Origin of the sequence: Peristeroidobacter agariperforans (assembly GCF_004138335.1) — a bacterium.
Taxonomy (GTDB): domain Bacteria; phylum Pseudomonadota; class Gammaproteobacteria; order Steroidobacterales; family Steroidobacteraceae; genus Steroidobacter; species Steroidobacter agariperforans.
Window position 1 is genome coordinate 1 of record NZ_RYFW01000004.1, and the last position, 56,621, is coordinate 56,621.

At 61.5% G+C, this 56,621-nt stretch carries 53 protein-coding genes and 1 pseudogene (1 of these 54 running past the window's edge); 24 read left to right on the forward strand and 30 right to left on the reverse strand.

The window, feature by feature from the left end; translation table 11 throughout:
- Positions 1 to 296 precede the first annotated feature (296 nt).
- Positions 297 to 920 carry a hypothetical protein gene (locus EK373_RS25760; protein ID WP_129647375.1) on the reverse strand — a complete coding sequence of 208 codons (624 nt, stop codon included), beginning with the start codon at positions 918 to 920 and terminating at the stop codon, positions 297 to 299.
- Between the two features lie 213 nt (positions 921 to 1,133).
- Here EK373_RS25760 and EK373_RS25765 point away from each other — a divergent pair, with 213 nt between their 5' ends.
- The 7 genes from EK373_RS25765 to EK373_RS25785 all read left to right on the forward strand — a co-directional run bounded on the left by EK373_RS25765 (position 1,134) and on the right by EK373_RS25785 (position 7,103).
- Positions 1,134 to 2,090, forward strand: a complete 957-nt coding sequence (locus tag EK373_RS25765; RefSeq protein ID WP_129647376.1) for a hypothetical protein — start codon at positions 1,134 to 1,136, stop codon at positions 2,088 to 2,090.
- Between the two features lie 1,087 nt (positions 2,091 to 3,177).
- Entirely contained in the window at positions 3,178 to 3,519 is a 342-nt protein-coding gene (locus EK373_RS25770) for a hypothetical protein (RefSeq protein ID WP_129647377.1), read from the forward strand.
- Positions 3,516 to 4,067: a hypothetical protein gene (locus tag EK373_RS25775; protein WP_129647378.1), complete on the forward strand. Its 552-nt coding sequence runs from the start codon at positions 3,516 to 3,518 to the stop codon at positions 4,065 to 4,067. The genes EK373_RS25770 and EK373_RS25775 overlap by 4 nt, the downstream gene beginning before the upstream one ends.
- Before the next feature lie 176 nt (positions 4,068 to 4,243).
- Positions 4,244 to 4,609, forward strand: a complete 366-nt coding sequence (locus EK373_RS33190; RefSeq protein WP_157994537.1) for a hypothetical protein — start codon at positions 4,244 to 4,246, stop codon at positions 4,607 to 4,609.
- The gene (locus EK373_RS25780) at positions 4,606 to 5,031 is read left to right on the forward strand and encodes a helix-turn-helix domain-containing protein (RefSeq protein WP_157994538.1); all 426 of its coding nucleotides are present in this window, start codon (positions 4,606 to 4,608) and stop codon (positions 5,029 to 5,031) included. The genes EK373_RS33190 and EK373_RS25780 overlap by 4 nt, the downstream gene beginning before the upstream one ends.
- A gap of 184 nt (positions 5,032 to 5,215) precedes the next feature.
- Positions 5,216 to 5,440 carry a hypothetical protein gene (locus tag EK373_RS33500; protein ID WP_198683651.1) on the forward strand — a complete coding sequence of 75 codons (225 nt, stop codon included), beginning with the start codon at positions 5,216 to 5,218 and terminating at the stop codon, positions 5,438 to 5,440.
- Positions 5,441 to 5,453: 13 nt separating this feature from the next.
- On the forward strand, positions 5,454 to 7,103 hold the full coding sequence (locus tag EK373_RS25785) for a recombinase family protein (protein ID WP_198683652.1): 1,650 nt from the start codon (positions 5,454 to 5,456) through the stop codon (positions 7,101 to 7,103).
- A 9-nt stretch (positions 7,104 to 7,112) separates the two neighbouring features.
- Here EK373_RS25785 and EK373_RS25790 read toward each other — a convergent pair whose 3' ends face one another.
- The 3 genes and pseudogenes from EK373_RS25790 to EK373_RS25800 all read right to left on the reverse strand — a co-directional run bounded on the left by EK373_RS25790 (position 7,113) and on the right by EK373_RS25800 (position 10,979).
- A complete protein-coding gene (locus EK373_RS25790) occupies positions 7,113 to 8,804 on the reverse strand; it encodes a tyrosine-type recombinase/integrase (protein ID WP_129647381.1) in 1,692 nt (563 codons plus the stop codon).
- Positions 8,805 to 9,213: 409 nt separating this feature from the next.
- Positions 9,214 to 9,812 (reverse strand): annotated as a pseudogene (locus tag EK373_RS34440) (site-specific integrase); the annotation flags it as partial.
- 363 nt (positions 9,813 to 10,175) lie between these two features.
- Positions 10,176 to 10,979 carry an alpha/beta fold hydrolase gene (locus tag EK373_RS25800; RefSeq protein WP_129647382.1) on the reverse strand — a complete coding sequence of 268 codons (804 nt, stop codon included), beginning with the start codon at positions 10,977 to 10,979 and terminating at the stop codon, positions 10,176 to 10,178.
- Between the two features lie 99 nt (positions 10,980 to 11,078).
- Here EK373_RS25800 and EK373_RS25805 point away from each other — a divergent pair, with 99 nt between their 5' ends.
- On the forward strand, positions 11,079 to 12,065 hold the full coding sequence (locus EK373_RS25805) for a LysR family transcriptional regulator (protein WP_129647383.1): 987 nt from the start codon (positions 11,079 to 11,081) through the stop codon (positions 12,063 to 12,065).
- 16 nt (positions 12,066 to 12,081) lie between these two features.
- On the opposite strand, the gene secD is transcribed toward EK373_RS25805, so the two are convergent.
- The 3 genes from secD to nhaR all read right to left on the reverse strand — a co-directional run bounded on the left by secD (position 12,082) and on the right by nhaR (position 15,822).
- Positions 12,082 to 14,394: a protein translocase subunit SecD gene (gene secD / locus EK373_RS25810; RefSeq protein ID WP_129647384.1), complete on the reverse strand. Its 2,313-nt coding sequence runs from the start codon at positions 14,392 to 14,394 to the stop codon at positions 12,082 to 12,084.
- 89 nt (positions 14,395 to 14,483) lie between these two features.
- Complete coding sequence (locus EK373_RS25815) at positions 14,484 to 14,819, reverse strand: hypothetical protein (protein WP_129647385.1); 336 nt, start codon at positions 14,817 to 14,819, stop codon at positions 14,484 to 14,486.
- Positions 14,820 to 14,907: 88 nt separating this feature from the next.
- A complete protein-coding gene (gene nhaR / locus EK373_RS25820) occupies positions 14,908 to 15,822 on the reverse strand; it encodes a transcriptional activator NhaR (RefSeq protein WP_198683654.1) in 915 nt (304 codons plus the stop codon).
- Positions 15,823 to 15,941: 119 nt separating this feature from the next.
- On the opposite strand from nhaR, the gene EK373_RS25825 reads away from it, so the two are divergent.
- Positions 15,942 to 16,343, forward strand: coding sequence for a GreA/GreB family elongation factor (locus EK373_RS25825; protein WP_198683655.1), 402 nt, complete (start codon positions 15,942 to 15,944; stop codon positions 16,341 to 16,343).
- Between the two features lie 26 nt (positions 16,344 to 16,369).
- Positions 16,370 to 17,251, forward strand: a complete 882-nt coding sequence (locus EK373_RS25830) for a universal stress protein (protein WP_129647387.1) — start codon at positions 16,370 to 16,372, stop codon at positions 17,249 to 17,251.
- Positions 17,252 to 17,266: 15 nt separating this feature from the next.
- On the opposite strand, the gene EK373_RS25835 is transcribed toward EK373_RS25830, so the two are convergent.
- From EK373_RS25835 to EK373_RS25885, 11 genes are all read right to left on the reverse strand, one after another.
- Entirely contained in the window at positions 17,267 to 17,668 is a 402-nt protein-coding gene (locus EK373_RS25835; RefSeq protein ID WP_129647388.1) for a SirB2 family protein, read from the reverse strand.
- 7 nt (positions 17,669 to 17,675) lie between these two features.
- Positions 17,676 to 18,911, reverse strand: coding sequence for an NnrS family protein (locus tag EK373_RS25840; protein WP_129647389.1), 1,236 nt, complete (start codon positions 18,909 to 18,911; stop codon positions 17,676 to 17,678).
- A gap of 9 nt (positions 18,912 to 18,920) precedes the next feature.
- The gene (locus EK373_RS25845; RefSeq protein ID WP_129647390.1) at positions 18,921 to 21,197 is read right to left on the reverse strand and encodes a nitric-oxide reductase large subunit; all 2,277 of its coding nucleotides are present in this window, start codon (positions 21,195 to 21,197) and stop codon (positions 18,921 to 18,923) included.
- Between the two features lie 78 nt (positions 21,198 to 21,275).
- Positions 21,276 to 22,025 (reverse strand): helix-turn-helix domain-containing protein, encoded by a 750-nt coding sequence (locus EK373_RS25850; RefSeq protein ID WP_129647391.1) that lies wholly within the window; start codon positions 22,023 to 22,025, stop codon positions 21,276 to 21,278.
- Between the two features lie 36 nt (positions 22,026 to 22,061).
- Entirely contained in the window at positions 22,062 to 23,456 is a 1,395-nt protein-coding gene (gene hemN, locus EK373_RS25855) for an oxygen-independent coproporphyrinogen III oxidase (protein WP_129647392.1), read from the reverse strand.
- A gap of 61 nt (positions 23,457 to 23,517) precedes the next feature.
- Positions 23,518 to 24,978, reverse strand: a complete 1,461-nt coding sequence (locus tag EK373_RS25860) for a DUF3526 domain-containing protein (protein ID WP_129647393.1) — start codon at positions 24,976 to 24,978, stop codon at positions 23,518 to 23,520.
- Positions 24,975 to 26,375: a DUF3526 domain-containing protein gene (locus tag EK373_RS25865; protein WP_129647394.1), complete on the reverse strand. Its 1,401-nt coding sequence runs from the start codon at positions 26,373 to 26,375 to the stop codon at positions 24,975 to 24,977. The genes EK373_RS25860 and EK373_RS25865 overlap by 4 nt, the downstream gene beginning before the upstream one ends.
- Complete coding sequence (locus EK373_RS25870) at positions 26,372 to 27,079, reverse strand: ABC transporter ATP-binding protein (RefSeq protein WP_129647395.1); 708 nt, start codon at positions 27,077 to 27,079, stop codon at positions 26,372 to 26,374. Before EK373_RS25870 ends, EK373_RS25865 begins: the two co-directional genes overlap by 4 nt.
- On the reverse strand, positions 27,079 to 29,262 hold the full coding sequence (locus EK373_RS25875; protein ID WP_198683656.1) for a TonB-dependent receptor: 2,184 nt from the start codon (positions 29,260 to 29,262) through the stop codon (positions 27,079 to 27,081). Before EK373_RS25875 ends, EK373_RS25870 begins: the two co-directional genes overlap by 1 nt.
- A gap of 271 nt (positions 29,263 to 29,533) precedes the next feature.
- On the reverse strand, positions 29,534 to 29,854 hold the full coding sequence (locus tag EK373_RS25880) for a DUF2946 family protein (RefSeq protein ID WP_129647397.1): 321 nt from the start codon (positions 29,852 to 29,854) through the stop codon (positions 29,534 to 29,536).
- An 80-nt stretch (positions 29,855 to 29,934) separates the two neighbouring features.
- The gene (locus EK373_RS25885; RefSeq protein ID WP_129647398.1) at positions 29,935 to 30,342 is read right to left on the reverse strand and encodes a cupin domain-containing protein; all 408 of its coding nucleotides are present in this window, start codon (positions 30,340 to 30,342) and stop codon (positions 29,935 to 29,937) included.
- Between the two features lie 84 nt (positions 30,343 to 30,426).
- Here EK373_RS25885 and pdxR point away from each other — a divergent pair, with 84 nt between their 5' ends.
- Positions 30,427 to 31,884: a MocR-like pyridoxine biosynthesis transcription factor PdxR gene (gene pdxR / locus EK373_RS25890; RefSeq protein ID WP_129647399.1), complete on the forward strand. Its 1,458-nt coding sequence runs from the start codon at positions 30,427 to 30,429 to the stop codon at positions 31,882 to 31,884.
- Between the two features lie 80 nt (positions 31,885 to 31,964).
- Positions 31,965 to 33,062: a zinc-dependent alcohol dehydrogenase family protein gene (locus tag EK373_RS25895; protein ID WP_232831237.1), complete on the forward strand. Its 1,098-nt coding sequence runs from the start codon at positions 31,965 to 31,967 to the stop codon at positions 33,060 to 33,062.
- 43 nt (positions 33,063 to 33,105) lie between these two features.
- On the opposite strand, the gene EK373_RS25900 is transcribed toward EK373_RS25895, so the two are convergent.
- Positions 33,106 to 33,696, reverse strand: a complete 591-nt coding sequence (locus EK373_RS25900; protein WP_129647401.1) for a porin family protein — start codon at positions 33,694 to 33,696, stop codon at positions 33,106 to 33,108.
- Positions 33,697 to 33,976: 280 nt separating this feature from the next.
- Between EK373_RS25900 and EK373_RS25905 the strand changes: the two genes are divergently transcribed.
- Positions 33,977 to 34,177, forward strand: coding sequence for a DUF2905 domain-containing protein (locus tag EK373_RS25905; protein WP_129647402.1), 201 nt, complete (start codon positions 33,977 to 33,979; stop codon positions 34,175 to 34,177).
- A gap of 16 nt (positions 34,178 to 34,193) precedes the next feature.
- Here the strand turns inward: EK373_RS25905 and EK373_RS25910 are convergent, their stop codons facing one another.
- Positions 34,194 to 35,138: a hypothetical protein gene (locus EK373_RS25910; protein WP_129647403.1), complete on the reverse strand. Its 945-nt coding sequence runs from the start codon at positions 35,136 to 35,138 to the stop codon at positions 34,194 to 34,196.
- Positions 35,139 to 35,232: 94 nt separating this feature from the next.
- Here EK373_RS25910 and uvrA point away from each other — a divergent pair, with 94 nt between their 5' ends.
- Positions 35,233 to 37,779, forward strand: coding sequence for an excinuclease ABC subunit UvrA (gene uvrA, locus EK373_RS25915; RefSeq protein WP_129647404.1), 2,547 nt, complete (start codon positions 35,233 to 35,235; stop codon positions 37,777 to 37,779).
- A gap of 40 nt (positions 37,780 to 37,819) precedes the next feature.
- Here the strand turns inward: uvrA and EK373_RS25920 are convergent, their stop codons facing one another.
- Positions 37,820 to 38,377, reverse strand: a complete 558-nt coding sequence (locus tag EK373_RS25920; protein ID WP_129647405.1) for a cysteine hydrolase family protein — start codon at positions 38,375 to 38,377, stop codon at positions 37,820 to 37,822.
- Between the two features lie 94 nt (positions 38,378 to 38,471).
- On the opposite strand from EK373_RS25920, the gene EK373_RS25925 reads away from it, so the two are divergent.
- The gene (locus tag EK373_RS25925; RefSeq protein ID WP_129647406.1) at positions 38,472 to 39,038 is read left to right on the forward strand and encodes a diguanylate cyclase; all 567 of its coding nucleotides are present in this window, start codon (positions 38,472 to 38,474) and stop codon (positions 39,036 to 39,038) included.
- Here EK373_RS25925 and EK373_RS25930 read toward each other — a convergent pair.
- The gene (locus EK373_RS25930; protein ID WP_129647407.1) at positions 39,011 to 39,475 is read right to left on the reverse strand and encodes a DUF2269 family protein; all 465 of its coding nucleotides are present in this window, start codon (positions 39,473 to 39,475) and stop codon (positions 39,011 to 39,013) included. The genes EK373_RS25925 and EK373_RS25930 overlap by 28 nt on opposite strands.
- On the reverse strand, positions 39,457 to 40,731 hold the full coding sequence (locus EK373_RS25935; RefSeq protein ID WP_129647408.1) for an NAD(P)H-binding protein: 1,275 nt from the start codon (positions 40,729 to 40,731) through the stop codon (positions 39,457 to 39,459). The genes EK373_RS25930 and EK373_RS25935 overlap by 19 nt, the downstream gene beginning before the upstream one ends.
- Before the next feature lie 179 nt (positions 40,732 to 40,910).
- Here EK373_RS25935 and EK373_RS25940 point away from each other — a divergent pair, with 179 nt between their 5' ends.
- The 3 genes from EK373_RS25940 to EK373_RS25950 all read left to right on the forward strand — a co-directional run bounded on the left by EK373_RS25940 (position 40,911) and on the right by EK373_RS25950 (position 44,814).
- Positions 40,911 to 41,303 (forward strand): hypothetical protein, encoded by a 393-nt coding sequence (locus EK373_RS25940; protein ID WP_129647409.1) that lies wholly within the window; start codon positions 40,911 to 40,913, stop codon positions 41,301 to 41,303.
- A gap of 125 nt (positions 41,304 to 41,428) precedes the next feature.
- On the forward strand, positions 41,429 to 43,186 hold the full coding sequence (locus EK373_RS25945) for a thiamine pyrophosphate-dependent enzyme (protein WP_129647410.1): 1,758 nt from the start codon (positions 41,429 to 41,431) through the stop codon (positions 43,184 to 43,186).
- On the forward strand, positions 43,183 to 44,814 hold the full coding sequence (locus EK373_RS25950) for a TonB-dependent receptor domain-containing protein (RefSeq protein WP_129647411.1): 1,632 nt from the start codon (positions 43,183 to 43,185) through the stop codon (positions 44,812 to 44,814). Before EK373_RS25945 ends, EK373_RS25950 begins: the two co-directional genes overlap by 4 nt.
- A 132-nt stretch (positions 44,815 to 44,946) precedes the next feature.
- On the opposite strand, the gene EK373_RS34075 is transcribed toward EK373_RS25950, so the two are convergent.
- The gene (locus tag EK373_RS34075; protein ID WP_269813729.1) at positions 44,947 to 45,072 is read right to left on the reverse strand and encodes a hypothetical protein; all 126 of its coding nucleotides are present in this window, start codon (positions 45,070 to 45,072) and stop codon (positions 44,947 to 44,949) included.
- A gap of 193 nt (positions 45,073 to 45,265) precedes the next feature.
- A complete protein-coding gene (locus EK373_RS33200) occupies positions 45,266 to 45,427 on the reverse strand; it encodes a hypothetical protein (protein WP_157994539.1) in 162 nt (53 codons plus the stop codon).
- Here EK373_RS33200 and EK373_RS25955 point away from each other — a divergent pair.
- Positions 45,426 to 46,625: a carbohydrate porin gene (locus EK373_RS25955; RefSeq protein WP_129647412.1), complete on the forward strand. Its 1,200-nt coding sequence runs from the start codon at positions 45,426 to 45,428 to the stop codon at positions 46,623 to 46,625. The genes EK373_RS33200 and EK373_RS25955 overlap by 2 nt on opposite strands.
- 40 nt (positions 46,626 to 46,665) lie before the next feature.
- On the opposite strand, the gene EK373_RS25960 is transcribed toward EK373_RS25955, so the two are convergent.
- Together EK373_RS25960 and EK373_RS25965 are read right to left on the reverse strand one after the other, a co-directional pair.
- Positions 46,666 to 47,322, reverse strand: a complete 657-nt coding sequence (locus EK373_RS25960; protein WP_157994540.1) for an energy transducer TonB — start codon at positions 47,320 to 47,322, stop codon at positions 46,666 to 46,668.
- A 172-nt stretch (positions 47,323 to 47,494) separates the two neighbouring features.
- Complete coding sequence (locus EK373_RS25965; RefSeq protein ID WP_129647414.1) at positions 47,495 to 48,349, reverse strand: metal-dependent hydrolase; 855 nt, start codon at positions 48,347 to 48,349, stop codon at positions 47,495 to 47,497.
- Positions 48,350 to 48,497: 148 nt separating this feature from the next.
- Between EK373_RS25965 and EK373_RS25970 the strand changes: the two genes are divergently transcribed.
- The 4 genes from EK373_RS25970 to EK373_RS25985 all read left to right on the forward strand — a co-directional run bounded on the left by EK373_RS25970 (position 48,498) and on the right by EK373_RS25985 (position 52,476).
- Positions 48,498 to 49,103: a TetR/AcrR family transcriptional regulator gene (locus EK373_RS25970; RefSeq protein WP_198683659.1), complete on the forward strand. Its 606-nt coding sequence runs from the start codon at positions 48,498 to 48,500 to the stop codon at positions 49,101 to 49,103.
- Positions 49,104 to 49,202: 99 nt separating this feature from the next.
- Complete coding sequence (locus tag EK373_RS25975) at positions 49,203 to 50,909, forward strand: sensor histidine kinase (protein WP_129647416.1); 1,707 nt, start codon at positions 49,203 to 49,205, stop codon at positions 50,907 to 50,909.
- Positions 50,906 to 51,547, forward strand: coding sequence for a response regulator (locus EK373_RS25980; RefSeq protein ID WP_129647417.1), 642 nt, complete (start codon positions 50,906 to 50,908; stop codon positions 51,545 to 51,547). Before EK373_RS25975 ends, EK373_RS25980 begins: the two co-directional genes overlap by 4 nt.
- Positions 51,548 to 51,561: 14 nt before the next feature.
- On the forward strand, positions 51,562 to 52,476 hold the full coding sequence (locus tag EK373_RS25985; RefSeq protein ID WP_129647418.1) for an MBL fold metallo-hydrolase: 915 nt from the start codon (positions 51,562 to 51,564) through the stop codon (positions 52,474 to 52,476).
- A 49-nt stretch (positions 52,477 to 52,525) separates the two neighbouring features.
- Here EK373_RS25985 and EK373_RS25990 read toward each other — a convergent pair whose 3' ends face one another.
- The 3 genes from EK373_RS25990 to EK373_RS26000 form a co-directional block, all read right to left on the reverse strand.
- Complete coding sequence (locus EK373_RS25990; RefSeq protein WP_129647419.1) at positions 52,526 to 53,068, reverse strand: hypothetical protein; 543 nt, start codon at positions 53,066 to 53,068, stop codon at positions 52,526 to 52,528.
- 61 nt (positions 53,069 to 53,129) lie between these two features.
- Complete coding sequence (locus EK373_RS25995; protein ID WP_198683660.1) at positions 53,130 to 55,388, reverse strand: xanthine dehydrogenase family protein molybdopterin-binding subunit; 2,259 nt, start codon at positions 55,386 to 55,388, stop codon at positions 53,130 to 53,132.
- A gap of 13 nt (positions 55,389 to 55,401) precedes the next feature.
- Complete coding sequence (locus tag EK373_RS26000) at positions 55,402 to 55,896, reverse strand: (2Fe-2S)-binding protein (protein ID WP_129647929.1); 495 nt, start codon at positions 55,894 to 55,896, stop codon at positions 55,402 to 55,404.
- Between the two features lie 233 nt (positions 55,897 to 56,129).
- Here EK373_RS26000 and EK373_RS26005 point away from each other — a divergent pair, with 233 nt between their 5' ends.
- A protein-coding gene (locus EK373_RS26005; RefSeq protein WP_407676221.1) for an NAD(P)/FAD-dependent oxidoreductase crosses the window boundary here: on the forward strand, positions 56,130 to 56,621 show its 5' end (the start). It continues 573 nt past the right edge of the window; the window shows 492 of its 1,065 coding nt (coding positions 1-492); the start codon lies at positions 56,130 to 56,132; its stop codon lies beyond the right edge, outside the window.

Sequence of the window (56,621 nt, forward strand, 5' to 3'; positions counted from 1 at the left end):
CCTTCTTGAACTCCGGGCTATACTGCTTCCGGACCTGCTTCTCGATCTTCTTGCCTTTCATCTCTCACCCTCAGATAGCGATATTAACTCGCTTATCCGGGTGTCCGCTAAACCGGGGCAGGATCATCTGCATGGTTCCGTGTCCGGCTATCATCGTCGAAACGTTTGCTCTGCTGGTCTTCGGGTAGAGATCGCCAGTCGAATTCTGGGTGCCAGATGCGCGTATGATCGCGTGAGCGAATGCGGTCGGCAGACAACTTCAAGTTAAAAATGATCGTCACGCCGTCTTGGTAGACCTAAATGGTTGGCCACAATGCGCTTATTATTCTCGCATTGTTTTTGAGTGCTTTGACGGTGGTCGGTCTCCTCGTCTTCACCTGATGTAGCACTCCGGTTGCAAGATCGAGGTACTCGATTTGAATTGGCTTTACGTTAATCCCGTTCTCATCTAAGACCCAATGTGCGATCTCCAGTGTTAGCTTTGCAGCTTCTTCGTCCAGTTTGATTGATCGGCAGTTGTAATAGATGAAAACCGGCTTTTCACCATCCAAGGCCTGAATATCCGGTGAAAGTCGCAGTTGTAGGTCCCCGATCGCCGCTGTGTACTTGGTATGTTTCATGATTGAGAGCGAGCGCAAGGCGGCTGGCGTTGTCTCAAACTTGTCGATAACCCTGATGAGATTATCTCGGCGAGATGGCTGCGATGCGCTCAAGGCCTTGCTCTTGGCCGCAGAGAGCTTCGACCGGTCGTTACCGCTGGCATAGTAGGAGCGAACGCCCGCTATTGCGGGTTGATAATAAGGCGTTCGGAATATTTGCGGCGCCTGCTTTGGATGCTTCTGCTCCGCCAGAATCCTTAGCTGTTCGTACGCGGGCAATCGGAGCATCTCTGCCATTGATCGAACAGTCAGGCTGGGCATAATGTCGGAATCTCCTTTGCCGCAATTGCTGTTGTTTTAGCCCGACGGTTCTTGGTTGTTTTACTGAGCTGCGTGCGCAAGCGAAGTGTAAACAACGGGTGTCGCGCCTGGCCAGTGTCGATGTTTCTGACAAAAGATGATAAGCGCGGCCGGCATGCGCACACCTCTGCGCGATTACGCTTTCCGCTTTGTGTACGTAAGGAGTTGGAGCAGATGCAAAAAAAGAAGAAGGCCGCAGGGCTGTCAGTGATGGAGACGCTGCCCTCGCCTACTTCGATGCGTGGGCGGACAACCGACGAACAGATGGCGACAAGCCCTGTTCCAAAAGATCTACATGACTTGCTCGAACATCTGGAAGGCTACTACGGCGATGACGAGGGGCGATTTGACGCCACATATCTTTGGCCATGGCGCAATTTGACGTTCCAAAGGCGGAATCTGAACGAGCGAATTCTTCGTGTAATCCTGAAGCGGTTGCTCGCTCCAAAGGCTTCGCTTGAACAACACTGGGTGCGGCTCAACAAGGATGTTCAGGCACATCGGCGGCGAAGCAAGGCAAGCGGGAAGTTGGCAAGAGCCGACGCTGCCCACATCGTGTTGAACGCAGTTGTCGACGCCTTGCTGCCAGTAAGAGAAGCGTCTGCAAAGGAAATGGCGTCTAACATGCGGAATGCGTCGCGCGCGGCGGCGGAACTAATTACCTGCCTGGCTCGGCTACGCAACGCGGGGATGAACATCGAGGAACTCCTCCCGACCGACGAAACAATCGCTCATGAGGACGAAGAGAGCGGGGGCAGGAAGTATGGAGGGGCTTATGCGGACGCTCGATTCTTCATCTATATGAAGTTGCCCCGTTCGTTACTTCACGAACAACGAGCGGAATTAACAGACTATGCGCTAAGAGTCGTAATGGGAGATCCGTTTGTATCACTGGGAATTCTCGGGAGAATCGCGCACACGACACGGGCATACAAGTTTAAGCGTCATAACGTCTCTGGGAGACAGCGATTTGCATACGTCATGGCGACATACATGGTCCGAGACTCAGTGAGATTCTTTGGGGTGCCTCGCTATGAACGAGCAGAGGCCTTTACAAGGGCGGCTTCGGGCGTCCAGGTCAAGGGGCTGCGCCAGATGATGGAGCGCGAAAAGAAGAATCCCCGCAACTGAAGACCGGAAAGAACTCGCGCCCGGATGCGGGGCAACTGAAGCCCATTAGTTGGGCGCTTTCCGTTGCGGCTTGTCAGGCATCACTCCGTAATCATAATTTCCTGTCAGTAGTCATTCCTAACGGTGCTGACTGGCATGAGCTTTTTTCACTCTTCAGTTCGACAGCGCGGCTGCGAGGCGAGACCTGCTTGGGCCGTCGATACTGCCGCTATCGCCCGCAGTTCGACGGGTTCACGGCGCACTTTCGCTCTGACCGCTGGGAGCACATTGTCCAGAGCTTGCCGGCCGAGCACTAGACCGGAGTCAAAGCATTGTGACTAGTGCTCCCGAACTTCTTTCGCATCTGTCGCAGCCGCTCTCTGCGATGGTGTTCGCCTTATGGTTGGTCTATCGCCTGATACGACCATGTCAGGATGCAACCCTGCGTGAACGTGCTTACCGAAGGCGGAATGAGAGTGTTTTGTTGAGTTGTGCGGCATACCTGGGACTTTTTCTGGCGGCTTCGCTTTTTCTTGTGTTTGTTATCTTTGTTGGGAATCGGATGGCGCTGCCGGTGCGGCAAGTGTCCCAACCTGTAGCTCAAGAATCTCATGGAGTATCGCCGGGTCAATCTCCCCTGGCCGACTCTGTCTATCGGCGTCCGTCGACCCAAGCGAATCGCCCATGATTATGTATCGGCCAGCGTATGGAGCAGTAAGAGCGAGAGAAGTCCGAACAATGCATTGAGCCAGGCCCCACCATCGGAGCCGCTGGACTTGTCCCGAGCTATAGAGATAGTGTCGTCCTGCGGATCGCAATCCGCGTAGGGCCTAACCACAACGCCTGAGTTAGAGGCAGTTATGGCTACCCATAGTATGGCGCACCCGGCGCTTGCGCGGGAGCGTGCGTGTATCTCACGCGATCAGTCGGGCCAGCGTGCCGATTCCGACCCTCGGCCCCAGCCATATCCCCCCGCGGTTTGGCAGCTTACGAGGCCATCCGAGGCAGCCGCGGCACACAGCGCGCCGCCGACCACTCCACCCGCCATCGATCCTCGAAAGTTCCGCCGCCGATACATCCTGGCCTGGCACCAGCTGGGAGATGAGTCATGACCCGCGCCAAACGCGACGACATGGTCGTCATCGGCATGGGACTCATTACGCTGCTCGAAGCCGTGCGGCAGACGGAGACCTGGTGGCGCATTCAGGGGAACGATGAGGCGCTTCGACACGCTCGTGCGCTCGGCCATGCGGTCCGCGAAACCCACCGAAAGTTCTTCTCGCAAGCCTACTCAACCGATGATGACGTCGGTCAGGCACTGTTCACGGCCGAGGGTCTACGCGATGCCGCCCGACAGTGTCACGAAGGGCAGGCCGCGTTGCATGAACGATTGCTCGGCGGCGCGGAAATCATCGAACGGCTGTGTCGGTCCCGGGGTGGCCAGCCATGAAGCGTACACCGCCGAAAGCGAAGAAAGGCCGTAAGTCGAGGAAGGCCGACCGGTCTCAGAGCAAGCGCGTGCGTGCCAGTGCGCCAGTTACGGTCGAGGCCAAGAGCATCACGGATCTGGTTGAAACATGCCGCGCCAAGGTCGCCAAGCTCATCAAACCCACCGAGATCACCTATCGAACGCTATTCGAGTATTACGACTATGAGGGAGACGAACCGGAGCTGTGGCAGTGCTGCCGACTGGTGTGTCAGCTGCTGAAACAGACAGACGCCGCGCTCATCCAGCTCGGCATTACGCCCTATAAGATCTTCGCGAGCGAATGCGCTGATATCGCGACGGGATGTGAGGCGCAGCAACGATGGTTGCGCCCGGGCATACACGTAGTTCGCTCGATCATCTATGTGCTTCTCGACCAGAAGGCGGGCCAGATAGATGAGATAGTTCCACAGCTGCGCGATTTAGAGCGCGAACTCAACGGAATCATCGGTGCACTGGGGCAGGTGATCGGGCACTGTCATCAGCTCGTTAACCAGAGGGCCGCGCGGTGAGTGCGCACTTTTCCCTAGCGAGTGGTGAGCCCGGGACGCGGACCGCGTCACCGATGATGTCGGCGCCAAGATCGTGAAGCGCCGAGCCAACATCAGACCTCGCCAACTCAATCCAAAAATCCATTGCTCCGTTCTTCGATCTCACCGCCGACCGTCGTGGGTCTACGGAGGCGCGTATGGCCGATAGGCGCCAAAAGGGTACGGAGCGTCAAGACCGCGGCGGACAAGATGCCCCCGATAAGGATGTTTCAAACAGCACTGCAAGCGCGCCCAACAATTCGCCGGACCCGACCGAAGTTCTCGCGAGCTTGATCGAGGCAGAGCGTACGGAGCTCATGTACGTCCACAGCATCCTCAGGATGCTCTACGACGTGCTGCTCTACTCCGATGACGATGACGGCACGATGCACGCGGATGTGGCGCGTACATGTTCCATGCTGATCCGCGAGAGCATGGAACGGCTGGAGGTTCTCGTCAGGCGATACAAGGCTGGGGAGTTTCACACGTCGGCAGGGGCGCAGCGCCCGGCGGAGGGCGCATGAGCGACGCGCCCGCCTCACGCAAGTCGACGATCAAAGCCGACAGTCGCGCCTACTTCGCCGCACTGGGGCGCCGAATCACACAGTTGCGCAAGTCACGCGGCTACACCCAAGCCGAGTTCGCCCGGGCCCTGGGCGTGTCACAACAGGCGGTCTTCGCCTATGAACTCGGCGATCGACGTGCGTCGGTCATGATCGTGGAGCGAATCGCGACGCTGTACCGGATCTCGGTGGATGAAGTAATCGGGCGTGTGCCAGAGCGGAAGCCACCGCCGAACCGCCGGCTCTCGCCACGAGCGATGCGGCATGCCGAGCGGCTCCAGGGACTATCCAAGACGGCGCAGCGTTTCATCATCCGACAGATCGACTGTCTGGAGGAGATAGGACGCGCAGCGAAGCGAGAGCCGCCCGGTCAAGTCAAATGATGCAGTCCGTGGCCGATGAAAGTTGAGTTTCACCGATTTATCGGCGAAATAGCGGCGACGCTAGGGGTGCCGTTATGCGCCGAATTTTCCGCGAAACAGGGTAGTGATCTTCCCGCTCGGCTGAGTAACGCTGTAGGTCGTGACAACACGTCTTCAAGCGTTCAGAACGGCGGCGGAGGTTCTCATGGACGATGTACAACCCAACCCCGGCAGGCAACACGTGCAACCGCTCGCGCCCGAGTTGCTCGACGAACTCGCCACTGTTTACGCGCGAGCGGCCGCGAGGGCGTACTTCGCGAAGCATCGACAAGCACGGCGTTCGGCTTCTGGTCGCAGCGACCTGCGCACACCGGCCGAGTCGCAGACGACCGCCCACCAAACTTCGGTCACGGGTACGCAGCTGCCTTAGTAAGGAGAGAATCGTGAGCGCGGTATTGCAGCCAGGATGGACGCCGCGAGTTGCCTTGTACGCTCGCTATAGTTCCGATCAGCAACGCTCAGCGAGCATCGACGACCAGTTCAGGAACTGTCGACGCCGTGTAGACGCAGAAGGATGGCGCATCGCTGAAACGTATGCAGATGAGGCGATGAGTGGCGCGGACAGCAATCGTCCCAGATATCAGGCCATGCTTGCGGCCGCCTCCAATCGCGAGATCGATGTTCTGGTGATTGATGATTTGAGCCGCCTGTCGCGCGATCAGGTCGAGAGTGAACGTGTCATTCGCCGCCTCGAGTTCTCGGGTATCCGCCTCATCGCCGTCACCGACGGATATGACTCCGAGACCAAGGCGGCGACTCGCAAGATCCAGCGCGGCGTAAAGAATCTCATCAACGAGATGCGGCTCGATGAATTGCGTGAGCAAGTGCACCGTGGGCTCACCGGCCAGGCGATGAAGAATTTCTGGTGTGGCGGGCGGCCTTATGGATATAGCCTCAAGCCCATCCTCGATCCGTCGAACAAGGACGCCTATGGCAATCCCGCGCGCGTCGGCACTGTTCTTGAGATCGACGAGACGCAGTCCAAGATCGTGGCTGAGATCTTCGATGGCTACGCCCGCGGTATCTCTTATTTCACGATTGCGCGAGGACTGAACGAACGCGGCGTGCCGAGTCCCGGCTCGACGTGGAAACGAGAAGTTCGGCGCTGCCGCGGCTGGGTCGCATCGGCGATCCGAACGATGCTTCGAAATCCACTCTACACCGGCCACGTCAGGTGGAATGTTTCGCAGTTCGTCCGAGATCCGGATTCCGGCAAGTACAAGCGGCGTCGCCGGTCGGAGGCGGAGTGGGTGAGTCACCACGACGAAAGCCTACGAATAGTCTCTGACGTTACATTCGAGCAGGTGCAGGCGCGCATGCGCGCACATACCAATCAGGACCAGCGCCTGAAGACAGGTGGCAAGATCAAGTACCTGCTGAGCGGGTTGATGTATTGCGAGATGTGTGGCGCCAACTACGTGCTTGGTGATCGCGTGAAATATGTTTGCTCCAGTTATCTCCATGGACGCGCCTGCGCTAACGATGTTCGTCTTCGGCGCGATACCGCAGAAGCGATCGTCCTGGCGCCGATTCGGGAGCAGCTGCGAGAACCCCGACGCGTCCAAGCCATGGTCGCCGAGTTACAACGTCACTTGTTGCAACTGTTCAAGGAGAACGCGGCTCGGTCTGCTGAAGCGCCTCGGGAGTTGCAGGAATTGGATGCGCGGTTGGTGCGACTGCGTGCGCGTCTGCGGGACGGCGATCCAGACATGGCGCCGGATGAATTGCAGGCGGCGATCGATCGAGCCGAGATCAAGCGCCGGCAACTGTTGGCGGGTTTCAACGACGGCGAGGATGTGGCTCAGATGCTCTCGGCGGTACCGCGCACGGCGGAACTGCTGGAGGAGCGGATCGCGCTGGGCCTGCAAGGGGATCAGCAAGCATGCGAGGAGGCGCGGGCCATTCTGCGCACTCTGATTCCGGACCGTATTCGGCTGTCGAAGAAGGCGGATGGGAGCTTATGGGCGCATTGCGCCTTTCAGCCGGCGGCCTTGTTGGCCACCGGTTCGCGTGGTCGGGGTGAAGGGATTTGAACCTGCGGCTTACACGGCTCGCGAGTGAGCAAGCCCGTCCAAAACGGGCGTCGGAGAACCATGAATCTGTGAATCTGAGGCTGAAGGCGAGGCAACAGAATTTGGCAAATCGATGGGGGGGCGTAGTACGGCAGCGGTCGACTGCACCGGCACCCCGGTGCCGCGAATTCTCAATAGTGTCGGCAAGCCCGCCGGTGCAGGGGGCAGAGGATCGGCGCCGATGGGTTGCCCCGACTCGACCCTGGCCCAATAACCTCGGTACGGGAGTGGTATAGCCGCTCGACGGCACAGTTTCGCAAGGGCGACATCGGATACGCCGATTCGCTTGGCGACCTCGCTTACCGGTGCAGTCCAAACAAGTTCGTAGAGAGTTTCGCGCTTGAAGTAGTGTCGATTGCGGACGCAGCCAGACTCACTGGAGTCATTTGCACATACCATCCCATGAGGCAGCAAGCTTTGAGCCGATACTGCTTTCGGTGTAGCTGCCGCCCGAACGCTCGGAGCTGCATACGAAAGCACTTTGTTGGCATGGCTCGTAAGAGCATCGCGACGTTGCTGCGTCTGGAAATATGCGTAGCCGGCAGTCGTCTTAGGATCCCGGTGGTTCAAAACGTCACCAATGAGATGCAGCGTCTGGCCGCCCTGCGCGAGCCACGAACCCACCGTCCGCCGCAAGTCATGAATCGTGATGTTCTCCAGCTTGGCCCTGGCGAGGACGCGTTCCAGTACGGGACCGAGAGCTTTGAAGTGATCGCCGGGGTTTCGACCGCAAATGATGTACGGGTTGTCTGCGATCCTCGGAATCATCTGCAGCCGCGCTATGGCGGCATCACTGAGCGGCGCGAGGAGCGGGTCACCATTCTTCGTCATTCCAATGAACAGCGTCCCCATCTCCCAATCGACGTCCGTCCACCTCGCCATCAGAAGTTCCGTGGTGCGCAGGCCCGTGAAGAGCAGGAGCCAGATGCCATGCCGACCGTACTCGCTGCTCTCCTGCTCGAGTGCTTCCACAAATCGGGGCATCTCGACCGTCGTAACGAACCGCTTTCGCTTGCGCATGGGAAAGGGGACGATTCCTACAGCTGGATTGTCATGCCCCTTTGGCAGAAGCCCGGCCGACGGTGCCCAGTTGAACATCTTGCGAACGATCTCGACGAATCGGTTCGCCTGTCTGGGGTGGGTCACACCCTTGTGTGCGTGGATTTCCTGTATTTCCGCCGAGATGATCGTGACAGCAAGGCGGGCGCCGAACTTCGGTATAAGCATGCGCTCCAGGCACGACTTGTCGTTCTTCCAGGAGCGCTTTTTGGGTTTCGCATGACCCTCGATGTACTCCGCAACCAGTTGCTTGACCGTTTGGGATGTCCGCAGATGATCGGCTTCGTCTTGGGGATCCTCGTTGCTTGCGACCTTTCCGAGATACGCGACGGCTTTCTTGCGTGCTTGGTCCAGTGCGAGAGCATCAGCGCGCCCCAGACGCGCCAGGCGCTTTCTCCGCTTCACGCGATACGCGCAGACGTACACCCGCCGGCCGCTGGGGTAGACCCGCACGCCGAAGCACTCCAACGCCTCGTCCCAATAGATGCATTGGTGCTTGCCGCCCGGCCCCACAAAGGGGAGGGTGCGCACGATGTCCTGTCGAAGTTTTAGAGTCGGCATACTCGAATCGGTCCGATAAAAACGTGACCAGATCGTGACCACGACCGCTCGGGTTCAGAGGGATTGCAGCGTAGTCAGGCGTAGGATAGCTCGCGCTAAGCCGCTGAAAAACCAGCTCCAGCGGGCTCAGTCGGGCTTGGTCGTAATTATGGCCTCTGCCTACGAACCATGAGGTCGGGAGTTCGAATCTCTCCGGGCGCGCCATTCTTCAAGCACTTACGACTCTCGCGCGACACCACAGCCATGTGGTTGCGGGAGTTTGCGGGACTTTTTCACAAACATTCCGCGCGCTTGAAATCAAGCTGTATTTCCATCCCCCGTCGATGTTTCCTATTTGATGCCGCTCGCGCGTCGCGAAATTTATTTCGCGCACTCGTGAGAGTTTGTTTGCTGTGACTACAGATAGCCTGTTGGTCTCGCGTTTGCTGGGTTTGGCGTGCGCGTCCATCGCTCAAGTGTTCCCTGTGCTCACGCGCCGACGTAGCCATGTGGTTGCAGGTGGCTTGCGAGACTCCGTCGCGCAAACTTTATCCGCAGCCGCGATCAGGTTGCCGAGCTCAGCCTGTGAGTAGTGCGTGGTGATCCGCCCACTCCGGTGGCCGAGCAAGTCCTGACGATCCTCAAACGTCACGCCGGCCGCTCGCAGACGGCGACCGAACGTGTGCTTGAGATCATCGACTCGAGCCCTCCTGAAGCCATCCGATGCCGGCTCTCCGTGTCGTTTAGCCCATTTCTCGGCGGCACGCTCACGGGCTGACTTTCATGCGGTGTTGTTCATCTTCTTCACTGGTGGCGGCTCGCTCTTCTTCTTGGAGGTGTGCACGAACACGTGAGTCGGATGTGACCGCGCAGACTCTCCACGACCGACTTCGCCACCCGATTGAGCACGACCAGGCGCTCCTCGCCGTTCTTCACGTGCTCTTTCGGAATGAGGAAAACGGACGCGTTGAGTTCCGGTACTTTCACTTCATAGTCCCAGCGTAAACCGCAGACCTCCTGCTCGCGGCAACCCGTATTCACCTTGAACAGCGCCATGCGCGCCAGGTGATCTCGCGATCGCTCGCCGCAAGACGCCGTAACGTCTGTATCGGTCGGCAGAGAGTGGTTGTGAAAATCCCTCGCTCGAGCACTGGGCGCGCGGAAGCTCCAATCACATGGCCAGGTACGCCATGTGTTGCGGGACTCGCGACCGTTCGAATTGCAGGCTGCGATCGAGGGCTAGAAAGTCGAGCAGTGCTTCGGGCTGATTGCTGTGGCTGACCCACGCCTCAGGTTCACCGCCGAAGAAATCGCGGTGGTGCACCGCGCGAGCCAGTGCCGACGGTGCAGACGATATATTTCGATCGGCGGCGGTCGTCGCAACTGCGGCTGCCGGTGCTCTGACAACGAGCCGAGCATATCGGCCGCCATCTGTCATCGCCGAGCGCGCAAGAAGCCGAGCACCGCCTCCATATATTCCTTCTCGAGCTCGACATTCGGCAGATGCACCGTCGGGAGCACTTTGAGTTGTGCGCCCGTAATCGTCTCCGCGATCGCGCGGCCGTGGCTTGCGGCGGTGACGGGGTCATGCTCGCCGGCGATCACTAGCGTTGGGCGGGTGATCAGCGAGATCGTCCGTCGCAGGTCCGTATCGCGGACGACGGCGAAGTTTGCGGCCAGACCTTGGCGGCTGGTCGCCAGCACCATCGCACGGAATTCATCGATCACCGGACCGCCCGCTGCGAGCATGGGTGCCGGGAACCAATTGCGCAGAAACATCTCGGCGCGCTCGGTCATGTCCTTCGACTGCAGGACCGAGTTGATCGCCTCGTCCCATGGCTTCGCGGGCCCGAGATACGGCGACGTGTTGCTGAGGATCAACCGGTCGATGCGCTCTGGCGCATGAATGCCTAGCCACTGACCGATAAAGCCGCCGAGCGACAGCCCTAGAAAGTGTGCGCGCTGGATATTCAGCGCATCCATCAACTCAACGACATCTCGACCCAGCCGATCGATCGAGTAAGCGCCGGCCGGGACGTCGGATGCGCCATGGCCGCGAGTGTCATAGCGAATCACGCGGAAGTGGCGCGACAGCTCCGGAATCTGCCGACCCCACATGTGCAGTGTCGTCGCGATGGAGTTCGACAGGATCAACGCCGGCATGTCGCTAGAGCCGTCGATGCGATACGCGATGCGGGCGCCGTCGCCGGCGGTTACGAAAGAGAGTGAGTCGGACATGTGCAGCTCCTTACTTGAGTGACAGTGAGGAGATGCTAGGGCTCGGCCGTGGCCGCAGATATTACAAAGTTCAGGAGAACTCTGTAAGGTACACAGACAATGACCCCATTCACTCTGCACGACCTGCAGTGCTTCGATGCCGTTATTCGGGAAGGCGGCTTTCAGGCCGCCGCAACCGTGCTCCATCGCTCGCATCCAGCCGTATTCGCGGCGGTCGCCAAGCTCGAACGTCAGCTCGGGCTGAAGCTGCTCGACCGCGAGGGTTATCGCGTGCGTCCGACGGAAGCGGGGCTGTCGTTGCAGCGTCGCGCGCAGTCGTTGTTGCGGGAGATGGAAGGGCTGCGTGTGCACGCCAAGCAGCTCTTGTTGGGGGAAGAGACACAGCTGCGCGTCGTGATCGGCGATCTTTGTCCACGTCCGCAGTTGCTCGGATTGTTGAGCGTGTTCTTCACGAAGCGATCGGCGACACGTCTGCACCTCGACTACGAGGCGATCACCGGACCTTGCGAGCGATTGTTCGATGACGAGGCCGACCTGATCCTGCATCGGGTCGACAAATCCGATCCACGACTGGAATGGATAGATCTCGGCACGGTGTCGGTCGTGCCGGTAGTCGCACCGGGATTTTTGCCATTCCCGATCACGCCGTCCATCTCACCGGAGAGGATGCGCGACTTCACTCAATGCATCATCCGCGACACGGCGCGTCACTCGCCTGAACGCAGCTATTTCGTCGTCGAAGGTGCGCATCAATGTTCCGTTGCGGATCATCAGATGAAGAAGGAGCTCATTCTGCGCGGCATGGCGTGGGGTCATGTGCCGCGATTCCTGATCGAGGAAGAATTGCGAGACGGCCGCTTGCTCTGCATGCTCGGTCGTCACTTCCCTGGTGTGACCGAGGAGTTGGTCGCGGCGCGCCGCCGCGATCGGCCGCAAGGCCCGGTTGCAAATCAGCTCTGGCAATACATCGAGACGCAAGCATCGAGCTTGCGCTCGGTGCTCGATGTGACGAAATCATCGGCGCGACGGGTGCAAGCGACTGTCACCCGTCGGCCGAAGAGGAAGCAAAGTCAGCGACGCGCTTGACGCGACGCTGCTGTACTCATGGAGTGGCCTCCTGTACGAGCGGCGGGCGATGTTTGATCCGCTCACCGAGGAACAGCAGGATCGGTGCGGCAATGAAGACTGACGAGCTGGCCGCCACCACGATGCCGAACACCATGGGCACGGCGAAGCTGGCAACCGTTGCACCACCCCACAGGGCCATCGGCACCATGGCGAGGAAAGCGGTCACCGAGGTGAATATCGAGCGAGCCAGCGTTTCGTTGATGCTTCGATCGATGATCTGCCGCAACGGCACCTCCGGATGCAGGCGCAGGTTCTCGCGCATGCGGTCGTACACCACGACCTTGTCGTTGACCGAGTAGCCGATCAACGTCAGCAGCGCCGCGATCGCGGTCAAGTTGAACTCCAGGCCGGTGAGGGCGAAGAAGCCGATGACCTTGGTGGTGTCCAGCGCCAGCGTGGCAATCGCGCCCACGGCGAAATGCCAGTCGAAGCGGATCCAGATGTAGATGAACATCGCGACGCTGGCGAACAGCACGGCGAGAATGCCTGCATCGGTCAGCTCGCCGCTGATCTTCGGGCCGATGATGTCGACTCGATCGAAACTGGCCGTCGGCTCCGCTTCCAAGATGGCCGCCTTGGCGCGCTCGGCGATCTCGGTCTGCGCCGCCGCTCCGGCATCCGGCTGCTGTTGAATGCGGACCAGGATGGTCGTGCCATCGGCGTCGGCCTGCTGGAGACTCACCTCGCCGAGATTGGCTCGCTCCAGTCCGGCGCGAACATCCGCCAGCTGCATGGTCGCCGGCGCAGAAGCTTCGATGATCGTGCCGCCGGTGAAGTCCACGCCGTAGTTCAGCCCCGGCTTGATGAACAGCATCAGCGAAGCAAGCGACAACACCAGCGATACGCCAAGGCCGATGAAACGCGCGCGCATGAACTGGAAGTTGGGAGTTGCGTTGCGCCAGCGCGCAGGCAGCAGCGAACGGATGACGAATTGTTTCGGTCGCCGCCATCGTACCCACACCGACATGATCGCCTTCACGACGGCGACCGCGGTGAACATCGAGATCGCGATGCCCAACGCCATCGTCACGGCAAAGCCTTGCACTGGCCCCGAGCCCAGCCAGAACAACAACGCCGTCGCAATCAGTGCGGTGACGTTGGAGTCGATGATGGTCGCGTAAGCGCGCTGAAAGCCATTAGTCAGCGCCGCCACGGCCGACTTGCCGTTACGCGTCTCCTCTCGAATACGTTCGTTGATCAGAACGTTCGCATCGACCGCCAGGCCGATGCCGAGCACGATGCCGGCGATGCCTGGCAACGTCAGTGTGACCCCGAGCAATGTCAACGCTGCGAGGGTCAGAAATACGTTCACGACCAGCGCGAGGTTGGCGACCACGCCCCAGCCTCGATACAACACCGTCATGAATGCAAGGACGAGCAGCAGGCCCGCTGCGCCGGTGACTGCGCCCATGCGGATCGCGTCGCTGCCGAGATCCGGGCCCACCATGCCTTCCTGGATGATTTGCAACGGCACAGGCAGCGCGCCTGCGCGGAGCAGAGCGGACAACGAGGAGGTTTCCGCCGCCGTGAAGTTGCCTGTGATCTGGCCCGAGCCGCCGATGATCGGCTCCTGGATTCTCGGAGCGCTGATGACTTTGCCATCGAGCACGATGGCGAACTGTCGACCGACGTTCTCGGTGGTGATCTTCGCGAACTCCTTGGCGCCGACATCGTCGAAGCGGAACGAAACCACCGGCTGGCTGGTCTGCGTGTCGAAGCTGGCGTTGGCTTGCACGAGCCGCTCGCCCTGGAGCATCGGCCGCTGCTGCAGGATGTATTCGATGTCTTCGTCTGCGGCGGGAACGCGGATGGTTCCGATGCGCGGCGTTCCTCGTCCGGGCACGCTCCACGATTCGACGCGATGGAACGTCAGCTTCGCCGTGCTACCGAGCAAGGTTCGAATCGATGCGGGATCTTGCATCCCGGGCAATTGCACCAGGATGCGATCGGTGCCCAGCGCTTGAACGGTCGGCTCTGCGACGCCGATGGCATCGATGCGGCGTCGGACGATCTCGATGCTTTGCTGGAGTGCCGACTGCCGACGCGCCGCTGCAGCGGCGGCGTCGAGACCCTCTTCCTCGATTTCCTTTTGCAGGGTGCGCTCGTCGATCTCGAGTACGAGGTGCGCGCCGCCGCGCAAGTCGAGGCCCAATGCGACTTGCTTGCGCGGCAGCCAGTCCGGCCATGCCGCCAGTTGTTGAGAAGAAAGCAGGCTAGGTAACGCGACAGCACTGCCAATGAGGATGATCAGCCCGTAGAGCACGAGCCGCCATTTGGAAATAACCATGAATTGCTCCCGTTCGATCTGCGCGACGCACGCGCATGCCGGCCGTCACTGCACGAAGCGGTGTCGTTACCGGAACGAAATGACACCGATCAGGTGTTTGCGGGAGGCGCTCGGGGTTGAGCGGGAGAGCGGATCGGCCGCGCGATCGGCCGATGAGTGGTCGCGCCGAACCATTGAGTTGGCTCGACAGAAAGATGCACGATGGCTGCCGGCGCGAGCACGGCGGAGGAACTGCCGTCACGCGCCGAGTCCGTACGCCGTCGATCGCTTGTTTGTAGCGATAGCTGCCGATCCGCCGAAACAGTGGCGGCCGGCAGCTCGAGACCATCGAAGATACCCGTCGAGAAAGTCCGCGCTTGCGACGGATTCAGCAGTGCCGCCCACCAGACCACGGCGACGAGCGCAAGCCACACGGGCCCGCCCATGCTGAAATTCCGCGTCTGAGAGGTGAGTGGCATGCGCATCGGTACCGGGCAGGCTAGTTCATGTTTCGTTCTCGGGCAACTCACCAGCTCAACTTTGCGAGAACAACTGACGGGCGTTGTCTGTCATCGCCGCCACGGCGGGATGTTTGATCTTGCGTTCTGCGGAAATGGCATAGAACTCCGCCTTCACGCCTTTTGCGAGGCCGATGCGCACGAAACCATGCTGCCGGCGAAACGACGCTTCGAGCACCGACGGCACGGGCGCGAAGCCATGACCCTCACGGGCAAACTCACGCAGCATCGCGTAGTCCTCGAATTCACCGAGCAGGAGCGGTCGCACACTCTGGCGATCGAGCCATTGATCGAGCGCGCGTCGAATCGCCGTGTCATCGGTGGGCAAGAGCACGGGAACTCCGTCCAATGACTTCGGAAAATCACGGCGCAGCGTCTTCGCCAGCGTTGGCGTCGCCATCCAGTACACATTGCAGCTGCCGAGCGGATGGCTGTAGGCGCGAACGTTGAGCGAGGGCGTCACCGGGGAATCCGACAGCACCACGTCGATTTCGTGAATTGCGAGATCGGCAACCAAACGCTCCAGCGTGCCTTCGCGACAGATGACACGCACCGGTTGCTTCAACTGCAGGCCCGGCTCGACGATTCGATAGGCGATCTCCTTGGGCAGCACGTCATCGATGCCGATCAGCAGTTTCAACGGTCGCGTCGATGGGCGTTGCTCCAGGGCTTCCATCAATTCCTGGCCGAGCCCGAAAATCTCGTTCGCGTAGCTGTAGACCAGTCGGCCGACTTCGGTCGGCACCAGCGTACGGCCAGATTTCACCAGCAGCTTCTCGCCGAGGCGCTCTTCGAGTGTGCGCAACTGCGCGCTGATCGTTGGCGCCGCGAGTGCGAGTTCCTCGCACGCGCGCGTGAGACTGCCCGTACGAACGACGGACCAGAAATAAAGCAGGTGCTGATAGTTGAGCCTTCGGATCACCGCGCTCATGCTGCCTCCCGGGCAAGTAAGAAGCTTCGACCATAACGAACGAAACGCGAGAATAATTCTAATTGATCGAACTGAGCAAAGCCTGCACCATGGTCGCTGAACCTTGTAGGAGTGGAATGATGCGTGATCATCCGATCGTGATTTCCGAGCCCGATGCCCGCGTGCTGCGCGGTCTGCTGTCGACTCGCGCCCCTCGTGGCCATGATCAGGAGCATCTCGAAGAGCTGAGCCTGGAGCTGGAGCGCGCGCAAGTGCTGAAGCCCGAACAGGTCGCAGCCGACGTGGTCACGATGCACAAGCCGGTGCGCATTCTCGATCTGAGCAATGGCGCGCGGCAGGAGCTGACGCTCGTCGGCCCGGCCGAGGCCAATGTGAGTGCGCGTCGCATTTCCGTGCTTGCGCCGCTTGGAACTGCGCTGCTCGGATATCGGGAAGGCGATGAAGTCGAGTGGCTCATGCCGGGCGGCGTGCGTCGTATACGAATCGAGTCCGTCCAGTCTGCGCACGTGGGGGCGCACTAGCGATTTCAACTGAGGAGGGCGTGCGGATGCCGAGGCTGTTGTGTGCGACTGACTTGTTGCCAAAGAGCGAAGCGGCGATTGATCGTGCGGGGATGCTCGCCGAGCAACTTCAAGCACAGCTGTCTCTGTTGCACGTCGTCTCGCCGACGACTTCGGAGCTCAATCTCGAGCAGGCGCTGCAGCTGGCCATCACAGGACTCAAGTCGCGAGCTCGCGCTCCCGAATGGCGCTTCGGCCCATTGCCCGAAGTCGCGGTTCGAACCGGCGGCCCGGCCCGGTTGATTATCGATTCGATCGACAAGCATCAAGTCGATCTGGTGGTCATCGGTCCGCATCGCAAGCGTGGGCTACGTGATGTGCTCGAGGGCACGATCGCAGAGAAGATTCTCAACACGCGCCAATGCCCGCTGCTCATCGTGCGACGGCCCGCCGAAGCCGGGTACCAGCAAGTGATGTTGGCGCTCGATGTGTCGGAAGAGTCCGCTGCAGCCGTACAAGCAGCCGAGGCGCTGATCTTGAATGCTCGGACGCAGTCCATGGTGATGCACGTCTCCGAGCCTCCGTATCAAGGCATGATGCGTTCCGCCGGCGTCGGCACCGAGGAAGTCATCTCATACGTCAATCACTCGAGACGCGAAGCGGCCGCGGAGATTCGTGAGCTACTCAAACGCACGAGTGCCGATCACACTCGCTATGGAGTGGTGATCGGCGACAGCCATCCCGCACGAGCCATCCGGCGCGCCGTCGAAATGTACCAACCCGATTTGCTCGTGATGGGAACGAACGGCGGTCGTGTGCGACGAGCCTTGATCGGCAGCATCGCGAGTCAGGTCATGGATGCCGCCGACTGCGACGTGCTGGTCGTGCCACGCGGCTCCGTGCCCGCTCGGAAGGCGAGATTGCACTGAGCCGGAGCGGCACGATCACGCCAGCAGCCGAGTGAATATTCCGGCTGGGTTATGCGCGCGAGCCACGCTGATGATGTACGCGTACACGATCAACGCTGCCACCCAGCACGCCACGCGGACTTTCCGAGTCGAGCCGCGTTTCAGTGCGAACGTGCCCAGCACGATATAAACGACCAGCAACAGCACTTTGACGGTGAGCCAGCCGTGCACGAAGGGGTACTGATGCAGCATGGTCGCGAGCATTAGCGCGGCCGTCAGCAGTGTCGTGTCGATGGCGTAGGTCAGGTAACGAACCGGCGCCGCCATCGCCCAATTCATGCCGGCATGGAGTGAAGCGCCGCGCAGGAAGAACAGCAGGCCGCTGGCCATGACCGCTGCGATATGAACCGATTTGATCTGCGGATAGAACTCAATCATCCCCAAATTATCCCTGTGCACCGTCGACGCGAGGCGTCAGATAGATCCAGCTTGATCGTAACACCCACGGCACGAACGCCACGAGCCAGCCGAGGGCGGCAATTGCTTGAATGGCGAGCGAGTCCGGCACCAGTTCGGCCACGATGCGGGTGAGCGTGACCAGCTGAATGCAGATGAAAGCGAACGCTGCGACTTTGCCGAGCACCAGCGGCCTGCCCGAGTGCCCCTGGGTCACGCGAGTGACCATTGCGACCAGCAAGCTGCCGAAGAAGCCAATGAACAGCGCGTGCGCCGGCGCTCGCCCAAGGATGAACTCGCTGGTCGCTGCGAACTGCACGCTCTGAAGGACGTATAGCACGAACGCAATTGGCAACCACGCAAAGCCAACGAACAGTACTCGAAGCAAAGCCGGCATTTGTGTTCGTCGTGGCCACCAGCGCCACAACAGCCAGCCTGTCATTGCCGCCATCGGCACATCGACGAGCCACAGCCAGGCGTAACCGTGGCGCAGCTCCAGCCACAGGTGGATCAATGTCAGCGGCCAGAACAGCGCGAGCGTCCACATCGGCCGCGTCGGCTGATAGTTGCGGAGCGCGGAGCCGGCAAAGAAAGGAATCATGCGATGACAGACGGTGAAGTAGATCGGCAGCAGCACGGCGAACGTACCCAGCTTGATCGCGGCGAAGACCACCCGCGGGTCGGTCACAAAGAGGAACGCTGAGTAAAGCGTCAGGCCGAGCAAACCGAAGCCGAGTGCAAAGGCGCAGCTCACGGCGTGCCAGGTGCGGCCGCCTTCCTGCGCAACGAGTCGCACCAGCCAGAGGGTTCCGATGAGCCAGCCGCTGGTGGTGAGCACCGCGCCGACTTTCAGTAACAAGTTGGGATCGCCCAGCCCCGCCAGCGCGGCGAGTGTGATGAGTTGGCCGCCAAACATGCCGATGCCGACGGGAACGTAGTGCCCACGTCGCAGCGGCGGTAACGCCATCCAGCGCGGGAACACAGTCAACAAGAAACCAAACATGAAGGCCGGCAGCACCTGGTACTGCATGACGATGGCATGCAGCCATCCTGGCGGCACCATGGGTTGCGCGCTGGTTCCTCCGAGCCAGCGCGCGCTGATCAGCCACCAGGCCCACCAGACCATTGCCAGCAACGTGTTGGTTGCGCCGATGAAGAACATCAAGCGGTGGGGGGCGGCCGCGATGGTGCGCAAGGTGCTGGCGGGCAGGGTGACTGTGTTCATGGTCCTGTCTCAACGTTTCGCGACTTGCGCTCCTTCCGGCACCACCAGCTTCGATTGCTTGGGCGCGATCCACAGGCGGAGCACGAACCAGGCGAGTGACAAAGCACCGACGCTGAAGATCGTGTCGCCAGGAACGCGCATCCACACCAGCAGCTGGATGATCGGCTTCTGCATCAACTCGGCAGAGCGTGCGTACCAGTAGCCATGCTCGATCGCCGCGTTGAGCTGAATCACGCCGATGGGCAGCAAGGTGAACGCAGCCATGCAAGCGAGCCCGATGTTGAACGCCCAGAAGCTGGTCTTCAGCACGCGCTCCTCCCAAACCACGTTCGGCTTCAAACCGCGCAGGCAGAACAACATCAGACCGACGCCGAGCAGGCCATACACACCGAACAAGGCGGTGTGTCCATGCAGCGGGGTGAGATTCAGACCTTGCATGTAGTACAGCGGCAGCGGCGGATTGATCAGGAAGCCGAACAGTCCGGCGCCGACCAGGTTCCAGAACGCCACCGCGGTGAAGAACAGGATCGGCCAGCGATAACGCTGCATCCACGGGGTCGCGGAGCCGAGCTTGAATGTTTGATAGGCCTCGAAGCCGACGAACGCGAGCGGCACCACCTCCAGCGCGGAGAAGCTGGCGCCGAGTGCGATGACGGCCGTTGGCGTGCCCGTGAAGTACAAGTGATGCAGAGTGCCGAGCACGCCGCCGCTCATGAACACGATGGTCGCGAACAACACCGCCGCAGTCGCTGTGCTAGTGCGCAGCAGTCCCAGGCGTGTGAAGAGAAACGCAATCACTGCGGTCGCGAACACTTCGAAGAAGCCTTCGACCCACAGGTGCACGACCCACCAGCGCCAGTACTCGACCATGGACAGGTGCGTGTGCTCGCCCCACATCAAGCCGGCGCCGTAGAACAGGCCGATGCAAACCGTGGACAGAAACAACAGCACGATGATGGACTTGGATTCGCCGCCCTTGCGGATCGCCGGCCACAGCGCGCGGCCCACCAGCGTCAGCCACAGGCCCAGGCCGATGAACAGGAAGATCTGCCAGAAGCGGCCCAGGTCCACGTATTCCCAGCCCTGGTGGCCGAACCAGAAGTTCTTGTCCAGGCCGAGCTTCTGCATCACCGCCAGCCACTGTCCGGTAAACGCGCCGACCACGATGATGATCAAGCAGGTGAACAGGAAGTTGACGCCGAGCCGCTGATACTTGGGCTCGTGCCCGGAGATCGCGGGGCCGATGTACAAACCCATGCCGAGCCACGCAGTCGCGATCCACAGCACGGCGAGTTGCGTGTGCCAGGTGCGACTGAGCGAATAAGGCAGATAGTTGGCAAGCGCAAAGCCGTACGCTTCCTGACCTTCCACTTGATAGTGCGCCGTGATCGCGCCCAGCAGGATCTGCGTCAGGAACAGCGCGACCACTAGCCAGAAGTATTTGCCGGTGGCCTTCATGGAAGGCGTGACACGGATCATCGCCAGCGGGTCGGTCGCAGGCAGTTCGGGCGGCGCCTCATCCTTATGGCGAGCGTGATGCCAACCGAGCAGCGCGATGCCGGCGATCAGGAACAACACGCTGAACACGGTCCACATGAACAGGTGGCCCGGCGGTTCATTGCCGACCAGCGTGTCATGCGGCCAGTTGTTGGTGTAAGTGATGGCTTTGCCCGGCCGCTGCGTAACAGCCGACCACGCAGACCACCAGAAGAACGCCGTCATGGCGGTGCGATTCTCGGCGGACAACACTGTGTTGTCCTTCATCGCATAGGCTTTGCGCAGCTCCAATGTTTGCGGATCGTTGCTGAACAGCGATTCGTAATGAGCCGCGACCTGCGCCATTGCGAGCGCCCGGTCCTCTGGGATCGTGACCGTGTCCGTATTCGCGTCGTAAGTGTTCTTGCGAATGCGAGGTTGCAGGCGCGCGGCAAACGCGGCCTGAGTGTCTTCGGGCAATTGTGAGTAACGCTGCGACGTCTCACGTTGTGCATCGATATCCAGCCACGCGACAGCTTCGCGACGTAACCAGTCCGCGGTCCAATCCGGAGCGACGTAACCGCCGTGGCCCCAGATGGAGCCGAGCTGTTGGCCACCGATGGATTGCCATACCTGCCGACCCTTCTGAATATCGGCTCGGGTGTAGATCGTCCGGCCATTCTCGGTCACGACTGCCGATGGCACCGGTGGCATCTCTCGATGGATTTCGCCGCCCACCCATAGCAGGACGGCAAAGGAAAGCAGCAGCAGGACTCCTAGTCCCACCCACAACCTGCGACTCGCGTTCATGGACCCTCTCCCACTCATTGGTGGAGGGATGATGCGGCCGGGCCGGCTTCGCTCGCCCTGATCTAGGTCAGGTGCGGGTCAGGTGTTCCGGAGCACGTCTTCGGCCAGCTTTTCCAGGCGCTTGCGATCCTTCAGCTCGATCTCGCGCCGTTCGACGTGGATCATGCCGTCGTCCTGGAAGCGCCGGAACACACGGCTGACCGTCTCGGATGCCAGACGCAGATAGTTGGCGATGTCCGTCCGCGTCATGGTGAGCAAGAAGCGATTCGGCGAAAAGCCGCGCGCTGCATAACGCCGCGACAATGTGGCCAGGAATGCCGCCATCCGCTCATCGGCAGAAAAGTTTCCGGACAGCAGCGCGGCCTTGCCGATGTCCAGGCTCAGCAGCCTGAACAGCTGCTGCTGCAAGCCGGGCACGCGCGTTGCGAGCGCGGCTATGTTTGGAAAGGAGAAGCGACACAGCATGACCGAGTCGAGCGCGACGGCGTTGCTGGGGTAGCGGGCCTGCGAGATGGCGTTGAGTCCGATGACCTCGCCGGGCAGGAAGAAGCCTTGTACGTGCTCGCGCCCTTCATGATCCGTCACGTATGTTTTGACGGTGCCGGAGCGCACCGCTGCGATCGCCGTGAACGGATCGCCTTCACGAAAGATGTGCTCGCCTTCGTGGAACGGTCCGATGTGCTCGACCAGCACGTGCAGATCCCGCAGCAGGCTCTTGTCATAGCCGCTCTCCAGACAGGCTGCCGAGAATGCGCAGGTGCTGCAGAAATGGAATTCGTCGCCGTCGTCAGCGATGCCGGGAGTGGGGCGGCGGCTCGCGTCACTCATGGCAGCACACTCGCGCTGCCGACGGGAAACGGCAGGTCAGATCGCGCTGGAATAAGTGGCTCCGCCGGGGAGCCGATGATTGAGGTATCGATCGAAACACATTGCGATGATACGCAAGAGCAGTCGCCCGCGCGACGTCGCAGAAATGCGCAGCCGTTCCAACGTCACCAAACCATCCTTCGCCAGCGGCTGCACGTGCGCCAGGGCGTCGGCGAAGTAACGGTGAAAGTCGATATCGTAGCGCCGTTCCACGGCCGCGATGTCGATCGCGCCCCGGCACATCAGCTGCTGGATCACGTCGGCGCGCACCTGATCGTCCAGATCCAAATGACGGCCGCGCCATACAGGCAGGTGATCCGAGTCGAGCGCCTTTTCCCACGAGGGCAGATCCCGCGGATTCTGACTGAAGCTGTCGCCGATGTGACTGATGGCGCTGACGCCCAAGCCAACCAGGTCGCAGTTGGCGTGCGTGGTATAGCCCATGAAATTTCGCTGTAACGTTCCGGCATCGTAGGCGCGCGTCAGGTCGTCATCGGGAACAGCGAAATGATCCATGCCGATATAGACATAGCCTGCAGCGGTGAGCTTGTCGATGGCAAGGGACAGGAGTGCGATCCGTTCGCCGGCATTCGGCAGGGCGCTGGCGTCGATGCGCAGCTGCGGCTTGAACACGTGAGGCATGTGCGCGTACCCATACACCGCGAGCCGATCGGGCCGGAATTCGAGCACGGTGTCGAGTGTGCGGCCGAAGCCATCGAGCGTTTGATGAGGCAGGCCGTAGATCAGATCGACGTTGACCGAACGAAAGCCATTGCGGCGACATGCGTCGATGACAGTCTGCGTGAGCTGCGCACTTTGGATGCGATTGACGGCCCGCTGCACGGTGGGATCGAAATCCTGCACGCCCAGGCTGGCGCGGTTCAGGCCCATCTGCGCGTAGGCCGCGACATCCGCTGTGTCGATGAAACGTGGATCGATCTCGATCGAGAAATCGCGAATCGCGGCGTTGCTGAGCTGAAATTGCCGGCCCAGGGCGCGCATGATCTCCCCCAGCTCTTCTGAGCGCAGGAAGTTCGGCGTGCCGCCGCCGAAGTGCACCTGGATCACCTCACGGTCACGATCGAACAGTGGTCCGGCCAGCGAGATTTCCCGAATCAACCGTTCGACATAGCGCGTGCCGGCGGTGCGATCGCGCGTGATGACACGATTGCAGCCGCAGTACAGACACGGACTCGAGCAATAGGGAACGTGCACATACAACGACAGCCGGCGTGGAATCAGCTCTTCGTTGCTACGGCGTATGTACTCCCGCAGCATTTCTTCCTTGAAATGCGGCCCGAACTGCGGCGCCGTTGGATAAGACGTGTAGCGCGGTCCGGGCTGGTCGTAGCGGCGGAGCAGGTCGAGATCGCACGTCAGGCATTGGCTCATGGCGCTACCGTATCCCGGCGCGCGATCTCGAACCTTGATCTAGATCAGCTGGGTTGGTCGCTCACAATGGCCACTCCCGCAGACGGCGGCTTGCCGCCACGCTGAACAATGCAACTAGGGCCGCAAGATAGAGGCATGTCCAGGCGCTCCATCGCAGGCCCGCGCCGACGCTCATATCTGGCTCGAACACGGGCACGTCCTCGTATCGAGTGAAGTTGAGCCGGCCGGGGCATTGATCGCAGCTGCGCCGCGGGTTGGCTGCATTCGCAAGCGCGAGCGGTTCAAAGAATCTTCGCAGTCGTTCGCTGTACGCGTCGGCTGAAGCAAGGAAGTTCGCGTGCCGCCGAATGTCTGTGCCCGCAGCCGTCTGCAGCATGTTGTCCAACATCATTGCCGGCGACAGCAGACGCAGCCAGTCGCCGGTTGTCAGTACGGCTTGTGTGCGCGTCTCGAACTGCTCGCGTTGCGGCAGCAGTGAGCGTCGATAGTAGTCGTCGCGCGCGAAGCGCTTGACTTCCGCGCTCTTCACCGCCTCGGGAGCCGACGTAGCAAAGTCAGGGAAGCGCGAGAACCATGCAGCATGTACCTCGGCTTCGTCCCCGTAGAAACCATCCATCGCCTCGCGGCTCGAATCGATATAGGCGATGCGTGATGGTGCAGGATGGGTGACTTCGACGAGCAGCGCCGCGCCGGCGGGTAGCAGCACGGTCATCGTTGCCCACAACAACACCAGAGTCACGATGGAACCGATGGCGCCGCGCCAGAACGAGGCGGTCCACGCGGCCAAGGCGATCCACAGCAATACCCACAAACAAATCGAGATCGCGATCAGACCGAGCGGCGGCTCGAAGATGAGTTGGCTCTGAGCTGCCAGTGCCAATGCCGCGCCGCCGACTACGACTGCCACCGAAACGATCGCAATGGCCGAGTACTTCGCAGCCGCGACCAATCTTGGCCCGATCGGCTGGGCGGCGATCAGGCGCAGAATTCCGCTCTCCTGCTCGCCGGTCAGGCGAGTCGCGGTCAGCGCGATCAAGGCGAGTGGCGACAGATAGATAAGTACGAAGGCCAGGTCGAAAGCACCCAGCTTCAGCTCGTGCGGATTGCCGGGATCGTAAGCAGCATCGGGAAAGATCGAGTTGAAGTCGATCCTCACGTGGCTGGGATACAGATCTGACTGGCCCAGCGCGAGCGCGCCCAGTGGCAAGGGCGGCTTCACAGCATGTGTCACCAGGAACCAGTTCATGTAGCCGAACGCGTCGGTGGGATCGCGGTGGTATTCGATTTTCAGATCCGATGGAACCGCATAGCGTTCGGCGGCCGCTTTCGCTTCACCCAGCGCCGCCGCTTGCTCGGTCGCGATGACTTGTAGCAGGCGGCGCTCGTGTTCGACGTGCGTGGCGCCAGTGGCTGCTCCGATGAACATTGCGAGGAGTAGTGGAACGAACACAGCCCACGTCAAAGGCTGTCGAAGTGTTTCGCGAAGCTCCAGCAACAGCAGTCGTCGGAAAGTCGCACTCATGGCTTCACTCGCTGTGCGGTAAAGGTAACGGCCATGGCTGCTGCCGCCACCCAGATGGCCAGCAGCGCCAATGGAGTGGCGATTTCACGTAACGATTGCGTGAATGGCGCGGGCTGGTAGACGAACGGCGGAACCTTCTCCCACACATCGCGAGCTGCGAGGTAGGCCACGCCGCCTTGGGTGGGATGAGCGACCAGGTCCAGATTTATCGTGTCGGAAAGAACGCGGCGGTAGTTTTCGGCCGCCCGCAGAAAGTCGCTGTGACGACGGAAATCGCTGCCGGCCAGGCCTGCCGACGCCGCTTGGATAGCGAGCAGCGGCGATGCGAGCCCCGCCCAGCCTTGCAAGCGGTCCTGCCGTACCAGGCGAGCGAAGAACTCACCTAGCTCGCGGTCGAAGACGGAATAATCGTGCTGCTCGCGATCGTGCATCATCGCGCCACGCAGATCGATCGGCAGCTCGGCAGCGTTCGCGACGCCGTAGCGCTGCAGGAGGTCGTTCTGACGCTCCTGGTGCAGGTCGGCGCGGTTATAAAGTTTGATCTGTTGTTCGATCTTCGCGCGCGTCGCTGCATACGAAGGCGTTGGCGCTACAGACTCAATTGCGGCCGTCGTAAGTCGGGGCAGCACGACGCAAAGAGCGACCCAGCTGAGCAGTCCGATTGTCAGCGCCGCGCGCGAGGTCTTCGCTACCAGCGATGCCAGCAAGCCGACCAGCAGAAAGAACACGGCGTAGCCAACTTGGGCGAGCGTCCACAGCATCAAACGTGGCCATGAGTGCCAGCCCGCGCTATCCAGCGCCGCAATGGAGATTGCGCCCAGCAGGAGCGCGGGCACGCCGACAATCAACGTCGTCGTCACGGCCAGTGCGCCGAAGCGTGCGGACAACAAGCGTCCCGGAGCAATGCCATTGCCGAGTGCAAGACGCAACGTGCCTCGTTCGCGGTCCGCCGCAAAGATCGCGAAGCTCAGCAGGAGTGCGGCCAAGGGAACGAGCAATTGCGTGACGTCCGCGACGGTCGAAAGGCCGGCTCTCGATAGCGGCGAGCGCTCCTGCGCCGATCGATACAGCGCATCGTTGTAGCGATGCGCCTCGATGCGAATCATTCGTCCGACGTAGGGCTCGATTCCCGGGTCCAAGGTTGCGAGCGGCGACGCCGGCTTGAACACCCACACGCCATAGTGAGCGGCACTGTGGGGATTCTTCGGATCCTGATTGAGCCAGCGGGCGCGCTCGGTGGTCGTCATGCGCGCCGCTTCATCGGCTGTGCGCGTCGCTTCTTTGAAGGAGATGCCGAAGGTCATCGCCATCAGCGCGCAGAGTGCGGCGGCAATCCATTTCACTCGTCGCTCTCGAAGCAACAAAGAGCATTCCAATCGAATCAATGACAGCATCATGTGGAGAGCCGCTCCATGTAGATCTGTTCCAGCGCGACATGATCGAGCGCAGCCGGATCGATGTCTTCGGCGACGCGCCCTCGATGCAGTACGCCGACGCGATCGGCCAGCTCTTTGATGCGATACAGGTCGTGCGTCGCCATCAACACGGCGGTGCCTCGATCAGCCGCTGCTCTGACGACTCGAGAAAACTCCGCCGATGCGCTCGGGTCCAGCCCGGAGGTGGGCTCATCCAGCAGCAACAGTTTCGCCGAGCGCGCCATGGCGATTGCAATGCCGACCTTCTGTCGCATGCCCTTCGAGTAGGATTGCGCGGGGCGATGCTGTGCTTCGGCCGTCAGCCCCGCTTCTGTGAGCAATTCGCTCGAGCGTTCGGCGTCGAGCGTCAACCCCGCGAGGGTCGTGAAGTAACGCAAGTTGTCGAGTCCCGACATCGTCGCGTACAGCGCAACCTGTTCCGGGATGTAAGCGATGTGTTGGCGCGCTCGCAGTGGTTCGAGTGCGGCGTCGATCCCGCACACGTCTACGAGGCCAGCGTCCGCCTTGAGGAAGCCGAGGATCAGATTGATCGTCGTGGTCTTGCCTGCGCCGTTCGGCCCGAGCAGCGCGAAGACTTCACCAGACGATAGTTTGAGATCGAGGCCGTCGAGCGCCGTGCGCGCGCCGAATTTCTTTTGCACGTTGGTCATGGCGAGTACGTTCATCACATCCTCCACCGCAGCGATGCGCTGTACGTGCGGCGTGGGTAGGGGTGGTAGTAAAAGACGAGCTCGTCAGTGACGTTGTCGATGCCGAGCGATGCCTCGACGTTGCCGGCGAACCGATAGCTCGCCTTCAGGTCCACCAGGAAGTATTCGCTCATGTAGCCGTAGCCACCGGAGCGGTCATCGCTGTTGTCGATGAGGTTGTACTGCTTGCCTTCGTAAGCGAGGCCGACGCTGGCCGACAGCAGCCCGAGCGGTCGCCAGGTCGCGAGCAGCTTGCCGCGCCAGTTCGGAATTCGCGGAAAGTCATTGCCGACCGTGGCCGGGTTGTTGGCGTTGTCGCGAATTTCGCTGTGCTGATAGACCAGATTCGCATCCAGGTCGAAGCGCTGCACGAGCATGCCGAACGCGGCCAGGTTCAGCTCCAGGCCCTGGGTCAGGACGCGGCCGATGCTGGTGTTGAACGTGGCCTGTTGAAACACGTTGTACTGATTGAAGATCGCGTCGCTCACGTCTTCCGAGAAAATGGCCGCAGACGCCTTGGCGCGGCCGCCCGCCAAATCGAAGCGACGCGTGAGCGAGACGTCGAACGTCGTCGCGTCCTCGGGCTTCAAGTTGGGGTCGCTTTGCACCAGGTAGCCGCCGGTGGTGCGCGATTGAAACAACTCGGTGACGGTCGGAAAGCGATACGCCTTGGCCGCGCGTGCCTGAAAGGTGAGCTCGGGCGTCGTGCGCCAGGTCAGCGTCGCTTTCGGCGACCATTTCTGATCGCTGCGCTCTGGATAGTCGATGGACAGTGCACCGAGCGTGCGCAGGCCGTCGCTGGCTTGCCAGTCTTCGTAGCGCAACCCCAATGTCACATCGACGTTCGAGCCGAGGCCCCAGGTGCTTTCGCCGAACAGGGCGGTCTGGCGTGTCTCGCCACGATTGCGTTCGGCGAGCGCGCCGTGAGTGCCGGCGCGCCAGTTCGGTGACTGATAGGCGCTGTTCTGATTCCAGTAACGTCCGTAGTCGGCGCCGAATACGATGGTCTTGCCCAACCAGTTTGCCATTGCGGGCGTGTAGATCGCGCGCACAGCCCCATTGCGCCAGCCTTGATCGTCCGTTTCGTTGACCTGGCCGTTGGGTGCATTGGCCATCGTGGCCGTGCGAATGTCGCCATCGAGCACATCGAATCCCGATGCCGAGGCTTCGATCAGCCAATGCGGGTCGAAACGCTTCTGCAGAGTCGCGCCCGCGAGCAGATTGCGACTCGCGGTCACATTCAGTTGCAGGATCGACAAGTTGTTCAGATTGAATACACGGTCGTCGATCCGCACGCGGCCCCGCAGAATGGGATCGCCCGCGGCGTCGCGCAAATACGATTCGTGATTGAGCAACTTGGAGCTGACCTCCTGGTAGGCCAGCGTTGCGAACAGCCGGGTGTCTGCGTCGATGCCCCACTTCAGCTTGCCTTTCACCACGTCGGTGGTGTCGTCGAAGGTGCTGCTGGTTCCGAAGAGATAACGATCGATGCCGCCGGCGTCGGTCTCGCGGATCGCGCCGCCGACCGCGGTCGAGTCGACCGGCGTTGTGGCGGTGACGGGCGTGCCCGTGCTCACAGGGAGAGTCAGGAAGTTGGCCGGATTGCCTTCGGCCTTCAGATGATTGGCGTAGACCGCCCAGGACACGTTGCCGAGGCGCGAGCCGATCGATGCGTCGTAACGCTGACTGTTGAGGCTCAGATCGGAGTCATAGCCACGGAAGTTTTGGTACGCATCGAGCGCGCCGAGCGACATTTCGAAGTCGTCGGGCATATGCGTCGTGACGAAGATGCCCGTGCCCAGCGTGTTGCCGCTGTACAGCGCCGAGAACGGACCGTACATCACATCGATGGATTCGATCTCGTCGGGCGCCAGCAGTCCCCACTTGGGCGCAAACAGAAAGCCGGAGCCGAGCAGGTTGGAAATCGGAATGCCGTCCATTAGCACGTGGCTGCGCGCCGCCTGCGGAGCACTGGTCCCGCGCGAGGCGGGAGCGCCGTTCGCATCGCCGATGTAGCGTTTGCGGATCTGCACGTTGGAGACATAGCGCAGGGCATCTTCGGCGTTGATCACATTCATCGCCTCGATCTGACTGCGCTCGACCGAGTCTGCCGCCACATTGATGGGCAAGGCCGCGGTGGCGCTCTTGCGAGCGGTCACCAGCATTTCCTCGAGGTGGGAGTCCTCGGGTTGCAGAATTGTTTGCGCCGGCGCCGGGCCGGCGAGAGCCAAGGGTGTCAGCAGCAAAGATCTGCCGACGAGAGTTTGCAAAGAACGAGTAGGCACGTCGCACCGTTGTAAGTATCGAGGCCACGGGCGGACGTTCCCGAAGACGGCTGTTTGTCTTCGGAGGCGCGCCAATGGCATGGCCAGGCGGCTCAGGTGCCCACGGGCACGCCAAGCTGCGGATTCGAATTGGAATCAGCGACGGTTAAACGAAGGGAGGTGCGCGGCTGCGATACGACGCAGCGGCAACGGCCGGAACGGCCGGCAGGATCTCGGCGGGCGCCAGCACGAACTGGCGATGTTCCGTGGGAACGAAAGTCCACACCGTGGGCGCGGCGCCGCCGGCCGGAAGAGAGGCGCAGAATCCGCACAACTCTTTCGCGCCGTGATGGGTGTCGACATCATCCAGCGGAGTGTGGAAGTGAGTGGCTGTCGCCAACATCCACACGCAAATCACCATCGACAGCACGACGCTCAGGCGTCGCTGCAGGCGATGAGGATGAGATGTGAAGAACGACAGTGCCACGGCCAGGGTCTATAACAACCAAGTCGGCCCGCACAATATCACAATGTTTGTATTGCGCTAGCCCCTGGCCGTGGCTGCGTTCAGCCGCCGTCGAGCGGACGCGTCACCGGCTTGCCTTGATCCTTGACCACGAACACCACGAACTTGGCCGGCTCGGTCTTGCTCGCGTTCATGGACTGACGGTGAATGTCCTTGGGGCTCTCGCGGAACGTTTCACCTTTGCGCACGGTGACCGGCTCTTTGCCATCCACTTGCATGACGACCGCGCCTTCCAGCACGTAGACGAACACATCGGCGTCATGCCGATGCGGCGCCGACGCGCCACCGGGCAGATATTCGACGGTGAGGACGGTGACTTCCTTGCCCGGAACGCCAGTGAGCGGCTCGGTCAGCAGCGGCTTGACGACCGCGGGCTTGGGGTCCGCGGCCTGACTGGTTGCGCCGAGCACGGTCATGACGAGCGCGGCGCCGATTGCGAATTTGTTCATGGGAATGGCTTGTTCAGAGTGGCTGACAACGCCCAGAATGCGCTCGAAACCGGCTCCCCTAAAGAGCCAAAAAGGCGAACTTCGATGGATCCAATTCTCGAGCTGCCGATCCGCATTCCGCCGCGCAAATCGGGTGAGCGCTTGCGTGCGCTGCATGGGCAGTTGAAGGCTGCCATTCTGGAAGGCCGTCTGCGCCCTGGTCTGCGTTTGCCGGCGACGCGCGTACTCGCTAGCAACTATGGCGTCTCACGGAACACAGCGATTGCGACCTACGATTTGTTGCTGAGCGAAGGGTACATCACGACGAGGCACGGAGCAGGCACCTACGTGGCGGATGTCGTGCCTCGGGTGACTCGCGTCGCAAATCAACAGAAGTCCGATGTGAAACGCGCGCGTCAACTCGGTGAGTTCTGGCAGCGGCCAGCGTTGTTCGACGGTTCGCCGGCGCCAGGCACGGTGCGCTATCAGTTTCGCCTGGGCTTGCCCGATGTTTCCAGGTTTCCCATGGCGACGTGGCGCCGCCTGTCCGCCAGAGCGTTGCGTACCTTTGCCCGTCAGGCGGCGGTCGATGAGACATCGGCCGGGCGAATGTCGCTGCGCGAAGCGATCGCCAAGCATGTTTCGTTTGCACGGGCCGTTGCCTGCGATTCAGCCGACATCGTCGTAACGAGCGGCGCGCAGCAGGCATTCGATCTGCTCGCGCGAATTCTGCTCGCGCCGAAGCGCAATGTCGTCGCGATGGAAGATCCGGGTTATCAGCGGGCTCGCATGGCGTTCATGGCGGCAGGCGCAAAGATCGTTCCGGTCCCGGTGGACGAGGAAGGCTTGATCGTCGAGAAACTGCCGCCTACGGCCAGCCTGATCTATGTGACGCCGTCGCACCAGTTTCCGACGGGCGCGGTCATGTCGCCGCGCCGTCGAGCGGAGCTGCTGGCTTTAGCGAGTGCGAACAACGCCGCGATCATCGAAGACGATTACGACGCCGAGTTTCGTTTCGGGGCACGGCCGCTCGACGCTTTGCAGACACTGGATGGGGCCGGCTCGGTGTTCTATGTCGGCACGTTCTCCAAAAGTTTGTTTCCGGACCTGCGCCTGGGATTCGTGGTGGCGCCGTCGTGGGCACGCCCGGCGCTGGTGGCGGCAAAACACTACGCCGATGGGCAGTGCTCGCCGCTGCTGCAGGAAACGTTGGCGAGCTTCATCAGGGAGGGTCATCTGGCGCGTCACGTGCGTCGCATGCGGCAGATCTATAGCGGCCGGCGCGAGGCGCTGCTCGATGGACTGCAGAAGTATCTGCACGCCGATTTGACTCCCGTGCCCTCGGCTGCGGGCTTGCACCTTGCGGCGTTCACTCAATCGCCAATCGATGCTGACACCATCGTCGAGCGGGCCAGTCGTCTCGGCGCCGGCGTATATTCGCTGCGCCGATTTCAGATCGGGCGAGCCGGGCGCGGCGGGTTGGTCTTTGGTTACAGCAGCCTGGGCGAGCGCGAGATCCAGGAGGGGTTGGTCCGGCTGGCGCGTGCCTTCGGCGGCCGATGATTCCCTGAAGTGGATCCGTGAGGTTGCGCCGAAGTGGTTCTTTTTGAGAGCCAGTCGCGGCGTGACAGTGCGCGTCTATGATGTCATCAACCTCCCGCCTGCTTCGCGTCGCAGCTGTCGCTGTCGGCGCAGCGCTTGCTCTCATTGCACAAGCATCCGAGCTGCCAGCCAAGGGACGCAAGATCGTCGTCGAGAAGAGCGGTGAGCGCTATGAATGGAAGTTGGTTCAGGCTCCGCTGCCGACCCTCGGCGATGAGCAGGTGCTGGTGCGCGTGCATGCGATCAGCCTGAATCGCGGCGAGCTTTCGCGTCTGGATCGACAGTCATTCGATGATGCAGCAAAGACGCCCGTATCCGATGCGGCAGGCGAAGTTGTTGCTGTCGGCCGTGCAGTGAAAGGTGTTCACCAGGGTGACCGCGTCACTGGCACGTACTTCAGAAACTGGATGGACGGCCCTTATCGGGAACGATATCTCGACGACGTGTACGGCTGGACTATCGAGGGGGTCGCGGCTGAATACATTGCGCTCGATGCAAGAGCGGTCGTGCCGATTGCGAAGGACTTCAGCTACGAAGAAGCCTCGACGCTGCCGACGGCAGCGCTCACAGCGTGGAGTGCAGTCATCGGTCGCGCCAACACACAAAAGGACGACGTGGTGTTGGTGCAGGGAACGGGTGGTGTGTCGACGTTTGCACTCCAGTTCGCGGTTGCCGCGGGTGCACGCGTCATTGTCACGAGCAGCTCGGATGAAAAACTGGCGCACGCCTTCAAACTCGGTGCGCGTGATGGGATCAATTATCGGAAGGAGCCGGAGTGGGCCAAGGCTGTGCTGCGTGTTACCAACGGCCGCGGTGCAGATCTCGTGCTCGATGTGGTAGGTAAGAGCACGCTCGTGCAGTCAGTGGACAGCCTCGCCGATGGCGGCTCGCTTGCCATCATTGGCGGAATCACCGGCTATGACGGTTCGCTGCCCGCCTGGGGAATACTGAAGAAGTCGGCGACGGCCGAGGGAATATTCGTGGGATCGCGCGCCGACTATGTGCGAATGAATGCGTTCATGGCGCGGCATCGCTTGCGCCCGCTGATCGATCGGGTCTATCCCATCGAGCAGTATTCCGAAGCGTTGCGAGCAATGGCGTCAGGCGGCTTCATGGGCAAGATCGTGCTGACGTTCTGACCGGGCCCTCCGTGGCCCGGCGCGAGCTGACGCTCGACCGCAATCAGAACTTGAACAGTCCGTTCACCGACAGCAGGGTGAAGTCGCCGTCGGACAAGGAAATGGCTTCGTATTCGGCGCGTAGCTCGAACTGCGAGCCGATGTTGAACGAGGCGCCGACGCCGTAAGCCACGTCGTCGTCGCTGCCGTCTTCCTCGAACACCACATCGCCATTCACGAGGGTCTTGATTTCGGCGTCATATGAAGCGAAGCCAAGCTTGCCGTACAGAGAAAAGAGATCGCCGAGGGGCACGCGGCCGATGGCCGACGCAATCAGGCCGCTGGTGCCGACTTCGATCGAGCTATTGAAGCCGGGGAAGCTGATGATGGTCTCTTCCTGCTCGCCGCCGTCATAGTATGTGGCCTCGATGGCGAAGTACTGGTTGAAGTTGTAACCGCCGAACACTTTGAACGCCGTGTCGTCCGCGTCGAATTTGAAATCGAAATCGTCGTCGACTTCGATGGTGTCGAGCTCGATCGTGGCCGTGCCGACGCCCACGCCGGCGTAGAAGCCCGGCTGAATTTCGGCAAGAACGTTCGTGCTCGCGAGCAAGCCGAGCAGAGCCAATCCGTTCAAAGCCATTCGCTTACGCATTTAGAAACTCTCCTTGATGCGCCCCAGGCGTGAGCACCCGCTCTGCGCTGCTGAGGCGGGCGGAGTATGCCGACGGCTTTTGCTCACAGTCGCATGCGAGGGCTGTCAGCGTTTTCAAACTGAGAGGCGCATCACGAGTTGCGCAGGGTGAACGACTGCATTCGACTGCATGCAGCTGTGCACCAATACTGGCAGAGCCCGGCGGGCACTGAGGTCCAACTTCGCCTGCCGCGTGCTATCGCCTATGATCGGCGCGAGAATGGGACGTGGAGAACGTCGTATGCAGCGCTCACTGATCGTTCTGGGCTTGATCATTGCCCTGGTCGGCCTCGCCTGGCCGTGGATCTCCAAGCTGCCCATCGGCCGCCTGCCCGGCGACTTCATGATCGACCGGCCGGGTTTCAAAATGTTCTTCCCGCTGACCACCATGATCATCGTCAGCGTGCTGATCTCGATCATCCTGATGTTCTTCAGAAAGTAATCTGTTCCCCGTTGCTTTATTCCCTGACGGCTGGCGACCATGAGACCGAGAGCAGCCAGTTGCTCTCGATGCCGCGATGGATCTTTTGCTCCAGGTACGCCTGTGTAAAGAACGTGCCCGCATCGATCGACAGATGCGCCGGCAGGTAAGTGATCGTCAGGCCCAGGGTGACGGACGGATCGCCGAAGTGCTTGCCATTGCCGGCGCTCGCGGTGTTGCCGGAAATATCGAAGCCAGGTCCGGTGATGTGTCCCTGGACGCCGTGTCTGGGCATTGGGTATGCGATCAACGCATGGGGAGTGAATAACCAACCGCCTCGTGCGCGCGGCAGTTCGATGCCCATGAACGGCGTGAAGTGATCGTAATGCGTGTCGAAATCGATCTGCCCCCGCAGTCCCGATTGCGGGCCTGCGGTGACGAGATAATCGAAACGATAGTCCCGCAAGTCGACTCGCTGCCAGAGCAAGCCGGCGACCCAGCTGTGTTCGCCGAGCCAACCCGCTGCTCGATGCCGGGACCAGAACAGGCCGGCGCCGAAGTCGACCGCGGTGCCGTCGAGGTTGGTGAACTCCGCGTCTACCGGGCGTGCGATCGGCGTGTCCGGTGCAAACAATGTTTGCAAGGGACGGCTGTCGTGGGTCGTGCGCAGACGCAGGGGATCGTAGAAACCGAAGGCCCCCAGTCGGGTTTCGCCACTCGTGGACCGGCTGGCCGATAAGGAGAGCAGGGGCCCTGCGATACTCAGGTCCTCCGCAGTCGTGGATGAATAAGCGGCTTGAAGCTGATACGCAGTGTTCTCAGTCGCGACGCCGAGATCCCACACCGGGAGCGCTGCGTACCGATTGCCCATCATGGTTTCGGGCAGATGCTCTTGGACGAATTCGATGTCGTGCTCCGCAAAGGCGGGCACAGTGACGCCGAACGCCATTGTTCCAAGCAGCACGGTGCATTGGCGGTTCATGAGAGAATGCACGCGGGTTTAGTGACGGGTGCTTGCGGGCCGTAGGACGCCGCGCCCGGCCGAAACCAATCGCACTCACAGTCGTTATTCCACAATGAAGAAGACCGATTCACGCCTGGACGGGATGGTCCGTGTCCGCGGCGCGCGAGAGCACAACCTCAAGAACGTCGATGTAGAGATTCCACGCGATGCGCTGGTGGTGTTCACCGGTGTGTCGGGGTCGGGAAAATCCTCGCTCGCGTTTGGCACGCTGTACGCCGAGGCGCAGCGGCGTTATCTGGAGTCGGTCTCGCCGTATGCGCGGCGGTTGTTTCATCAAATGGGCGTGCCGCAGGTCGATGAAATCGACGGCTTGCCGCCGGCCGTCGCCCTTCAACAGCAACGAGGCTCGCCGACGACTCGCTCTTCGGTAGGCAGTGTGACGATGCTGTCGAATCTGCTGCGCATGTTGTACTCGCGAGCCGGCGATTATCCGCGCGGCCAGCAGCTCCTGTACGCTGAATCGTTCTCGCCGAATACACCGCAGGGTGCGTGTCCGACATGTCATGGACTGGGCAGAATTTACGATGCCACCGAGGCATCGATGGTCCCCGATCCTTCGCTCAGCATTCGCGAGCGAGCTATCGCCGCGTGGCCGCCGGCATGGCACGGACAGAACTTGCGAGACATCGCGGTTACGCTCGGCTTCGACATCGACAAGCCCTGGCGTGAGCTGGCGAAGAAAGATCGCGACTGGCTGTTGTTCACGGACGAGCAGCCGACGGTGCCGGTATATGCAGGCTACGAGCCGCACGAGGTGCGTCGCGCTTTGAAGCGTAAGGAAGAGCCGAGCTATCAAGGAACGTTCACTGGCGCGCGGCGCTACGTCTTGCACACGTTTGCGAACACGGAAAGCGCGCTGATGAAGAAGCGGGTGTCGCAATACCTGGTCAGCACCGACTGTCCGCTCTGCAAAGGTAAACGGCTGAAGCTCGAAGCCTTGTCGGTGAAGTTTGCCGATCTGGATATCGCGCAGATGTCCGGCCTGCCGCTGAAGGAGCTGGCGAAGCTCCTGCAACCGTACGCGTCGGGCACGGCGCCGCGCTGGCGCAAGCTCGAGGCGGAGCATCCGGAAAAAGCGCTGGTCACCCAACGCATCGTCCAGGATCTGGAAGCGCGCGTCGCCGTGATGCTCGACTTGGGGCTCGGTTATCTGTCGCTGGAGCGCAGTACGCCCACGTTGTCGCCCGGGGAGTTGCAACGGCTGAGGTTGGCCACTCAGGTGCGGTCGAATCTGTTCGGGGTCGTGTACGTGCTCGATGAGCCATCTGCAGGTCTGCACCCGGCGGATACGAAAGCATTGCTGGCGGCGCTGGACCAGTTGAAGCGGGCCGGAAACTCGCTATTCGTCGTCGAGCACGAGCTCGATGTGATTCGCCATGCCGATTGGATCGTCGATGTGGGGCCAGCGGCGGGTGAGCACGGCGGACAGATCTTGTTCAGCGGTCCACCCAAGGGTCTGGCGTCGGTCGAGGCATCGCACACGCGTCGCTTCTTGTTTTCCGAGTTCAAACTGCCGCCGCGCGAGCCAAGAGGGCCGGGCGAATGGTTGAAACTCAGCGGCGTGTCGCGAAACAACTTGCAGGAGCTCGATGCGCAATTCCCCCTGGGCCTGTTGACCAGCGTCACGGGAGTGTCGGGTTCAGGCAAGTCGACGCTGGTGAGTCAGGTGTTGGTTGAGTTGGTTGCCACGCATCTCGGCCAGGCAGTTGCTCCCGACGAAGAAGAAGGCAGCGAGCTGGAGCGCACGGTCGTGCACACGCTGGGCGGCACGATCACGGCCGGCATGAATCGGATCAAGCGACTGGTGCGTGTGGATCAGAAGCCGATCGGCCGTACGCCACGGTCCAACCTCGCCACTTACACTGGATTGTTCGACTACGTCAGGAAGCTGTTCGCAGCGACCAAGACCGCGCGCTCGCGTCGTTACGACGCTGGTCGCTTCTCCTTCAATGTCGCGAAAGGGCGCTGCGAGACGTGCGAAGGCGAAGGCTTCGTGATGGTCGAGCTGCTGTTCCTCCCGAGCGTGTACGCGCCGTGTCCGACGTGTCATGGGGCCCGCTATAACGCGCAGACGCTGGAGGTCCGATATCGCGACAAGAACGTTGCCGAAGTGCTGGCGATGACGGTCGATACGGCGTGGCAGTTCTTCGAGGACGAGCCGCACATCCATCGCTCGCTGGAGGTGCTTCGCGAAGTCGGGCTGGGGTATCTGCGACTCGGCCAGGCGGCGACCGAGTTGTCGGGCGGCGAAGCTCAGCGCATCAAGCTGGCTACCGAGCTGCAGCGCCTGTCCAAGGGCGACACATTATATGTGTTGGACGAGCCGACCACCGGCTTGCACCCCTCCGATGTCGAACGACTGGTCGTGCAGCTCGAGCGCCTGGTCGAGGCCGGCAACACTGTAGTCGTCGTCGAGCACGACATGCGCGTGGTCGCGGGCAGCGATTGGGTCATCGACATGGGCCCCGGCGCGGGCGATGAGGGTGGCTCCATCGTCGCGACCGGCCTTCCCACACATATCGCCAGATCGAAGCGTAGCCGGACTGCGCCATACCTCGCGGAGTTCCTGAAAGAAGCGAGCAGCCAACCTCAGTCCTGATACGACCTGGTGTTCGAGAGGCTCTGCCTGCGAGGTGTACCTAGAAGCGCAGCTGCCGCGAGCTAATGACTTTGGCCATCAGCGCGTGAGAAAAGATATACAGCGCATGCTTGGTGTCCGCCGCTGCGCCCGCGCCAAGGCAGTCGGCGGGAATGATCATCTCGAACTCGCGAACGTGCGCATCCATGGCGGTAAACAACACACATTGATGGCTCGTGATGCCGGTGGCGATGAGCCTGTCGATCTTCAGTCGCTGTAGCAGCGTGTGCAGGGGCGTGCCGAAGAAAGCGGAGTGCCTCGGCTTGAACATGAAGTAGTCCTCCGGCGTCGGCGCCAGCAGCTGGACGATCTCGCGCCCGCGCGACTCGGGCTGCATGCAACGATCGATGAAGGCTTTCTGGTCTGATTCCCACTTGCCCGCAGTGTCATTGACATAGATCACAGGAGCGCCGGCCGCGTGCGCACGCTCTCGCAGTCGGGCAATGTTCGGCGCTGCCTTGCGTGCGCTACGCACGATGCGTTCGCCGTGCGGGTAGCGAAACTCCGAGATCATGTCCAGGATCAGCAGCGCGGTGGCGGAATTGCGTCGTTTGGCCATGTGCAAAGAATGTGGCAGCGGCGTGATGGTTCCTGGGCAGGGAACCGGATCGATACGGGAAGAATTTCATGCATTGCGGTTGCGGAGCGTGGCCATGGGCCTGCAAGCCTTGCTGGAAACATTGTTGTGGTGGGGAATTTATCCGCTCTGGCTGCTGGCGGGCGCGGCCGACTATCTGTGTCATCGCCGGACCGACATCGAGCACACCTCGGGCAGCGTCGAATCCTGGTTTCATCTGCTGCAGTTCCTGACCTTGCTGATCGCAATCGCGGCCGGTGCGCTGCTGGAGCCGAACGCGCTAGTCTTCGGCGTGATGCTCGTGGCGGTGTTGGCGCACTCGGTGCTGGCGCACCTGGATGTTTCCTACACGGATGGGCAGCGTTACATTTCGCCGTTTGAACAGCTCGTGCACGGCTTCATGGACGTGCTGCCGCTCGTGGCGCTGGCGATCTTTGGCGTGTTGAATTGGCAGGAGATCAGCGCAGGGCTGAGTGGCGCCTCGTTGACGCTGCTGCGCGCGGACTCCACTCGCCTGTGGCTGCTGGCTAGCTTCATCACACTCGCGGGTTTGCCCATCCTCGAAGAGTTGGCGCGAACGCTGCGATATCGCGGCGAGCGCCAGCAACAGCGCTATCAGGCCGGCTTGGCCACCATCAAATAGAACACGACGACCAGCGCCGCGAAGGCGACGATTCCCAGCGCCACCCACCACTTCAGGAAGGTCCAGTAGCGCTGTGGCAATTCGGTGCCACTTGCGGCTGCGGCGATGGCCATGTCGCGCATCTTGATCTGCATCCACACCACCGGTAGCCACGCCGCGCCGGCGAGGAAGTACAAACCGATCGAGACGGCGATCCAGGTGCTCGACAGCGGAAAGCCGGCCAGATGAATCAGGTACAGACCCGTCAGAGGTTGGATGATGATGGTCGGCGTCGTGAACGCGTAGTCCGCGATGACCACATAGCGCACGACGGTGGCGACGACCCGGGCGTCGCGCGTCAGGCTGGTAAAGAACATATAGAACGCCGAGCCCAGCCCCGTGCCGAACAGCAGCGTCGAGGACAGGATGTGCAGCCACTTTACGACGAGGTATTCCATCGACGCGATTCCAGCGTGTACAGCAGATAAATGGCGGCGAGCATCACCAGGTTCTTGCTCAGCGGCCCGTACGGGTGCAGCCAGAACTCGGGCAGCTTGAAAGTAATGATCACCGTGTAGCCGCCGATGACCGCCAGCTGCAACAGCCACAACCATCGTCGGCGGCGCAGGACCATTGTGCCAATGCCGACCAGCAGATCGAGCACGGCGGCGCCGTAGAGCATCACGGGCGCCAGCACACCGGTGATGCCGACGCGAGCCAGCAGTTCGTAGCTGTCCTGTGTAGGGTACAAACCGAGCGATACGATGCCGGTCCAGATCCAGACCAGCGCGATGCTGAATCTCAGCAGCGGCAGCAACCAAGCCAGCTGAGCAGCCATCAGCAGTGCATCGCGTTGCTCGTCGCCGATCAATTGTTCGGTCGCTCGTGGCGGTCGACCCAGCAGCCGCTGTGTGTCGTCGGGCGGAGCCGTGTTGCCGGCATTGAGCATGGACAATGTTTCTCGATCCAGTAGCGAACCAGGCAGGTACTCGGCCACCGCCGCGGACGCGCGCATTATGCCGGCGGGAATGCTCATGAATCTTGCGCTAGGCAATTGTAGCCGCGCGCGTAGACGTTGCAGAAAATCTTTCAGACTGATCGGCGCTGGCCCGACCAACGCGATGCGCCGCTGCTCGATGGCAGAACTTTCGATGATTTCCTGGATCGCCGCGATGGCGTCGTCGATGTGAATCGGCTGAACCTGCTGATGTCCGCCGCCGGGCAGCGGCACGATGGGCAGGCTGGCGAGCAGTGTGAACAATGTGGCGCTCGAGCCGCCCGCGCCGAAGACGAGCGACGGCTGAACGATGGTCCAGGGGATCGGCAGCGACGCCAGATACTGATCCGCCGCATGTTTGCTCGTGAAATATCCGGTGCTGCCGTGGTCAGCACCTAGCGCCGAGATTTGCACGATCTTCTTTACGCCGGCCGCCTCACACGCGGCGAACAAAGCTTGTGGGGCTCGCGTGTGAATACTTTCAAAAGTCTGATGGCCGTGCTCTCGGAGAATACCGACGGCATTGACCACCACGTCGACGCCAGCGAGGCGAGGCGCCCAGATGGCCGGGGTCAAATCACGAGTGAAGTCCGCGGCGATTGCGTCTGCTCCGGCAGCGTGACGTCCGATAGTAACAACCCGATGGCCAGCCGCACGCAGTGCTCCGGTCAGTCGGCGTCCGATGAATCCTGTGGCGCCGGTGATGAGGATGACCATGACGGAACCCGGAAGCTGCTTGCGAGGTTGAACTGATGATGTTCAGCAAGGTTCCGTATCGTAAGCCGATTCGCCGGCTCGCCCAGTGGCGCAACCCACAACGTTCCATGGTGAAACGAGTGGTAAGCGACGCTGTCGTTTCTGGAAGTGCAGCGAGTGTGGCTTCCGCGGCGACGCTGATGGCATGCAGTAAGCTGCACGAGGGCAGTGCTGCCGGCGGATTGAATGGCCCGAGTCAGTGGCTGTGGGGCGAGTCCGAGGCTTATACCCGCGAGACCAGCTTGCGTCACACAGCGGCTGGCTATGCAATTCATCACGCCACTTCGATCTTCTGGGGTGTGTTGCACGAGGTCGTGTTCGGCGGCAGCAGGCGCAGGAAGCCTGCGCTACAACACTGCGCCGAAGCCGCAGCCAGCGCGGCCACAGCTTATTTCGTCGATTATCACTTAACGCCGCGCCGGCTTCGGCCGGGCTTCGAAAAGCACGTGAGCTCGAAAGGAATGGTTGCGGTGTACGCTGCCTTTGCAGCCGGCCTTGCCCTCACGGCGATCGCACGCGACCGGCGGCGATGACTTCGCGCCAGATCCGCCTGTACAACTTCAACCTGCGCGACATCGTCGCTCTCTGACAGCGCACGTTCCTGGAACAATGCGCGGCGACTCGTGCATTGCTGACAGACGAGCCGAAGGAGATTCTCATGAGCAATGCGGCCGACCTGCTGATCCAAACGCTGGCGAACTGCGGTGTCGACACGATCTATGGCCTGCCCGGCGATGGCATCAACGGCATCATGGAGGCGATCCGTACGCATCCGGACAAGATGCGCTTCATCCAGGTGCGGCACGAGGAGTCGGCAGCCTTCATGGCCACGGCGCATGCCAAGCTCACGGGTCGGCTCGGCTGTTGTCTGGCCACCAGCGGCCCGGGCGGCGTGCATTTGCTCAATGGTCTCTACGACGCGAAGGGCGACGGCGCCGCCGTCATTGCGATTACCGGTCTGCCGTATCACGATCTCATCGACACCTATACACAGCAGGATGTGGATCAGTCGCGCTTGTTTGCTGACGTGGCGGTCTACAGCACTCGTGTCATGAGTGCGGCGCACGTCGAGAACGTCGTGACGCTTGCGTGTCGTTCGGCACTGTCGAAACGCGGCGTCGCGCACTTGTCGATTCCGGTCGATGTACAAGAGGAGAAGCTGGAAGAAGCTGAGCCGTCTGCGCGCAACAAGCCGCATCACACATCCGTCGTGGCTGCTGAAGGGATGCAGTTGCCACAGCTCGACCAGGTCAAGCGTGCGGCCGAAGTGTTGAACTCGGCATCCAGAGTCGCGATCCTGGCCGGTCGAGGCGCGGCGGGTGCGCAGGAGGAGTTGCTTCGTACCGCAGACTTGCTCGGTGCGCCGATCATCAAAGCGCTGTTGGGCAAGGCCGTGGTGCCGGACACGCACCCGTTGACCACGGGAGGCATCGGATTGCTCGGCACGCGTCCTTCGCACGAGGCCATGGAACAATGCGACGCGCTGCTGATCGTCGGCTCGACCTTCCCCTATATCGAGTACTACCCAAAACCGGGTCAGGCGCGCGTCGTGCAGATCGACTGCGACGCTGCTCGCATTGGCCTGCGTGCGCCGGCCGAAGTTGGATTGGTCGGCGATGCGCGTGCGGTGCTGGAAATGCTCAACGCGCAATTGCAACGGAAGCAGTCGCGTGAGTTCTTGCAGCGAGCTCAGGATGGGATGAGGGAATGGCGTCGCGTGTTGCGCGAATCGGCGATGGCCGATCAGCATCCGATGAAGCCCGGTCGCGCTGCCATCGAGTTGAGCGAGCGACTCGCCGACGACGCCATCGTCGCTTGGGATTCCGGCCACAACACCGGCCTGTGCGCACGTTATATCGACGCCGTCGGCGAGCAGATATTCTTTGGCTCGGGAATGATGGCGTCGATGGGCTGCGCCGTGCCCTATGCCATCGCGGCAGCGCTGCTCCATCCGCAGCGTCAGGTCGTCGCGTTCGTCGGTGACGGCGGCTTGAGCATGCTGCTGGGTGAGCTGGCCACGATCGTACGCTATGGCCTGTCGATCAAGGTGGTCGTGATCAAGAACAACACGCTCGGCCAGATCAAATGGGAACAAATGATGTTTCTGGGCAACCCCGAGTATGAGTGCGACCTGCAGCCCATCGATTTCGCCGCCGTCGCAGATGCCATGGGCATCAAGGGCTATCGGGTCGTGCTGCCGGAGGACTGCGGTTATGTGCTCGAGCAGGCTTTGTCACACCCCGGGCCGGCGCTGGTCGAGATGAACGTCGATCCGAACGAACCGCTATTGCCACCCAAGCGCGTCGCGAAGTATGCGGACAATATGGAACATGCGCTCGCCCAGGGCACGCCCGGTGCTCACGAGATTCGCCAGTCCTTGCAAGAGCAGCCTTCCCGTAGCATGTTGCAGTCATAACGGATCCGCGATGGCGCGATCGGGATTTTCGTCGCTATGGCGGTCGGGGCCCGAGTCCGGCGGGCACGGGCAATCCATACAATCCTTTCGGTCGAACCGTGGCGGTCAATCGGTTGCTCACGGAATATTCGTCGCAAACGCAGTGGGTCGATTCGGAGTGGCTGCGCTGGGCTGTGGCCCTGCACGGCGACTGGAATCGTTGGAGCTGGGAACTGTCGGCGCTGCGCTCGGATGAGCAAGCGACAGCTGCGCTCAACAATGCGCTGGTGGCGGCAATGCGCGCGTCAGCCAATCCCGATCCATCGCAGGCCTTGAATCCTTTCTCCTCCGGCCCGATTGGCGATGCGAGGTTGTCGGAGAGCTTGCGCTTGCCGCCGGACGTGGACGAGTTCAGTTCCGGCGGTCAGCAGTTCTCGGGATTCGTGCAAGGTCCGATCTGGACTTTGCCAGGCGGTCCCATCACTGCTGTGTTGGGCGGCGAATGGCGCTCCGAGATGATGCGAGCTTCGAATGAATTCGCTGGCTCGTTCGATCGCGATCGCGACATGGTCTCGGGCTTCGCCCAACTGCGCGTGCCTTCGTCAGCGACAAGCTGCGCGCGACATTGCCCGGTTTGCGGGAGGCTTACGGTCACCGCCGGCACTCGCCTGGACGATTACAGCGAGTTCGGCCGAGTGCTGCGCTCACAGATGGGCTTGATATGGAAGCCGCACCGTGACTTCAGCGTGCGCGTGTCTGGCGGCAGCAGCTTCCGCCCACCGTCGTTGTATGAATTGTATCTGCCGCGAATTTCGACGGTGGCGGCCGTGACAGATCCGGCACGCGGCGAATTGGCCGCCGTCACATTGACCATGGGTGGTAATCGCGAACTCGAGCCGGTCACGGCACGATCCCTCACGGCCGGCGTGGTGTTCAGTCCGGACTCGGCGTGGAATTGGAATATCTCGGCCGACTGGTGGCGCATCGATATGAAGAATCGTGTGGATTCGTTGTCGCCGCAGCTGATGCTGGCCAACGAGGCACTGTTCCAGGACCGTATCGTGCGCGATCCACCCACCGAAGCCGGTCGGGCTGGCGTACTGCGATCCATCGATTCGTCGCGCATCAATATCGGTGGCGTGAAGACTGCCGGCGTGGATCTCGGCATCAAAGCCGATTTCCTGACCGAGCTCGGACGCTTCACGCCGGAACTGCAAGCGACGTGGTTCGATCGGTTCGAGTCCACCGATGTGCCGGGCCAGGCGCCAGTGGACCGTGTCGATCTGGCTAGCGAGCTCGGCTCCATTCTCGACTGGCGCGCCGTCCTGTCATTGAGATGGAAGCGCGGAGCATTCGGCGCCGCCATGTTCGCGCGATACATCCCCTCTTATGACGATGCCATTGCCGGCGTGCGCACCGGCCGAACCATTGAGGCACAGACTTTGTTCGATCTGCAGGGGGCGCTGGACTTCGGGCTGTTGTATGCCGGCGAGTCGCGACTGCAAGGACTGAAGCTTTGGGCGGGGGCGGTCAACATGTTCGATGAACAGCCGAGCTTTGCCGATATCGGCGCCGCCGGCGGCTTTGACTCGTCACAGGGCGAACTGAAGCAGCGCTCTTACTACATCCGCCTCGAAAAGGAATTCTAGGCGCCTTGCCGAAGTTCGGATGGAGCACGCATAGACTGCTGCTTTGCTCGATTCGACCCTGCTGTTTGGCTCGGGCGGTCACATATCCGGGTGCATTCGGCCGCATGCACCCGGACGGTCGCGTTGCAGCCCTCAGCCAATCTCCGGCACCAGGCCCAAGCCAAAGACATTGTCAAAAAAGACCGGATACGGCAGGAACTGCTTTGTTTCTTGCGTGGCATCGCCCAGATCGACCAGCTCGATGGGATCCGTCTTCATTGCCCTCTCCTTGAGATGCACGTCGAACAACACGGGATGTATTGACCGGTGCGTTCAGGACCCTGCCATACCAACTTGGGATTGGAATTAAGGGACTGGCCGAGGGCGGGGCGGCCGCATTGCGATGGTCCGCGTCCTCCCTGGAGTTGTTGCCGATGCGTGCCCGGCGACCGATTGGGTGACAGACATTGAGTTATTGGTAATCGCGCGGTGTGATCTGCATCACTGTCTGCGCCAGGGTTGCACCGCAGGCGAGATGCGGTAAAGCCTGAAATCGGCTGTCCGGCGTCATGCCGGTCGCGGGCATGCCGATGTATCGGCCGATCGGCGACGGGCCGATATGAGGCTGCTGCATGAGCTGGGCGATATCGAAAAATCTTACCTTGATCGGTGCAGGCATCTGCGTCGCGTGCGCAGCCATGTCCGTGCAGGCGGGCGATCTCGCATCGAGCATGGAATTCAACGCAAGTTACACGAGTGACTTCTTTTCCAATCGCCGCGGCGGATTGCATCGTGGCGATCGCCACCTGGCCGATCTCACTGTTGCCGTCACGCTCGATATGGAGGAGCTGTGGGATATCCGGGGATTGAAGCTGTTTGTCTCCGGGCAGAGTAACGATGGCGGCGGCTTCTCGGACCGGTTTGTCGGCGACTCGTTCGCTGTCTCGAGCATCGACGCAGCGACGGCGTCGCGCTTCCTCGAAGCGGGTGCGGAGTGGGGATTGGGCGAAGACGGCGAGCATGGCTTGCGCGTCGGTCTGCTCGACTTGAATGCCGAGTTCGATGCGAGCGCTCTGCGCGCCTTGTACGTCAACTCGGTGTTCGGCATCGGTCAGGATTTGAGTCAGAGCGGCGAGAACGGTCCCTCGATCTTTCCGACCACGGCCTTGGGCGTGACTTTGAGTTTGCAAGTTGCGCCTCAGTGGCATTGGCTCAGCGCTGCCTTCGACGGCGTTGCTGGCGATCCGAACCGTCCCAAGACGACAACCGTGCAACTCCACGGACACGATGGTCTGTTGTTGATCTCGGAACTGCAGCGTCTCAGCGACGGTCGCGTGGAGAAGATGGCCTTCGGTGTGTGGGGCTACACGCAGGCGGCGAAACATTTGACCGCTGAAGGCGTGGAACCGACGGGTTCAGGTCATAACCATGGGTGGTATGTTTCTGCGGACTCGCGTCTCGGTGCGCTGGATGAAGTGCGGCCCTGGCGCACCTCGCTGCGCATCGGTCACGCTGAGGAGGTCGTGAACGATCACGACTGGTCCGTGATCGCCGCTTTGAATTACGACGTGTCGCGTCCCATCGGGCGAGAACAGAGCTTCGGTATTGGCGCGGCCTGGATCAAAACATCATCGGCGCTGCGTGCGAGCGCGGAAGGCGTGGATGACTACGAGACAGCTGTCGAGCTGACTTGGCGCGCGGCGGTCACCGATTGGCTGACGTTGCAGCCCGACGTTCAATACATCATCAATCCCGGATCACAGCGTTCGCTGCGCAACGCTGTGGTGGTGGGATTGCGCTTCGATATTGCCGCACCGACGTTCAGCTGGTGAGCGCAGTGCCGGCGCGTGGGCGCCGGCACTACTATCGACATCACATCCTGGTGTTGAGGCGGAAGGTCACGGGCAACTGCTTCCACATCGCCATCGGCTTGCCATCGCTGGTGCCGGGGACGAAGCGCCATTTCTTCGCTTCACGCATCGCCGACTGATCGAGCTTGGCTATGCCGCTGGAGCTGATCAATCTCACATCGCCGACGCGGCCGTCAGCAAGAATATAGATCGACAACACCACCGTGCCTTCGCCGCCGCCGCGGATCACATCGGGCGGATAATACGGCTCGCTCAAGCCACGACGCGCATCGATGCGCGGCTCGACGACCATCGGCACCGGCGGCGCCACGCCGCCACCCTCGTCGACGAAGCTGTTCGGCGGCGTCGGGATGGGATCCACGATGGGCGCGCGATCCGAGGGCTCCGTGAACACATCGATCGGCGGCAGCGTGTAGGTAGGCGTGAGTTCCTTGACGTCGATCCTGGCGTCCTTGATATCGACCGGTTTCGGCGGTTGGGGCTGCTGCGGCTGAGGCAGCAGAACCGGCGCCTGTGGCACGAATATTTTGGTGATTTTCTGAGTCATGCCATTGGTCAGCGCCCAGAAGAACCCCAGATGTAACAGCACGATGATCGCCAGCGCCCACGCGCGCGGCGAATTCCAGTTGTGCATCGATGGAAAACTGTTAACCGTCATCGCAGACATTCGTTTTGCTCCCACGTGTTTGTTTGATTCCCACCCGTGCGCATTACGCGCCTGTAAGAATCTGCTCCCGCGCGGTATACACCCGGAAGTAAGCACATTCCGGTTGCCCGGTTGGGGAATCTTTTGTGAGTTGGCGATGTCTTATTGGGCTGGAACGCGAGGCCTATCGAGCCGCCGGTTCCGCCAGGCGAAGGCGCTGTTCGAACTCGCGGACCAGCGCGCCGTCATCGTGATCCCAGGGATGGAAGCCGGGTCGGAAGAAACTGAGATACGGCACCAAGACTTTGCGCATCATGCCGGGCTTGAACGACAAATAAGTAAACACGCGCCACCAGGTGCGCGGCGTATTGATCCCATCCTGGCGGAAGAAGTCCGCCATGCGCTGGAAGTTCGAGTACCAGAACTGCGCGCTGATGAACAACATCACCTGGCATCGGATGGACCAGCGTTTGAACGCCGACAGCTCGCGCGTGACGGCGAGATAGGTATCGAACGCCACCGCCTTGTGCTCCACTTCCTCGATCGCGTGCCATTGCCACAGCCGCAGCACTTCGGCGGGCGCGCCTGGCAGCGGATCTTTCTCAGTTAGCAAGCTATGCGCCATGATCGCCGTGAAATGTTCCAGCGCCACCGTGATCGCGAGTTGCGCGACGGGATGACGTGAGCGCGCGATGTCGAGCCGACGACGCGTCTCCGCGTCCATGGTGGTGGTGTCGTAGCCCGCGCTCTTGATGAGCTTGTTGAACACCACGTGCTCGCGGGTGTGCGCGGCCTCCTGCTCGACGAATGCTTTGATCTGTTCCTGCAGCCGGCCGTCGACCCAGTCCCGGAAGCGCCGGACCGACTCGATGAAAAACGTCTCGCCCTGAGGAAATGAGACCGACAGAGCGTTGAAGTACGCGGTCGCCACCGGGTCGCCGCCATGCCACCATCGGGCGCTGAGAGCATTGCGATCCAGGCGCAGATCTCGCGGAGTGATCGTGAGGTCGGCGGGCGTGCCGGTGACGGGGGTGTCCATGGCCATATCCGTGGGAAGCGGGCGGGTCGGGCTGGCCTATTAAAAATTCTTATTGAGAGTATTGTCAATAGTGACTCAGCCGAAGAAAGCAACGCGGTCGGCCGGCAAAAACCCGGTCAAAGCCCCCGGAAATGTCAAAAGTCCGAGGGTGCGACGCACTCCTGAGGAAGCGCGGACCCTGGCGCTGGCCTCGGCGCGCCGGCTGCTGCTGGCCGAAGGGCCGGACGCCATTACCCTGCAGTCGGTGGCCAACGACTTGGGCATGAGCCATACGAACCTGATTCATCATTTCGGCTCGGCGGCCGAGCTGCAGTCGGAATTGATGCGGCAGATGGTCAGCGAGCTGACGACCACCATCGAATCGGCTGTCATGCGGCTGCGCGCCGGCAAGGGGGAAGTGAAGGATTTCGTCGATATCGTGTTCGATGCGTTCGACCGCGGCGGCGCCGGCCGGCTGGCGGCGTGGATGGCGCTGACCGGCGAATCCATGCACCTGGCCCCGATCGGCGAGGTTGTACGAGACTATATCGACAGCGTGGAGCGCGGCGCCGACGGCGAGGGCGCTGCGGCTGCGATCCACGAACGTGTGACATCCGCGACTTTGTTTGTGACGGTCGCGGCGCTGGGCGACGCCATCATCGGCAACGAGCTGCGCAAGATGGTGGGCCGGGAGCGTGAAGCAGTGCGCAAGCTGATGGGCGCATTACTGCCGGCGGTGCTGGCCGCCCAGCCGAATGGGAGCGGCCATTCGTGACCAACAAGTCCTGACCAAAGACAGTGCAACCAAACGCCACTTGAACGCAGCTTGCACGCAGCAAATACTCCGCTCATCAACCGCGCGCAGAACCCTCCCGTGAGCTCCGGAATACTGCGAATCGAAGGCCGCGACGTGCCCGCAATGAGCGAGCCTTTCAACTCCATTCTGGAGGAAATCGCCAGTGAGCTGGAGCTGCGCCCGTTGTTGACCAGCATCATCACGCGCGCTTGCGAGCTGCTCGGCGCGGACGGCGGGTCCATCGGTTTGTATGTGCCGCGTCGGCACACGGTTCAGGTCGAGGCCATTCATCAGCTGCCCCTGACCGAGCTGGGCATGGAGTTCGAGCCTGGCGAGGGTTTGATCGGCAAGGTGCTCGCGACGGGCCGGCCCGTGATCCTCGACCGTTACGGCGAGCTGCAGCGCATTTCGCTGCCCGAGATGCGGGATTACACCGTGATTGGCGTGCCGATTCCGGGGCCGGGCGGCGGTTTGCTCGGCGTATTCGGTATCGGCGCGCCGCCGCCTCGCAAGTTTGGGGCGTCCGATCTCGATACATTGCGTCTGTTCGCGCGGCACGCCGCGATCGCAATTCAAAACGCCATGCGCTACGAGCGCGAGAAACGACGCACCGAGCGCATGACGTTGATTGCTCACATCGCTCGCGTCATCACCGCCGGCCTGGACGCAAACGAACTGGTGGCGACCGCGGCGCAGGTGATTCATGAACATCTGGGTTATCCCAATGTCGTCATCCCGCTGCTCCATCGCGATGAGGATGGGGAATATCTGATGTTCGACGGGCACGCCGGGAACTACGGCGACATCATGGATCTGTCGCACACCATGCCTGTGACCAAGGGAGTCACCGGCACGGCGGTACTGACGCGCACGCCGCAGATCGTCAACGATGTTCGCAAGGATCCGCGCTATGTGCCGCCGCCGATTCCCATCAACGTTCGCACTGAGCTGGCCATGCCCATCGTGCTCGGCGAGGAAGTGTTTGGCTGTATCAACATCGAAGGCCTGAACCCTTTCGATGAGGACGATGTCGCGAGCATTCAGATCATCGCCGACCACCTCGCCGTCGCGATCAAGAACGCCAGCTTGTCACGCGAGGCTCGGCTAGCGGCGGTGATGCGCGAGCGTCAACGTTTAGCGCGCGATCTGCACGATGCAGTGAGTCAGGCCTTGTCCTCGATCAGCTTGATGTCGCAGTCCATCGTGCCGGCGTGGCGTCGCGATCCGGCGGAAGGCGAGCGTCGGGCGCGTCGCATCGAAGAGCTCGCACGTCTTGCTTTCGCGGAGATGCGGGCGTTGCTGCGGGAGCTGCGACCGGATCCGTCGGCTGGCGTGAGCTCAGTGGAGAATGCCGGCGTCGGTGACGTGAAGAAGATGGGGCTCGCGGCAGCGTTGCAACGATTCGCGTTCATCCTGGCGCCGCAGACGCCGAGCATCCGGCTGGACTTCGCCGCGTATCGTTCACAGTCGCCGTCGCTGGAAGAGCGGTTGTATCTGATCTGTCGCGAGGCGCTGTCGAACGCAATTCGCCATTCCGGCGCGGATAAGCTGGATGTGAGCGCCGCCGTGAATGACGACGTGCTGATGTTGAGCATTCAGGACAACGGCCGCGGCTTCGACGTCGCTGCCCGCGCCGAAGTCACCGGAGATTCTCCCGAACAAGGCATCGGCCTGCAGACTATGAGCGAGCGCGCCGCCGCGCTCGGCGGCGTCTGCGAAGTTCAATCGCAGTCTGGACGAGGGACGACCGTATGCATTCGCATTCCACTGCTGGCGACACCATGACCGCCACCATCAAGCTGCTGCTCGTCGACGATCACGGCATCGTTCGCGAAGGACTCCGCGCACTGCTCGATGACGGCGAGGAATTCGTCATCGTCGGCGAAGCGGGCAATGGCGATGAGGCGTGCGATGCCGTGCGCCGCCTGCACCCCGACATCGTGCTCATGGATTTGAAGATGCCCGGCATGGCTGCCAGCGATGCCATTCGGGTCATCCGTGCGACATCACCGTCCGTGAAAGTCATTGCATTGACTTCGTACGCCGAAGACGGCCAGGTCCGCGAAATCATGGCCGCGGGTGCTGCCGGTTATATATTGAAAGACGTCACCAAGTCCGACTTCGTCACCGCGCTTCGCACAGTCGCCGGCGGCCAGACGTGGCTCCACCCGTTGGCTCAGCGCTCACTCGTCGAACAGCTTCGCAACCGCCAGGCCGACCCGTTGGCGCTCCTCACTCAGCGCGAGCGGAGCGTGCTCGATCTGATTGCTCGCGGCATGAGCAATCGCCAGATCGGCGATGAGCTGCACCTCACGGAAGGGACGGTGAAGGGGTATGTGAGCACGATCTTGGCGAAGCTGAAACTGGAAGATCGCACTCAGGCGGCGCTGTTTGCGGTTCAGCGCGGCTTGGGGCGGCGCTGACCCTCGAGAAAGACATGAAAGGCTGCGCTTGCGTGCCGGTCACTCTTGCGGCGCTGTTACTCGCCGCCGCTGCATCGGCCGGTGCAGCGACGCCCAGCCGCATCACCAACCTTTACGATGCGTTTGGCGCGCCCTCGACTACGCTCGTCAAAGACTGGGGCTTCGCAGCTCTGGTGGAGTACGACGGCAGAAGGATTCTTTTCGATACGGGCAACGACGCCGGCACATTCGAACGCAACGTCAAAGCTCTCGGCGTCGACTTGACCCGACTCGATGCAGTCGTCATCTCTCACCGCCATGGCGATCACACGAGTGGCCTCGCTTATCTGCTGACGGTGAATTCCAGCGTGCCGATCTATGTACCGCAGGAGGGCGCGTTCTTCAAAAGCGCGCTGCCGGAGGACTTCCTGCAGCGGCAGCCCGGGTTGCCAGTGCGACTGCAGTACTTCGAGGGCAAGAAGCCGCAGCGTTGGACCACGGGCTCACCTTGGGAACAGGCGAACTTCCGCATCGTTACCAAGACGACGGAAATCCTTCCGGGATTTCACTTGCTCATCACTCAGTCGCAGAAGACCGGCACCGTCGAGATGAACGAGCTGTCACTCGCAATCGACACACCGCGAGGTCTCGCGCTCGTCATCGGCTGTTCTCATCCCGGGGTCGAGAAGATTCTCGAGCAAGCGATCGGCATCGATCCGCAGCTCTACACGGTGACCGGCGGCTTCCATCTCGTGCGCACCCCCGAGCCAGAGATCCGTCGCGTAGGGTTGCTGCTTCGGGATGCGCTGAAGCTGGAGCGCGTCGCGCCCGCGCACTGCACGAGTGAGCCGGGATTTGCCGTGCTGATGGAGATCTTTGGCAAGCGCTTCGATGAAGCCGGTCTCGGCGCGACAATCGCACTGCCCAAGGCAGAAGCGCGCGCCCCCTAACTCTCGTGGATGCGAATCGCTGCGGCTACCACGGGCCTTTGCCCACCGGCTACGAGATCGCATCCATGACGTGCAGCACCACCTCGCGGTCCAGCGTCGTGAATGTGCGGCCACTGCTACATATATCCGTGAAGCGATCTAGTTTGACCTGCGTCAGTTCTATGTTGGAGGCGGGATCGGTGACGGACGCTTTGCCTTCTTGCAGGAGTTTTGCGTAGGCGTAGCGCAATCTGTCATTGGTTCGCATCGCAACCCAGCGCTGCTTTTCCGGGTCGGAAGTCAGGGCGTTTATCAGATCCCGTGTATCGAAGTCTTCGCCGAGCGCCATCTTGGCGCGCACCGCTTTGGTCAGATCGCGCGGGGCTACTATCGACTCCTGGGAGAGCAATGGCAGCAGGTCAGTTGCGAGTACGCGCACCGCATAGCCTTTCGACTCGAGCACGACACCAACTCCGATCGCTTTTCGAGGCAGGTCGACGACACTGATCTCGTGCGTCGGCCTGGCGCCGGGCGAGGGGAAGCAAGCCCAGGCGGGGAGGGCAAAAGCCGTAATGCTGAATATCGCCATCCAGCGGAGCAACGCGTCGACCATGGTCTACTCCTTGTGACCCGCGTGGCTGGAGGCGCCTGCACGGCGCCTCCATGAAACATCCTCAGACCGAGTAGCCTTCCTTCGTAAACGGCATCGAGCGTACGCGATGTCCAGTTGCCGCGAAGATGGCATTCGCAATCGCCGGCGCGACCGGGGGCAGGGCGGGCTCGCCGATGCCGGTCGGGGTGAAATCGCTCTCGATGAAATACGACTCCACCTTCGGTGCGTTCGGCATGCGCAGGATGGAGTAGGTGTCGAAGTTGTTTTGTTTGATGCGGCCGTTCTCGAAATCGATCTGCTGGCCGAGCGCCGCGCTGAAGCCGTCGACGACGGCGCCTTCAGTCTGATTCTCGGCGCCGCTCATGTTGACGATGGGCCCCACGTCGCCGGCGACGACGATGCGATGGATGGTGAGTTTGCGATTGGCGTCGACGCTCACGTCGGCGACTTCGGCGAAGTGGCCGGCGTGGCTGAAGTGGAAGGCCAGGCCGAGGCCGCGACCTTTGGGCAGCGGCTTGCCCCAGCCTGCCTTCTCGGCAGCCAGCTTGATAACGGCGGCAGCGCGACCCGTGTTCAGCGCGAACTCGTTGCCTTGTTGCAGCCAGCGCGGCTCGCCCATGATCTCCAGCAGGAATTCCAGATGGTCGCGCTTCGCGGCGACGGAGCACTCGTGCAGGAATGATTGCGTTGCGAAGGCGATCGAGCACGAACGCGGTGCGCGCCATGGGCCGGTGGGAATCTTCAGCGGCAGCTTCGTCTGAGTGAGACGAGCATTCGGCAGCACCTGAGCTGGGAACTCATCCGGCGACAGGTCGCCGCCGCTGGTCGGGCGCTGTCCGTCCTGCGTGAAGGTGATGAAATGATCCTGCCACGCGATCAGCTTGCCGGCCTTGTCCAAGCCGCCTTTGAACGAATGGAAGCCGCCGACGCGATAGAAGTCATGGTGCATGTCGTCTTCGCGCGTCCATTGCAACTTCACCGGCACGCCGGCTTGCTTGGCGATCGCAGCGGCTTCGCACATGTAGTCGTTCATCAAGCGACGGCCGAACCCGCCACCGACGCGCGTCTGATGCAATGTGACTTTGTCCTGCGCAATGCCGAGCACATCGGACACCAGCTTCAAGCCGGCTTCGGGTGTCTGTGTCGGCGACCAGATCTCGATCGCGCCGTCTTTGAAAACAGCGGTCGTGTTCATCGGCTCGAGCGGGGCGTGAGCGATGAACGGATAGGTGTAGAACGCTTCCACCGGCTTCGACTCGGCGAACACCTTGTCGACATCGCCGGTGTTACGAATCGAATCCGGACCCGACTGAGCCGCGAGCTTTTTCGCCTGTTCGACGTACCCAGTCCAGCTGTCCTTGGAAGCCGCCGATTCGTCCCACTTCACTTGTAACTTCTGGCGCGCACTGAACGCAGCCCACGTGGACTTGGCGAGGATCGCCACGCCCGGCATGACTTCGGTGGGCTTGCCGGTGCCATTCAACACGAACGCCTGCGTCACGCCGGGCAGCTTCTTGATCTCTTCGAGATTCGCTTCAACCACCTTGCCGCCAACCGCGGGGCACTTCACGAACACGGCGTACTGCATGCCCGGCAACACTTGGTCGATGCCGAACAGCGGCTGGCCCGTCACGATGGCGCGATTGTCGACGCCCGTGATGCGCTTGCCGAGCAGCTTGTATTCGCTGCGAGACTTGAGTTTGACGGTTTTCTCATCGGGCACCGGCAACGAAGCCGCCGCAGTGGCCAGCGAGGCATAAGTCGCTTTGCGATTGCTGGCCTTGTGGAACACGGTGCTGTTCTCGGTCGTGAGTTCGGCTTCGCTCACATTCCACAGTTTCGCAGCGGCGCCGACCAACATCGCGCGACCCACCGCGCCCGCGCTGCGCAGCTGATTCCACGATGTAGGAATGGAACGCGAGCCGCCCGCGCTCTGACGGCCATACACGGCAGGATTGATTGCAGCTTGCTCGACCTTAACTTGCGCCCAGTCCGCATCGAGCTCTTCGGCGATGATCATCGGGAAGGCGGTCTTGATACCCTGACCGATTTCCGGCGCCTTGGAATACAGCGTGATCGGACCTTCCGGCGAAATGCGCAGGAACGCATTGGGCGCGAAGTCCGTGCTCTTGGCATTGGCGAGTGCCACACCTTTGTCGCCGACGTAGAACGCCAGCACCAGACCGCCGCCGACGAGTCCGGTGACTTTCAGGAACGTGCGACGGCTGACCGTGCCGATCGCGGACTGCGCTTCGGCGGCGCGAAGCATGTCCTGCACATAGGCATCGGCGGACAGAATCGAAGATTCGATAGCGCTCATGGTGAACCTCCGATTAGTTCTGGCTAATCATTTCGCCGTTCGCGCCTTTCGCAATATTGGCGGCGGCGGCGTGAATGGCTTTGCGGATGCGGATGTATGTGCCGCAGCGGCACAGATTGCCGGCCATCGCAGCGTCGATGTCGGCATCGGTGGGCTTGGGATTGCTCTTCAGCAATGCGGTCGCGGTCATGATCTGGCCCGCCTGGCAGTAGCCGCACTGAGCCACGTCGTGCTCGATCCATGCGGCCTGCACCGCATTCAATTTGCCGTCCTTGCTGGCCAGGCCTTCGATCGTCGTGACCTTCTGGCCGGCGACTGCGCTCGCCGGGACGGAACAAGAGCGCATCGGCGCGCCGTTGATGTGCACGGTGCAGGCACCGCACTGAGCGACACCGCAGCCGTACTTGGTGCCCACCAAGCCGAGGTGATCGCGGAGGACCCACAGCAGTGGCGTGGTCTCGTCGACGTCGGTCACTTCGACATCTTTGCCGTTGATGTTCAAGCGCATAGGGATCTTCCTGGCTGCGAGCTGGATGACGGTCGATTCTTTCACGGCCTCCGGTCGTGAACAATGCAGGCGGCCGCGCGCCGCCGGCGATTTATCAATACTTTTCGCCGGCTGCCTGACAATGCGCTGACTCGCGCCTGACAAGGTCAATGCGCACTGTGGAACTGACGCAACGGAGCGCTTGTGTAGAATCCCCGCCGGGCACTCTCGGGAGAGCAGTTTTGAGCACCAATGTGAGTGATAGCGCCACAGCCGCCGGCGTCGACGGCGCCATTCAGGCCGATGCGGTCATCGTCGGGGCGGGGCCGTGCGGCCTGTTCCAGATCTTCGAGCTGGGATTGCTGGGCATTCGCGCCCACATCATCGATTCGCTCAAGCATCCCGGCGGCCAGTGCAGCGAGCTGTACCCCGAGAAGCCGATCTACGACATCCCGGCGCTGCCCGTGTGCGGCGCGCAGGAATTGGTCGACCGCTTGTTACAGCAGGCCAAGCCGTTCAACGCGCAGTTTCATCTGGGGCAGGAAGTCACCGAGCTGCAGGTGCTGCCGGACCATACATTCCTGTTACGCACCTCGCTCGATACGCGCTTTCATGCGAAGACCGTGATTATCGCAGGCGGCCTCGGCTCGTTCCAACCGCGTCGACTCGGTTGCGAAGGCGTCGACGCGTTCGAAGGCACGAGCATTCATTACAAAGTGAAGAACTCGGCCGAGTTCACCGGCAAG

Coding starts and splice junctions, on each gene's coding strand:
- EK373_RS25845 (WP_129647390.1), bottom strand. CDS start 21,197: ATGAACGCGAGTCGCAGGTTGTGGGTGGGACTAGGAGTCCTGCTGCTG.
- uvrA (WP_129647404.1), top strand. CDS start 35,233: ATGAAGAAGACCGATTCACGCCTGGACGGGATGGTCCGTGTCCGCGGC.
- EK373_RS25885 (WP_129647398.1), bottom strand. CDS start 30,342: ATGAACAAATTCGCAATCGGCGCCGCGCTCGTCATGACCGTGCTCGGC.
- EK373_RS25805 (WP_129647383.1), top strand. CDS start 11,079: ATGACCCCATTCACTCTGCACGACCTGCAGTGCTTCGATGCCGTTATT.
- nhaR (WP_198683654.1), bottom strand. CDS start 15,822: ATGAGCGCGGTGATCCGAAGGCTCAACTATCAGCACCTGCTTTATTTC.
- EK373_RS25770 (WP_129647377.1), top strand. CDS start 3,178: ATGACCCGCGCCAAACGCGACGACATGGTCGTCATCGGCATGGGACTC.
- EK373_RS25865 (WP_129647394.1), bottom strand. CDS start 26,375: ATGATGCTGTCATTGATTCGATTGGAATGCTCTTTGTTGCTTCGAGAG.
- EK373_RS25870 (WP_129647395.1), bottom strand. CDS start 27,079: ATGAACGTACTCGCCATGACCAACGTGCAAAAGAAATTCGGCGCGCGC.
- EK373_RS25940 (WP_129647409.1), top strand. CDS start 40,911: ATGGCATGCAGTAAGCTGCACGAGGGCAGTGCTGCCGGCGGATTGAAT.
- EK373_RS25780 (WP_157994538.1), top strand. CDS start 4,606: ATGAGCGACGCGCCCGCCTCACGCAAGTCGACGATCAAAGCCGACAGT.
- EK373_RS25945 (WP_129647410.1), top strand. CDS start 41,429: ATGAGCAATGCGGCCGACCTGCTGATCCAAACGCTGGCGAACTGCGGT.
- EK373_RS25910 (WP_129647403.1), bottom strand. CDS start 35,138: ATGAACCGCCAATGCACCGTGCTGCTTGGAACAATGGCGTTCGGCGTC.
- EK373_RS25905 (WP_129647402.1), top strand. CDS start 33,977: ATGCAGCGCTCACTGATCGTTCTGGGCTTGATCATTGCCCTGGTCGGC.
- EK373_RS34075 (WP_269813729.1), bottom strand. CDS start 45,072: ATGAAGACGGATCCCATCGAGCTGGTCGATCTGGGCGATGCCACGCAA.
- EK373_RS25900 (WP_129647401.1), bottom strand. CDS start 33,696: ATGCGTAAGCGAATGGCTTTGAACGGATTGGCTCTGCTCGGCTTGCTC.
- EK373_RS26000 (WP_129647929.1), bottom strand. CDS start 55,896: ATGCGCTTGAACATCAACGGCAAAGATGTCGAAGTGACCGACGTCGAC.
- EK373_RS25985 (WP_129647418.1), top strand. CDS start 51,562: ATGAAAGGCTGCGCTTGCGTGCCGGTCACTCTTGCGGCGCTGTTACTC.
- EK373_RS25760 (WP_129647375.1), bottom strand. CDS start 920: ATGCCCAGCCTGACTGTTCGATCAATGGCAGAGATGCTCCGATTGCCC.
- EK373_RS25830 (WP_129647387.1), top strand. CDS start 16,370: ATGCCGAGGCTGTTGTGTGCGACTGACTTGTTGCCAAAGAGCGAAGCG.
- hemN (WP_129647392.1), bottom strand. CDS start 23,456: ATGAGCCAATGCCTGACGTGCGATCTCGACCTGCTCCGCCGCTACGAC.
- EK373_RS25935 (WP_129647408.1), bottom strand. CDS start 40,731: ATGGTCATCCTCATCACCGGCGCCACAGGATTCATCGGACGCCGACTG.
- EK373_RS25965 (WP_129647414.1), bottom strand. CDS start 48,349: ATGGACACCCCCGTCACCGGCACGCCCGCCGACCTCACGATCACTCCG.
- EK373_RS25920 (WP_129647405.1), bottom strand. CDS start 38,377: ATGGCCAAACGACGCAATTCCGCCACCGCGCTGCTGATCCTGGACATG.
- pdxR (WP_129647399.1), top strand. CDS start 30,427: ATGGATCCAATTCTCGAGCTGCCGATCCGCATTCCGCCGCGCAAATCG.
- EK373_RS25765 (WP_129647376.1), top strand. CDS start 1,134: ATGCAAAAAAAGAAGAAGGCCGCAGGGCTGTCAGTGATGGAGACGCTG.
- EK373_RS25925 (WP_129647406.1), top strand. CDS start 38,472: ATGGGCCTGCAAGCCTTGCTGGAAACATTGTTGTGGTGGGGAATTTAT.
- EK373_RS33200 (WP_157994539.1), bottom strand. CDS start 45,427: ATGCAGCAGCCTCATATCGGCCCGTCGCCGATCGGCCGATACATCGGC.
- EK373_RS25930 (WP_129647407.1), bottom strand. CDS start 39,475: ATGGAATACCTCGTCGTAAAGTGGCTGCACATCCTGTCCTCGACGCTG.
- EK373_RS25980 (WP_129647417.1), top strand. CDS start 50,906: ATGACCGCCACCATCAAGCTGCTGCTCGTCGACGATCACGGCATCGTT.
- secD (WP_129647384.1), bottom strand. CDS start 14,394: ATGGTTATTTCCAAATGGCGGCTCGTGCTCTACGGGCTGATCATCCTC.
- EK373_RS25815 (WP_129647385.1), bottom strand. CDS start 14,819: ATGGGCGGGCCCGTGTGGCTTGCGCTCGTCGCCGTGGTCTGGTGGGCG.
- EK373_RS25825 (WP_198683655.1), top strand. CDS start 15,942: ATGCGTGATCATCCGATCGTGATTTCCGAGCCCGATGCCCGCGTGCTG.
- EK373_RS25775 (WP_129647378.1), top strand. CDS start 3,516: ATGAAGCGTACACCGCCGAAAGCGAAGAAAGGCCGTAAGTCGAGGAAG.
- EK373_RS25800 (WP_129647382.1), bottom strand. CDS start 10,979: ATGTCCGACTCACTCTCTTTCGTAACCGCCGGCGACGGCGCCCGCATC.
- EK373_RS25850 (WP_129647391.1), bottom strand. CDS start 22,025: ATGAGTGACGCGAGCCGCCGCCCCACTCCCGGCATCGCTGACGACGGC.
- EK373_RS33190 (WP_157994537.1), top strand. CDS start 4,244: ATGGCCGATAGGCGCCAAAAGGGTACGGAGCGTCAAGACCGCGGCGGA.
- EK373_RS25860 (WP_129647393.1), bottom strand. CDS start 24,978: ATGAGTGCGACTTTCCGACGACTGCTGTTGCTGGAGCTTCGCGAAACA.
- EK373_RS25990 (WP_129647419.1), bottom strand. CDS start 53,068: ATGGTCGACGCGTTGCTCCGCTGGATGGCGATATTCAGCATTACGGCT.
- EK373_RS25895 (WP_232831237.1), top strand. CDS start 31,965: ATGTCATCAACCTCCCGCCTGCTTCGCGTCGCAGCTGTCGCTGTCGGC.
- EK373_RS25955 (WP_129647412.1), top strand. CDS start 45,426: ATGAGCTGGGCGATATCGAAAAATCTTACCTTGATCGGTGCAGGCATC.
- EK373_RS33500 (WP_198683651.1), top strand. CDS start 5,216: ATGGACGATGTACAACCCAACCCCGGCAGGCAACACGTGCAACCGCTC.
- EK373_RS25995 (WP_198683660.1), bottom strand. CDS start 55,388: ATGAGCGCTATCGAATCTTCGATTCTGTCCGCCGATGCCTATGTGCAG.
- EK373_RS25835 (WP_129647388.1), bottom strand. CDS start 17,668: ATGATTGAGTTCTATCCGCAGATCAAATCGGTTCATATCGCAGCGGTC.
- EK373_RS25840 (WP_129647389.1), bottom strand. CDS start 18,911: ATGAACACAGTCACCCTGCCCGCCAGCACCTTGCGCACCATCGCGGCC.
- EK373_RS25960 (WP_157994540.1), bottom strand. CDS start 47,322: ATGACGGTTAACAGTTTTCCATCGATGCACAACTGGAATTCGCCGCGC.